The sequence below is a fragment of the Mycobacterium sp. TKK-01-0059 genome, from assembly GCF_000709305.1.
Lineage (GTDB): Bacteria > Actinomycetota > Actinomycetes > Mycobacteriales > Mycobacteriaceae > Mycobacterium > Mycobacterium intracellulare.
Window position 1 is genome coordinate 170750 of record NZ_KL446993.1, and the last position, 56871, is coordinate 227620.

The window sequence follows — 56871 nt, forward strand, 5'->3', positions numbered from 1 at the left end:
CGCTCTGCATCGTCGCCGGCGCGGTTCATCAGCACCGCTCCTTCTCATCGCTACGCTCTGCATCGTCGCCGGCGCGGTTCATCAGCACCGCTCCTCCCCAGTCCCACGTTTCGCCAGTGCCAGTTCGGCGTCGGCAGGGGGCGAAAACTCCACCTGGACAACAGCTTTGACGACATCACCGAGCGAGATTTCGCGGATCGCCCAGTCTCGGCCGGTGCGAACCACCAGCGCGACGGCGTCCTCGTTCGTCTCGCCGATGCGGCCGGTCAGCGTCGATCCGTCGGAGAGGGTGACGTCGACCTTGCGGCCGCGGGCGCGGCGGAAGTGCTTCGCGCGGGTCAGGGGGCGGTCCACGCCGGGCGAGGAGACCTCGAGCACGTAGTGGTCGCCGATGGTGTCCAGATCGTCGAGCAGCGCCGACGCCGAGCGTGACAGCGTGGCGGCCGTGTCCAGGTCGAGGCCGTCGTCGCCGTCGGCGATCACCGTGATGCGTGGGGGCCGGGTGCGTGCGTCGATGACCACGTCTTCGATCTCGTATCCCGCGCGCGCAAACTCTGCATCGAGTAGCTCGATCACCTGCGTCTGCGACGGTAGCCCGGTGGTCACGGCGAGCTCCTCATCTTGAGTTGTCCGGTCATCTGGCGGATGTCGCCGCCGCGATGGCTTCGCGTCCGGCTTCCGGTGTCCCGGCGGAGAACGTGCTGGCTGTCCTCTGCGAGAACCAGCTATCCACGATACGCCAGGAATCGCGGATGGCGGCGCGATCGCGTGCTGGCTTCGTGCCCGCCGCCGCACCGGTGGCAGGATGTGCTTGTGCCTAGCGCAGTTCCGTTCGTCAACCGGCGAGACGTCCTCTCCGGCGGCGTCGCTTTGGCCGCGCTCGGTGTGGTGTCCGCGTGCGGAAAGTCCGCGCCCAAGCCCCCGCCCGTCGAACAACTGCTGGGCCCGTTGGACCAGGCGCGCCACGACAGCGCGCTGGCGAGTGCCGCCGCCTCGGCCGTCGGGAACCCCCCGCAGGTCGCCGCCGCGCTGACGGTGGTGGCGAGCCAGCGCGCCGCGCACGCCCGCGCGCTGTCCACCGAGATCGCGCGGGCCGCCGGCAAGCTCGCCGCGCCGTCGTCGAGCGAAACGCCCAGCCCGAGTCAGGCCGAGCCGGCCGGTCCCCCGCCTCCCCCGCCGCCGGTGGCCGACGTGATCAACGCGCTGCACGCCTCGGCCGACAGCGCCGCTCGCCTGGTGGGCACCGAATCCGGCTACCGGGCCGGGCTGCTCGCCTCGATCGCCGCGTCCTGCACGGCGTCCTACACCGTGGCGCTGGTGCCCGGGGGGCCGTCGATATGAGCTCGGGGAAGGACGCCGACAACGCCGCGCTGTCCGACGCGCTGGCCATCGAACACTCGACGATCTACGGCTACGGCATCGTCTCGGCCATGTCGCCGCCCAGCGTCAACGGCATGGTGGTGGAGGCGCTCGAGCAGCACCGGCAGCGCCGCGACGACGTCATCGCGATGCTGACCGCCCGCAAGGTCACCGCCCCGGTGGCCGCCGCCGGCTACCAGCTGCCCCTGGTGGTCGGCAGCCCGGCGGACGCGGCGCGGCTGGCCGCACGGATGGAGAACGACGGCGCCGGCGCGTGGCGCGTTGTCGCCGAACACGCCGAGACCGCCGAGGACCGGGCGTTCGCTTCGACGGCGCTGGTGCAGAGCGCGGTCATGGCCGCCCGGTGGAACCGGGTATTGGGCGCCTGGCCGATCACGACGAGCTTCCCGGGCGGCAACGACTAGCCCGTCTCAAGCGCTGCCGCGATCTCGCCCGCCAGCGACGCCCCCGTCGCCAGTTCGCGGGTTTGCCCGCCGAAGCGGTCGCGCAGTTCCACCACGCCGTCCGCCCAGCCGCGCCCCACCACCACGATCCAGGGCACACCCAACAGCTCAGCATCCTTGAACTTCACGCCGGGCGAGGCCTGCCGGTCATCGAGCAGCACGTCGACGCCCAGCCGGTCCAGCTCGCCGGCGAGCTCGGTGGCCCCGGTGCGGGCCCGGTCGTCCTTGTTGGCGATCACCAGGTGGACGTCGAAGGGCGCGACGGACGACGGCCACCGCAGCCCCAGCTCGTCGTGGTGCTGCTCGGCGATCACGGCCACCATCCGCGAGACGCCCAGGCCGTAGGAGCCCATGGTCAGGCGCACCGGCTTGCCGTCCTCGCCGAGCACGTCGGCGGTGAAGGCGTCGGTGTATTTGCGGCCGAGCTGGAAGATGTGCGCGACCTCGATGCCGCGCGCCGACACCAGAGGGCCCGCGCCGTCCGGCGACGGGTCCCCGTCGCGCACCTCGGCGGCCTCGATGGTGCCGTCGGCGGTGAAATCGCGGCCGGCGACCAGCCCGACGACGTGCCGGCCGGGCTCGTCGGCCCCGGTGATCCAGCTGGTGCCGTCGACCACCCGTGGATCGACCAGGTAGCGAACACCGTTGTCGCGCAACGCTTTCGGGCCGATGTATCCCTTCACCAGAAAGGGGTAGTTGGCGAAGTCGGCGTCGTCGAGCATCGCGTATTCGGCCGGTTCGAGCGCCGCGCCCAGCCGCTTGTCGTCGACCTCGCGGTCGCCGGGCAGCCCGATGGCGAGCAGCTCCCAGTCCCCACCGGGCTCGCGCACCTTGAGCAGGACGTTCTTCAGCGTGTCGGCCGCGGTGACGGTGCGGCCCAGGCCGGCGGTGTTGGCCCAGTCCACCAGGGTGGCGATGGTCGGGGTGTCGCCGGTGTCGTGGACCACCGCCTCGGGCAGCCCGTCGATCGGCTGCGCCTCCGGGCGCGCCGTGACGACGGCCTCGACGTTGGCCGCGTAGCCGGACTCCAGGCAGCGCACGAAGGTGTCCTCGCCGACCGGGCTTTCGGCCAGAAACTCCTCGGAGGCGCTGCCGCCCATGGCGCCGGAGACCGCCGAGACGATGACGTAGCGCACCTGCAGGCGCGCGAAGATGCGCTGATAGGCCTCGCGGTGCGCGTGGTAGGCGGCCTTTAGCCCGGCGTCGTCGACGTCGAACGAGTAGGAGTCCTTCATCAGGAACTCCCGCACGCGCAGGATGCCGGCGCGGGGCCGCGCCTCGTCGCGATACTTGTTCTGGATTTGGTAGAGCAGAACCGGAAAGTCTTTGTAGGAGCTGTATTCGCCCTTGACCGTCAGGGTGAACAACTCCTCGTGCGTCGGGCCCAGCAGGTAGTCGTTAGCGCGGCGGTCTTTGAGCCGGAACACCGAGTCGCCGTATTCGGTCCATCGGTTCGTCGCCTCGTACGGCGCGCGGGGCAGCAGGGCGGGAAACAGGATCTCTTGCCCGCCAATGGCATTCATCTCCTCGCGGACGATGCGCTCGATGCGGCGCAGCACCCGCAGGCCCAGCGGCAGCCAGCTGTACAGCCCGGGTGCGACGGGCCGGATGTAGCCGGCCCGGATCAGCAGCTTGTGGCTGGCGACTTCGGCGTCGGCGGGATCGTCGCGCAACGTGCGCAAAAACAGCTGGGACATCCGGGTGATCACAGCGGGCTAGCCTAGCGTGCTGCGAAGAGCGCCCGTGACAGGCGCAGTGCCCGCATGCGGTGAGCTACAGCTCCCCGGCGTCCATCGCTTCCTTGACCTCTTGCGCGTGCGCAACCTGGTCGGGGGTGTAGCCGATGAGCAGCGCCGCGCCGCCGACGATGACGGCCACGCCGGCCACCCACAGCAGGCCGTAGGTATACCCGTGGTCGAGCGCCTGCAGCTGCGCGTCGTTCATGGTCTTGACCGGGCCGGTGGTGCCGCCCAAATACAGTGTCCGCGAAGTGATCACGGCCTGGATGACGGCCAACACGAGCGGGCCACCCAGGCTTTGCAGCATCAGCGTGACCGCGGAGACGGGACCGATCTGATCGAAACCCACACCGGCGATGGCCGACAGCGTCAGGGGCACGACGGCCATGCCGATGCCGATCCCGCCGACCACGATCGGCAACACCAGGTTGGGGAAGTAAGCGACGCCGCGGTGCATGAACGCCCAGCCGTAGAGCATCGCCCAGAAGAGCAGGATGCCGCCGCCGATGGTCAAGACCCGCGGCGAGAACCGCGACACCAGCTGCGAGGAGATGCCGAGGCCGATCCCCATCGCGATGACGAACGGGATGAAGCCAACGCCGGCGTGCAGCGCGCTGTAGCCGAGGATGTCCTGCACGTACAGGCCGATGCACACGGTCAGGCTGAACATCAGCCCGCCGGCCAGGAAGATCGCGGTGAACGTGACCAGGCGGTTGCGGTCGCGGAACAGATCGAACGGCACCACGGGGTTCTCGGCGGTGCGCTCCACGATGATGAAGCCCAGCCCGGCGAGCATCGCCACCGCACCCGAACCGATGGTGGTGATCGAAACCCACCCCTTTTCCGGCCCCATCGAGAAGGCGAACACCGCGGCGGTGCACGTCAGGGTGGCCAGCATGGCGCCGGTGGCGTCCAGCTTCATCCGCTCGCGGTTGGTCTCGCGCAGCGCGGTGCGGGCCAAATACATCATCACCAGGCCGATCGGCACGTTCACCAGGAACGCCAGCCGCCACGACACCTCGGTGAGCGCTCCCCCGACCACGAGGCCCATCACCGAGCCGACGGCCGTCATCGCGGCGAAGACCGCGGTCGCGAAGTTGCGCGCCGGTCCCTTGGGGAAGGTGGTCGCCACCAGCGCCAGGCCCGTCGGCGAGGCGATGGCCGACCCGACGCCCTGCGACAGCCGGGCGATGACCATGGTCGCCTCGTCCCAGGCGACGGCGCACAGCACGGAGGAGATGGTGAACAGGGCGACACCGACGATGAAGGTGCGCTTGCGCCCGATGGTGTCGCCGAGCCGCCCGCCGAGCAGCATCAGCCCGCCGAATGTCAGCACGTAGGCGGTGATCACCCAGCTGCGGCCGGCGTCGGACAGGCTGAGCTCGTTTTGGATCTTGGGGAGCGCGACGATCGCGACGGTGCTGTCCATCGTCGCAAGCAGCTGCATACCGCCGATGGCGATGACGGCCGCGATGAAGCGTCGCGAGGGCAGCCACGCCGGGTAGTACTTGCTGATGCGATTGGAGGCGGTCTCCGCCGGGGGCTTTGCGGCGGTCTCCGCCGTGCGCACCGGGGCCGGACGATCGGGGCGTGCAGACGTCCAGTTTTGGACAGCGCGCTCTGAGTCGTTGAGAGCCGTCATAAAGGGTTACCTTACAGTAATCTTAAGAAGCGTTTAAACCCCGAAAGCCGCCACGGCGCCGATCACGATGATCGCGGGAGGTCGGATCCCCTCGGCGCGAATCTTTTCGGGCGTGTCGGCGAGGGTGGCCCGCAAAGTGTGTTGAGCGGCCGTCGTTCCGTGCTGAACGACAAGCACGGGCGTATCCGCTGGTCGACCGCCTGCCAAAAGGGCTTCGGCGAAAAGTTCGATGCGTTCGACGGCCATCAGCAAAACAATCGTGCCGGACATCGCCGCCAGCGCATCCCAATTCACTAACGATTCGGGATGCCCGGGGGGGAGATGGCCGCTGACCACCACGAACTCGTGGTTGATCGCCCGATGGGTGACGGGGACACCCGCCAATGCGGGCACCCCTATGGCGCTTGTCACACCCGGCACCACGGTGACCGGGATCCCGGCCTCGGCGCACGCGAGCACCTCCTCGTAGCCGCGGGCGAAGACGAAGGGGTCCCCTCCTTTGAGGCGCACCACGAAGCTTCCGGCCCGGGCGCGTTCGATCATCACGTCGTTGATGGCGTCCTGGGCCATCGCCCGCCCGTACGGGATCTTGGCGGCGTCGATGACTTCCACGTGTGGGGGCAGTTCGGCGAGCAGTTCCGGCGGCGCGAGGCGGTCGGCGACCACGACGTCGGCCTGGGCGAGCAGCCGGCGCCCGCGCACGGTGATCAGTTCGGGGTCGCCGGGACCGCCCCCGATCAGCGCCACGCCGCCCTTGACGGCGTCGGAGCCCACCGGGCCCTCGGGGGTGATGATCCCGGTCTGCAGCGCCTCCCGGATGGCCGAGCGGATCGCCGCCGAACGCCGGTGCTCGCCGCCGGCCAGGACGCCGACGGACAGCCCCGCATAGCTGAAAGACGCTGGCGTCACCGCGGTTCCCTCGACGGCGATGTCCGCCCGGACGCAGAAGATCTGGCGGCTTTCGGCCTCGGCGACCACGGCCTCGTTGACGCGCGGGTCGTCGGTGGCCGCGATCGCGTACCAGGCGCCGTCGAGGTCGCCGTCGCGGTATTCGCGCAGTGCCAGGGTGATTCCGGTCATGGCCTCGACCGACCGGGTGGCGCTGCGGGAGATGACGTGGACGTCGGCGCCGCTGGCGATGAGCAACGGCAGCCGGCGCTGGGCGACGGTGCCGCCGCCCACGACGACGACCTTCTTACCGGTCAGCCGCAGCCCTACGAGGTAGGCGCTCTCAGTCACCCGGCAAGCTTAGTGGTTCGTGGGCATGGCACCGCGCGCGTAACGCCGCGGCGAAGTTCGGCCGGATTCTTCGCCGTGACGTTACGCCCGCGAACCCGCTCGCCGGGCCGCGTGGGCGACGAAGCGCGCCACCGCCTCCGGCGCGGCGGCCGGGTGGGTGTGCAGATACGACGCGTGCACGCCGGCGTGCACGACGCCGTCGCGCACGGCCCCGCCGGCATCGTCGGCGTCGTCGGCGTCGTCGGCGTCGGGGGCCCGGTACATCCATGCCGGCTGGTAGCTGTCGCTGAATGTGACTGCGGTGCGGTGGAATTCGTGCCCGACGGCCCGCTGGCCCGCGGTGTACAGCGGGGAGTCGGCCACGGCGACGGCGTCGCGGTAGGCCAGCGTCAGCCGCGGGGTGAACCGGGCGTGTCCGGCCAGCACGCCGCACATCGGGTGGCCGTCGAGTTCGTCGGCTAAGTAGATCAGCCCGGCGCACTCGGCGTGCACGGGCGCCCCGGCGGCGGCCAGCTCCTTGATCTGCCGGCGCACGACCTCGTTGGCGGACAGCTCGGCGGTGAACTGTTCGGGAAAGCCGCCGGGCAGCAACACCGCATCGCTGCCGTCGGGCAACGCGTCGCTGAGCGGATCGAATGCGACGACGTCCGCGCCGGCGGCCGCCAGCAGCTCCGGGTGCTCGGCGTAGCCGAAGCTGAAGGCCTTCCCGGCCGCCACGGCCACGGTGGCGCGCCGCCGCGCCGAGTCCCCCACCGCCGCCGCCGGATCCCACGGCTCCCCGGCCGCCGGGGCCCGCGCGACCGCGATCACGGCCGCCAGGTCGACGTGGGCGGCGACCAACGCGGTCATCGCGTCGACCGCCTGCCGGGCCCGGCGGCCGTACTCGACGGCGGTGACGAGCCCCAGATACCTTGTGGGAAGCTCCAATTCGGCCGACCGCGGGATGGCCCCCAGCACCGGGACACCGGCCTGCTCGCAGGCCTGCCGCAACACCTGCTCGTGGCGGGCCGAGCCGACCCGGTTCAGGATCACGCCGGCGACCCGGGTGGCGGTGTCGAACGTCGAAAAGCCGTGCAGCAGCGCGGCAATGCTCTGGCTTTGACCGCGCGCGTCGATGACCAGGACGACGGGCGCGCCCAGCAGGCGGGCGACGTGGGCGGTCGATCCGGCGGCGGGGGTGGCGGCGGACGGCCCGATCCGCCCGTCGAACAGCCCCATCACGCCCTCGATCACCGCGATGTCCGCGCCCCCGGCACCGTGCGCGTACAGCGGGCCGATGAGGCCCTCCCCGACCAGCACCGGGTCGAGGTTGCGGCCCGGCCGGCCTGCGGCCAGGCCGTGATACCCGGGATCGATGAAGTCCGGGCCCACCTTGAACGGCGCGACGGTGTGACCCGCCCGGCGCAAAGCGCCGATCAAACCCGTTGCCACGGTGGTCTTTCCGCTGCCGGACGCGGGTGCGGCGATGACCACGGCGGGAACACTCACCACTCGATGCCCTTCTGCCCCTTGCGCCCGGCGTCCATCGGATGCTTGAGCTTGGTCATCTCGGTGACCAGGTCGGCCGCGTCGATCAGCGGCTGCGGGGCGTCGCGTCCGGTGATGACGACGTGCTGCTGGCCGGGCCGCGCCGCGAGCACCTCGACCACCTCGTGGACGTCGACCCAGCCCCACTTCAGCGGATAGGTGAACTCGTCGAGCACGTAGAAGTCGTGGCGCTGGTCGGCCAGCCGGCGCGCGATTTCGGCCCAGCCGTCGGCCGCGGCCGCCGCGTGATCGGTGTCGCTGCCCGCCTTGCGCGTCCAGGACCAGCCGGCACCCATCTTGTGCCATTCGACCGGCGCGCCGGCGCCGTGTTGCTCGTGCACGTCGCCGAGCGCGGCGAACGCCGCCTCCTCGCCGACCTTCCACTTCGCGCTCTTGACGAATTGGAACACCCCGACGGAAAGCCCGGCGTTCCAGGCCCGCAACGCCATTCCGAACGCCGCCGTCGACTTCCCCTTGCCGGCGCCGGTGTGCACCGCCAGCACCGGCGTGTGACGTCGCGCCCGGGTGGTCAGGCCGTCATCGGGAACCTGGACTGGAACTCCTTGCGGCATAACGGGTTACCTTTCTCACGCCACGTCGCGTACCGCACGCGTCAACGAATCGGCGTGCAGCTGCTCCAGCCGAACGGCGGGTGCGCCGAGTTGGCGGGCCAGCTGCTCGGCCAGGCCCAGCCGCACGAACGACGTCTCGCAGTCCACGACCACCGCGGCGGCGCCTTCGGCCACCAGCCGGGCTGCCGCGGATCGGGTGCGGCCCAACGGATCCGGTCCGGCGGTGGCCCGGCCGTCGGTGAGCACCACCACCAGGGAGCGGCGGGCCCGGTCGCGCGCCTTCTCCCGGACGATCAGCTCGCGCGCGGCCAGCAGGCCTTCGGCCAGCGGCGTCTTGCCGCCGGTGTCGAAGCGGGCCAGTCGCCGCCCGGCGATGTGGGCCGAGGAGGTCGGCGGTAACAACAATTGCGCCTGCTGGTGCCGGAAGGTGATCACGGCGACCTTGTCGCGGCGCTGGTAGGCGTCGCGCAGCAGCGACAGCGTGGCACCGCTGACCGCCGCCATCCGGTCGCGGGCGGCCATCGAACCCGAGGCGTCCACCACGAAGATCACCAGGTTGCCCTCGCGTCCCTCGCGCACGGCGCGGCGCACGTCGTCGGGCCCGGGCCGCAGCGGCCCGGCCCCGGCGCGCTCGGCGGCCGAGAGCAGCGTGGCGAACAAGTGCAGTCCGTGCCCGCCGCAACTGGTGTCGTCCCCGTCGGTGGCGGCGATGACGCTGCCGCCGGCGTTGCGCGCCCGCGACCGCCGCCCGGGCGCGCCCTCCCCCACCCCGGGGACGCGCAGCGCGCGGGTGTGGAAGGTTTTCGACGGAGGCGCGCTGGGCTTGGACTTCGGCGGCTTCGCCGTGGTGCTGTCCCCCGAGTCCCGTTGTGGCCCAGCCTGTTCGGTGTCCGGCGTTTGACCGCCGCCGGGCGGGTCGGGCTCGGGGTCCGGCTCGGAGCCGGCCTGCGCCAGGGCTTCGTCCAGCTGGTCGCGGTCGATCCCCGGATCGTCGAAGGGGTCGCGGCGGCGCCGGTGCGGCAGAGCCAGCTCGGCGGCGACCCGGATGTCGGATTCCTCGACGGCGGGCGCCCCGCGCCAGGCGGTGTGGGCGACGGCGGTGCGGGCCACCACCAGGTCCGCGCGCATGCCGTCGACATCGAACGCCGCGCACAGCGCCGCGATGCGCCGTAACTCGTTGTCGGGCAACACCACATCGTCGACGAGCGCGCGGGCCGCGGCGATGCGCCGGGCCAGCTCGGCGTCGGCGGCGGCGTATCGCTCCGCGAAGCCGTCCGGGTCGGCCTCATACGCCATTCGCTGCCGGATGACCTGCACCCGCACGTCGACGTCGCGTGAGGCGTGCACGTCGACGGTGAGCCCGAAGCGGTCCAACAGCTGCGGACGCAGTTCGCCCTCTTCGGGATTCATGGTGCCGATCAACACGAACCGCGCCTCATGCGAATGCGAGATGCCGTCGCGTTCGATGTGCACCCGCCCCATCGCCGCGGCGTCGAGCAGCACGTCGACGAGGTGATCGTGCAGCAGGTTGACCTCGTCGACGTAGAGCACCCCGCCGTGCGCGCGGGCCAACAGGCCCGGGGAAAACGCGTGCTCGCCGTCGCGCAGCACCCGCTGCAGGTCCAGCGAGCCGATGACCCTGTCTTCGGTTGCCCCGAGCGGCATTTCGACCAGGCCGGAATCGCTGCCGGTCGCCGCGGACAGCAACGCCGCCAGGCCGCGAACGGCCGTCGACTTGGCGGTGCCCTTCTCGCCGCGGATGAGGGCGCCCCCGATCTCGGGGCGCACGGCGCACAACAGCAGGGCGAGGCGCAGCTGGTCGTGCCCGACGATGGCGCTGAACGGGTAGGGCCTCACGGCTTGGCCGCCAGACCGGAGCCCGGCCGCAGCATGGGCACGTGCGGGACGCCGTCGTCGACGAAATCGTCTCCGTCGCGCACGAATCCGTGCTGCGCGTACATGTCGGCCAGATAGGTCTGCGCGTTGATCCGGCACGGGTAGTCACCCACCTCGGCCAGGGCCGCGCGCAGCAGCCGGGTGGTGTGGCCCTGGCCACGGGCGCTGCGCTTGGTGCACAGGCGCCCGATGCGGAACGCCTTCTCGCCTCCGGCGTGCTCCTCCATCAGCCGCAGCGTACAGATCACCTCGCCGTCGGCCGTCTCCAGCCAGAAGTGCCGGGTTTCGGCGAGGAGGTCACGGCCGTCCAGTTCGGGATACGGGATCGCCTGTTCGACGACGAACACCTCCACCCTCAGCTTGAGCAGCTCGTAAAGTGTCTGGGCATCAAGGTCTTTGGCCCAGATACGCCGCAGTGCTTCACTCATTGACATCCAACCCCAGTACCTTCGTTCCCCACGAAAAGACCTCGTCGTAGAGGGCCGGCTCGTCCGACAGCGACGCCCCCAAAGAGGGAACCATCTCCTTGAGCGCGGGCAACCACGACTGAAAACGGTTGGCAAAGCACCGCTGCAACACGTCGAGCATGATCGGCACCGCGGTCGACGCCCCCGGCGAGCCGCCGAGCAGACCCGCGATGCTTCCGTCGGCGGCCCCCACCACCGTGGTGTCGAAGTCGAGCACCCCGCCCTTTCGCCTGTCGCGCCGGATCACCTGCACGCGCTGACCGGCCACCGTCAACTCCCAGTCGGAACCCGCTGCGGTGGGCGCGAATTCGCGCAGCATGCGCAGCCGGTCCGGCTCGGAGAGCCGCAATTGGCCGAGCAGGTACCGAAGCAGCGTCAGCTGGGTGGCGCCGACCCCGAGCAGCGAGGCCAGGTTGTGCGGCTTCACCGAGCGGGGCAGGTCGGTGAAGTGCCCGTGTTTCAAGAACTTCGGTGACCAGCCGGCGTACGGGCCGAACACCAGCCACGGCTTGCCGTTGACGTAGCGCAGGTCCAGATGCAGCGCCCCCAGGGGCGGTGCGCCGGGCGCGGGCGCCCCGTACACCTTGGCCCGGTGTGCGGCGGTGAGCGCCGGGTTGTCGGCGCGCAGGAACCGACCGCCGATCGGGAATCCGGCGAAGCCTTTGACCTCGCTGATGCCGGACTTCTGCAGCAGGGGCAGCGCGTCGCCGCCAGCCCCGACGAAGACGAATTTGGCGTGACAGCGGCGCTTTTGGCCGGTGCGGCGATTGCGGATCGACACCGTCCAGCCGCCGTCGGACCCGCGGGTCAGGTTGCGGACCTCGTGCCCGAACAGGGCCGTCGCGCCGCCCCGCACACAGAATCCGACCAATTGGCGCGACAGCGCACCGAAGTCGACGTCGGTGCCGTGGGCGGCCCAGTTGAGTGCGGTCGGCGCGGAGAAGTCGCGATGGGCGGCCATCAACGGCAGCCGGCGGGCGAACTCGCCCGGGTCCTCGATCAATTCGATGCCGGCGAACAGCGGGTTGGCCGCCAGCGCGTTGCGGCGCCGCCGCAGATAGTCCACGCGCTGCGCCCCGCGCACGAAGCTCGCGTGCGGGATCCGGGTCAAAAAGCTCCGATCGGTCAGGATGCCGTTCTCGACGGCGTGAGCCCAGAACTGGCGGGTCACCTGAAACTGCTCGTTGATGCGCACCGCTTTGCTGATGTCGATCGAGCCGTCGGCGCGCTGCGGGGTGTAGTTCAGCTCGCACAGCGCCGAATGCCCCGTGCCGGCGTTGTTCCAGGGGCTGCTGCTTTCCGCGGCGACGGCGTCGAGGCGCTCGACGAAGGTCAGCGACCACTCCGGCTGTAGCCGGCGCAGCAACGCGCCCAGCGTCGCGCTCATGATGCCCGCGCCCACCAGCACGACGTCCGTCCGCGCGGTTGTGGCTAGCGATGACACCGGCTTGCTGGTCCTTCCCTCGACTGGGCCGATCCCCAGGTTATCCCGAGGCAAAGTGGGCGCGAACGACGTGCGGCTCCCCGTGCCCAGCAAAAGCTAAGCTTGCCTCGTGACTGGCTGGGTGCCCGATGTCCTCCCCGGATATTGGCAGCGCACCATCGCGCTCGGCCGCGATCCCGCCGGTGAGGGCGACATCGTCGCGACCCTGATCCGGCGCGGGCCGGCGCAGGCGGGCCCGGCCGGGCGCGCGGTGCTGGCGGTGCACGGCTACACCGATTACTTCTTCCACACCGAGCTGGCCGACCATTTCGCCGCGCGCGGCTTCGCCTTCTACGCGGTGGACCTTCACAAGTGCGGCCGGTCGCGGCGCGACGGCCAGACGCCGCACTTCGTCACCGACCTCGCCAACTACGACATCGAACTCGAGCGCGCCCTGGACGTCGTGCGCGCGCAGGCCCGCGACGTGCTGGTGTACGGGCATTCCGCGGGCGGGCTCATCGTGTCGTTGTGGCTGGATCGGTTGCGCCGCCGCAACCCGACCGCGCACGCCGGCATCGGCGGGTTGGTGCTCAACAGCCCGTTTCTGGATCTGCCCGGCCCGGCCATCCTGCGGCATTCGGCGACCGTGGTGCTGCTCGGGGGTCTGTCGCGGGTGCGGTCCAAGGGCGTGGCCCGGTCGCCGGGTGAGGGCGGCTACGGCACCACGCTGCACCGCGACTATGGCGGGGAATTCGACTACAACCTGCAGTGGAAACCCGTGGGTGGCTTCCCGATCACCTTCGGTTGGCTGCACGCCGTCCGCCGCGGCCAGGCCCGGCTGCACCGCGGCCTCGATGTCGGCGTGCCGAATCTGATCCTGCGGTCGGACCACAGCGTGCGCGAAACCGCGGACCCGGAGTCCATGCGGTGCGGCGACGCCGTTCTCGACGTCACCCAGATCGCCAGGTGGGCAGGCTGTGTCGGGAACCGCAGCACCATCGTCCCGGTGGTCGATGCCAAGCACGATGTGTTCTTGTCGTTTGAGGGCCCGCGCGACGTCGCCTATCGGGAACTGGATCTCTGGCTGGACGAGTACCTGCCCACCAACAACAGCGACGCCCCGGCGTCGTTCGGAAGGGGGTGACGGTGTGGAGACCTACGACGTCGCGATCATCGGAACCGGTTCGGGCAACAGCATTCTCGATGAACGCTTCGCCGACAAGCGGGTGGCCATCTGCGAACAGGGCACGTTCGGGGGCACGTGCCTGAACGTCGGGTGCATCCCGACCAAGATGTTCGTCTACGCCGCCGAGGTCGCCCAGACCATCCGGGAGGCTGCGCGCTACGGCATCGACGCCGGCATCGAGCGGGTGCGCTGGGACGACATCGTCTCGCGCGTGTTCGGGCGCATCGACCCGATCGGGGTCAGCGGCGAGGACTATCGGAACGCCGCGCCCAATATCGATGTGTACAAACAGCACACCCGGTTCGGCGCGGTCCAACCCGACGGGCGCTACCTGTTGCGCACCGACGCCGGCGACGAGTTCACGGCCGACCAGGTGGTGATCGCGGCGGGGGCGCGCGCCGTGGTCCCTCCCGCGATCCTCGAGTGCGGCGCGACGTACCACACCAGCGACACGATCATGCGAATCCCCGAACTGCCGGAGCATTTGGTGATCGTCGGCGGCGGTTTCGTCGCAGCCGAATTCGCCCATACCTTCTCCTCCCTGGGCTCGCGGGTCACCCTGGTGGTCCGGGGCTCCACATTGCTGCGACACCTCGACGACGTCGTCGGCGAGCGCTTCACCCGCATCGCGGCCAGCAAGTGGGAACTGCACACCCACCGCAACGTCGTGGGCGCCGAAAACCAGGGTTCGGGCGTCGCGGTGCAACTCGATGACGGCCGCACCGTGAACGCCGACGCGCTGCTGGTGGCGACCGGCCGCGTGCCCAACGGCGATCTGCTCGACGCCGAGCAGGCCGGCGTCACCGTCACGGACGGCCTGGTGGTCGTCGACGAGTACCAGCGGACCACGGCGCGTGGCGTTTTCGCGCTCGGCGACGTCTCCTCGCGGTATCAGCTCAAGCACGTCGCCAACCACGAGGCGCGCGTCGTGCAGCACAACCTGCTGTGCGACTGGGACGACACCGAAGCCATGGCCGCCACCGACCACCGCTACGTGCCCGCGGCGGTGTTCACCGATCCCCAGATCGCCTCCGTCGGGCTGACCGAAAACCAGGCCATCGCACAGGGTTTCAAGATTTCGGTGAAGATCCAGAACTACGGCGACGTCGCCTACGGCTGGGCGGCCGAGGACACCACCGGGATCGTCAAGCTCGTCGCCGAGCGCGGCACCGGCCGCCTGCTGGGAGCGCACATCATGGGTGATCAGGCCTCGTCGATCATCCAGCCGTTGATCCAGGCGATGAGCTTCGGGCTGACCGCCCCGCAGATGGCCCGCGGGCAGTACTGGATCCATCCGGCGCTGGCCGAGGTGGTGGAGAACGCGCTGTTGGGCCTGGACTGACCTCAGCGCCGGCGCGGCCGGGCCGGCGGTGTGTCGTTTTGACACTGGGGACACACGCCGTGCAGCGTCAGCCCGGCCGCCTCCGACAGCGCGAAGGAACTGCCCGCCATCGCATGCTCGAGCGCCAGGCTCAGCCGGCGGGCGGGCACCTCGATGATCGTGCCGCACTTCGTGCACACCGCGTGGTGGTGCGGCGCGGTGGCCAGGCCGTAGGTCGTCACGCCGCCGTCGAGGGTCAGCGCGTGCAGCACCCCCTGATCGACGAGGGTGGTCACCGTGCGGTAGACGGTGGCCACGTCGGGCGCCTGGGCCCCCGGGGGCAGACACTCGCGCATCCGCTTGTCGATCTCGGCCACCGACAGGTGTCCATTGACCGGCTCGAGCACCGCCAGCACCTGGATCCGCGACGCCATCCGCCGCAGTCCGCGGGCGCGCAGCAGATCGCCGATCCGCTCGGCGAGAGACGCATCCAGGAGTGGCGGTTTGGGCGTCACCGGTTCAGTGTCACGCCGCAGGACCGGGATCGCCAGCTTTCGCCGCGATCGGGTCCACGATTCTGCGATTCACTTGCATCTGGCGTGACGTGGAACTTACAGTCGTGCCGGTTGTCTCCCCGATACCGCGAGGCCGGAAGGACCCCAGTGGCCAGCACCGAGATCGACTGCCGGCCGTCACGGACGACCAGGCTTCTCGGTGCCCTGACGACCGCCCTGACGACAGCGGAGTGGTGGCGCCTGGCCGCGATGCTGGCGGCCATCGTCGCGATGCACCTGCTCGGCTGGTTCACCCTGGTGTTCTTGGTCGCACCGGCCCAATACAGCTTGGGCGGCAAGGCTTTTGGTGTCGGCATCGGGTTGACCGCCTATACCCTGGGCATGCGGCACGCCTTTGACGCCGACCACATCGCCGCCATCGACAACACGACCCGCAAGCTGATGAACGACGGGCAACGCCCCCTGGCCGTCGGCTTCTTCTTCTCGCTGGGCCACTCCACGGTGGTGTTCGGCATGGCACTGTTGCTGGCGTGCGGGGTGAAGACGGTCGTCGGGCCGGTCAGGGACGACTCGTCGACGCTGCACCACTACACCGGGCTGATCGGCACCAGCGTCTCCGGCGTCTTCCTGTATGCGATCGCCCTGCTCAACGTCATCGTCCTGGTCGGCATCCTGCGCGTGTTCGCGCGCGTGCGCCGCGGTGAATACGACCCCGAGACCGACGGGGCCGAACTGGAGCGGCAATTGCAGAGCCGCGGCCTGATGAACCGCCTGCTCGGTCGGCTGACCAAGTCGATCACCAAGTCCTGGCACTGCTATCCGGTCGGCTTGCTGTTCGGGCTCGGTTTCGACACCGCCACCGAGATCGCCCTTTTGGTGCTGGCCGGCACCAGCGCCGCGGCCGGGCTGCCCTGGTACGCCATCATGTGCCTGCCGGTGCTGTTCACCGCGGGCATGTGCCTGCTGGACACCATCGACGGCTCGTTCATGAATTTCGCCTACGGCTGGGCCTTTTCCAGTCCGGTCCGCAAGATCTACTACAACATCACCATCACGGCGCTGTCGGTGGCGGTCGCCCTGCTCATCGGAAGCGTCGAGCTGCTCGTCCTGTTCGCCGACCAGTTCGGTTGGCGCGGCGGGTTCTGGAGCTGGATCGGCGGGCTGGACCTCAACGCGATCGGCTACATCGTCGTCGCCATGTTCGTCGCCACCTGGGCGGTGGCCCTTCTCGTCTGGCGTTACGGACGCATCGAAGAAAAGTGGACCTCGTGAGTCGACCACGAGGCTGACCGCAAGGCGCCGTTCGGGTGTAGAACAGTGCTCATGGGCTCGTTGGCCTGCGCCCGGCTCGCGGACCGCCGGTGATCGGCGATGCATGAGCTGTCGCTGTGCGAAGCGATCGCCGGTGTGGTCAGAAATCACGCCGACGGCCGGCACGTCGACGTGGTGCGGGTGCGGGTCGGTGCGCTGCGCCAGGTGGTGCCCGAGTCGCTGTCCTTCTGCTGGACACTCGTCCGCGACGCGGAGGACATGCCGGACGCCGAACTGGAACTCGAATGCGTCAGCGCCGAAGTCCGGTGCCGCACCTGCGGCCGGCAATCCGAGATCACCTCGCCATGGTCGATCTGGTGTCCGCGGTGCGACAGTTCCGACGTCGAGGTGCTGCGCGGCAACGAATTCCTGGTGACCTCGCTGGACGTGTCATGAAAGAGATGTCTCGTGAAAGGCGTTGACGATGGGTAGATTTCATCGGCACGACGACGGAACCGTACACACCCACTCCCACGATGACATTCCTCACGACCATGATCGCGGCGACCACAGCGGCTACCGGACCGGCGGTCAGCGCGTCGAGGTGCTGGAGGCGATCTTCGCCGAGAACGACGTGCTCGCCGACGCCAACCGGGCGGCGTTCGAGAGCAACGGGGTCCGCACCCTCAACCTGATGAGCTCGCCGGGCTCGGGAAAGACCACCGTCCTGCAGGCGACCCTCGACGAACTCGCCGGCGACCTGGCCATCGGGGTGATCGAGGGCGATATCGCCACCGACCTGGACGCGGCCAAGCTCCGCGGACGCGGCGCCCAGGTGTCACTGCTCAACACCAGCAACGGATTTGGCGGTGAGTGCCACCTCGACGCGCCCATGATCAACCGGGCACTGCCCGGCCTCGAGCTCGCCGCGCTGGACCTGGTGGTCATCGAGAACGTCGGCAATCTGGTCTGCCCGGCGGAATTCGACGTCGGCGAGCACGCGAAGGCGATGGTCTATTCGGTGACCGAGGGCGAGGACAAGCCGCTGAAGTATCCGGTGATGTTCCGGTCGGTCGACGTGGTGCTGCTCAACAAGATCGACCTGGTGCCCCACCTGGACGTAGACGTCGACACCTACATCGCCCACGTTCGCAAAGTCAATGCGGCAGCGACGATTTTGCCGGTCAGCGCCCGCACGGGCGACGGTATGGCCGCGTGGTTCGGCTGGCTGCGGCGCTTCGCCACCGAGGGGGGCTGAGCGGCTCCCCTGGTGTGCGCACTCCTGCGAAGCATTCGCAGGAAGATCGCCCCGTTCTGCCTCACCGGTGGTGTCGCAATACCCAAGCGCGACAAGGCTTTTCGTTATTATGCGACACGTGCCTACTAATCGGTAATGTCGAACCGTTGACAACGCACGATAGCGGGAGTAGACCCGGAAAATAGCGCTGCGCAAGTGGGCCGACGGTCGACTCCGGCGGCGCCAGGAGCCCCAGCCCGGCTCCGGAAAGCTGCAGCATGCCAACGGAAGCAGCAGTCAAGGCAGAACAAACATTAATCCATGTCCTATGGATAAACGCGGGCCTCAGTTGTGACGGTGATTCGGTGGCATTGACTGCTGCCACCCAGCCCAGCGTCGAGGAGATCGCCTTGGGGGCGTTGCCCGGACTCCCCCAGGTCGCCGTGCACTGGCCCCTGATCGACTTCGAATGCGGACCCAACGGGGGCGCGGACGACTTCTTGGAGTGGTTCTTCAAAGCCGACCGTGGCGACCTGGAGCCCTTTGTGCTCGTGGTCGAAGGATCCATCCCGAACGAGAAGATCAAGGACGAGGGCTACTGGTGCGGCTTCGGCAACGACCCGGCCACCGGGCAGCCGATGACCACCAGCGAGTGGCTCGACCGGTTGGCGCCCAAGGCCACCGCCATCGTGGCGGTGGGGACCTGCGCCACCTATGGGGGCATCCACGCGATGGCCGGCAACCCGACGGGGGCGATGGGCGTGCCGGACTACCTCGGCTGGGACTGGAAGAGCAAGGCGGGCATTCCGATCGTGTGCGTGCCGGGCTGCCCGATCCACCCGGACAACCTGTCGGAGACGCTGACCTACCTGCTGTATATGGCGACGGGTCAGGCGCCGATGATCCCGCTCGACGACGCGCTTCGGCCGCAGTGGCTGTTCGGCAAGACCGTGCACGAGGGCTGCGACCGGGCCGGCTACTACGAGCAGGGCGACTTCGCCACCGAGTACGGTTCGCCGAAATGCATTGTCAAACTTGGTTGTTGGGGACCCGTCGTCAAATGCAATGTGCCCAAGCGCGGATGGATCAACGGTGTCGGGGGTTGCCCCAACGTCGGCGGGATCTGCATCGGCTGCACCATGCCGGGGTTCCCGGACAAGTTCATGCCGTTCATGGATGAGCCGCCGGGCGGAAAGATCTCGAGCACCGCGTCGGGAATGTATGGAGCCGTGATTCGCAGTCTGAGGGGTATCACGGAACGCACCGTCGACAAAGAGCCGCGGTGGCGCCATAACGGCGACCAACTCACCACTGGCGCGCGCCGCACCTGGTAGGTCACCTACCGGGTCGGTGCGCTCCTTTTCACATTCGTAGCCGAAGAGCCGTCGCCGCATCAGCCAACGCGGAAGCAGCCAAAGCGGGAAGAAGTAACGCGATGACAACCATCAGCCCTCAAGCCAGTCAAACCAAGCGGGAACCGGGCCAACTGGTCGACATGGCCTGGGATCCCATCACCAGGATCGTGGGCAGCCTGGGCATCTACACCAAGATCGACTTCGAGAACAAGGAAGTCGTCGAGTGCCACAGCACCTCGTCGATCTTCCGCGGCTACTCGATCTTCATGAAGGGCAAGGACCCGCGCGACGCCCACTTCATCACCAGCCGCATCTGCGGAATCTGCGGTGACAACCACGCCACCTGCTCGTGCTACACGCAGAACATGGCCTATGGCGTCAAGCCGCCGCATCTGGGCGAGTGGATCGTCAACCTCGGTGAGGCCGCGGAATACATGTTCGACCACAACATCTTCCAGGAGAACCTGGTCGGGGTGGACTTCTGCGAGAAAATGGTCTCCGAGACCAACCCGAGCGTGCTGTCCCTGGCCGAGAAGACCCCGGCCCCACACGCCGACGCCCACGGGTACAAGACGATCGCGGACATCATGCGCTCGCTCAACCCGTTCAGCGGTGAGTTCTACCGGGAAGCCCTGCAGACCAGCCGCTACACGCGCGAGATGTTCTGTCTGATGGAAGGGCGTCACGTGCACCCCTCCACGCTGTACCCCGGCGGTGTCGGCACCGTCGCAACCATCCAGCTGATGACCGACTACATGACCCGGCTGATGCGCTACGTCGAGTTCATGAAAAAAGTTGTGCCCATGCACGACGACCTGTTCGACTTCTTTTACACCGCCCTGCCCGGTTACGAGAAGGTCGGGCTGCGCCGCACCCTGCTGGGCTGCTGGGGCTCCTTCCAGGACCCCGAAGTGTGCAACTTCGAATACAAGGACATGGAAAGCTGGGGCAACGCGATGTTCGTCACCCCGGGTGTGGTGGTCGACGGCAAGCTGGTCACCCACTCGTTGGTGGACATCAACCTGGGAATCCGAATCCTCTTGGGTAGTTCGTATTACGACGACTGGACCGACCAGGAGATGTTCGTCAAAACCGATCCGCTGGGTAACGCGGTGGACCGGCGTCACCCATGGAACCAGCACACCAACCCGCACCCGCAGAAGCGGGACCTGGAGGGCGGCAAGTACAGCTGGGTGATGTCTCCGCGCTGGTTCGACGGCAAGGAACACCTGGCGCTGGACACCGGCGGCGGCCCGCTGGCCCGGCTGTGGTCGACCGCTCTTGCCGGCCTGGTCGACATCGGCTACGTCAAGGCGACCGGCAACAGCGTCAAGATCAACCTGCCCAAGACGGCCCTCAAGGGGCCAGTCGAGTTGGAGTGGAAGATCCCCCAATATGGCAGCAACACGATCGAACGCGATCGGGCGCGCACCTACTTCCAGGCCTACGCGGCCGCGAGTGCGCTGCACTTCTGCGAGAAGGCGCTCGAGGAGATCCGCGCCGGGCGCACCAAGACGTGGGAGAAGTTCGACGTGCCCGACGAGGCCATTGGCTGCGGGTTCACCGAGGCGGTCCGCGGCGTGCTCAGCCACCACATGGTGATCCGGGACGGCAAGATCGCCAACTATCACCCGTATCCGCCGACGCCGTGGAACGCCAACCCGCGCGACAGCTATGGCACCCCCGGGCCGTATGAGGATGCGGTGCAGGGCCAGCCGATCTTCGAGGAGAACGGCCGGGACAACTTCAAGGGGATCGACGTCATGCGCACGGTGCGCAGCTTCGATCCGTGCCTGCCCTGTGGTGTGCACATGTACCTGGGAAAGGGCAAGTCCCTGGACAGACTGCACACGCCGACCCAGTCACCCGATGGGGAGTGAGGTATGGCGGATCGCCCGGGGAACCCCGAGACCGACGCGCAGTGGCGCACAGCGGGCGATCGGATCCAGACACTGCTGGATTCCTGCGCCGCGGGCGGGTCCGGCGCGTATGACCGTGCACAACAACTGGTTCGCGAAGTCGTCGGGCTTTACGGCGCCGGGCTCGAGCGGATCATGGCGATGGCCGGCGAGCCCGGGCCGGACGGGGGGCTGGTCGAGCGGCTGGCCACCGACGACCTGGTGGCCAGCCTGCTCCTAGTACATGGGCTGCATCCGCACGACGTGCGCCGCAGGGTCGCCGGCGCGCTCGATCGGGTGCGCCCCTACCTGGGTTCACATGGTGGAGACGTCGACCTGCTCGAGGTCGTTGCGGGCGGACGCCCGGAAGAATTCACCGTGCGGCTGGCCTTCAAAGGCAGCTGTAAGAGTTGTCCGTCCTCGGCGGTGACCCTGGAGCTGGCCGTGCAGGATGCGGTGCGCGCGGCGGCACCGGAGATCTCCTCGATCGAGGTGGTCACCGCCGCGGACACGACCGCTCCGGCGAACGTCATCCCCGCCGAATCGCTGCTGGCGCAAGTGCATTCGAATGAACATGGACCGACTACCTGGCACCCGGCCCCCGAGCTGGCCGAGCTGGCCCCCGGCGAAGTCGCAGGATTCGTCATCGACGGGGTGACCCTGCTGGCCTGCCGGGTCGGTGACCAGACATTCACCTATCGAGATCACTGCCCGGTGTGCGCCGGCTCGATGGCGGGTTCTCAACTGCGCGACGGGCTGCTGCGCTGTGCGGGCTGTGGGACGGATTTCGACGTCGTCCACGCGGGCGCCGCGGCGGCCGGCGGTTCGGCCGCTCATCTCGAGCCGATTCCCCTGCTGACCCACGACGGCCTGCTGTCAGTGGCGTTGCGGGCCGACGCGATGGGCGCCCCGGCATGACCGCCGGCATGAGCACACCCTTCGACGTCCTGGCCCGCATCAGGAGCGACCGGCGCGCCCCCGAGCCCGCGGGCGAACGCTGCGAGATGTGCGCCGAGCCGATCGCCGACGAGCACCAGCACGTGGTCAATGTGACCGGCCGCCAACTCATGTGCGTCTGCCGCGCCTGCTATCTGCTGTTCACCGACTCGGCGGCCGACCTGCGCTACCGCGCGGTGCCCGACCGGTACCTGTCGTTTCCCGATTTCGCGCTGGATCGCCTGGTGTGGGAGGCGCTGCAGATCCCGGTGGGGGTCGCCTTCTTCTTCACCAACTCCACCCTGGGCCACACCGTCGCCTTCTACCCCGGACCGGCCGGAGCATGCGAATCCGAGCTGGACATGGAGGTCTGGGAAACCATCCGCGACGCCGACCCCCGGGTGAGCCTGCTCGCCGACGACGTGGAGGCGCTGCTGGTCCGGGTCGCCGACAGCGCCCAGGATGGTGAATTACCGCAACCGGAAACGTATCTGGTCCCGATCGACGCCTGCTACGAATTCGTCGGACGCCTGCGCATGCTATGGCGCGGCTTCGACGGTGGCCAGCAGGCCCGCGAATTCATCGACGGCTTCTTCGACCGGCTCGCCGCCCGCGCCGTGAAGACATTCCCATGAACGTCGGCTTTGAAGTGCTCGACGTGACGGCCGAACCGTACACCGTCAGCCCGATATTGACCGCCCGCGTCGCCGTCACCGCGGGCGGCGACGACCCGGTGCACGCCATCGCCCTGCGCTGCCAGGTCCGCATCGAGCCGCTGCGTCGTTCCTACTCCGACGACGAAGCGGCCGGGCTGATGGACCTGTTCGGCGGCCGCGAACGCTGGGCCAACACCCAGCGCACCTTCCTCTGGCAGCATTGCACCGCCATGGTGCCCGGCTTCACCGGCCACACCACCGCCACCCTGCCGCTGGATTGCACCTACGACTTCGAGGTGGCCGCCGCCAAATATCTGCACGCGCTGCGCGACGGGGCGGTGCCCCTGCAGTTCCTGTTCAGCGGAACGGTTTTCGTCAACTCCGAGCGCGGGTTCTCGGTGCAGCAGGTGTCGTGGGACTGCGAGGACAACTACGCCATGCCCGTCACGGTCTGGCGCGACCTGGTCGCACAGCACTACCCGAACAGCGGGTGGATCCGGCTGAGCCACGACACCATCGCCGAGCTGGCCCGCTACAAGTCGGCCCGCGGGATGCTCGACTTCGACCACGCCGTCACCTCGCTGCTGAATGCCGCCGATCGCGAGGTGACCCGATGACGTCGAGTTGGGATCGGGCCCGTACGGTCGCCGACGCGGTGCTCTACGAAGGCTATCTGCTCTACCCATACCGGGGGACGTCGAGCAAGAACCAATCACGCTGGCAGTTCGGGGTTTTGGGGCCAAGCGGCGCGGCCGAGGCCGGCCTGGGCGAAGACGATGCCCTTGCCGCGGAGTTCCTGGTCGACGGCGCCCGGGCGCTGACGCTGGTGGTGCGGTTCCTGCAATTGCAGCGCCGGCGGGCCGAAAGGGCCACCGAGGGAGGCGATTTCGAACCCGTCGACGAGCTGAGCACCGCGACCGGATCGTGGCTGACCTGGGACGAGGCGGTGGAGTGCGAGGTCTCCTTCGGCCCCCTCGCGTTCGGCGATCAACCCTGGTCGCTGCCGGTGACGGCACCGGCGGCAACCGACCTCGAGATGTTGGACGGCGGCCGGCTGGTCCGCCAACGCCACGAGATTCGGGGCGTATTGACCGTCACCAGCCAGCCCGACGGCGACCTGCAACGCGTGTCGGTACGGGTCACCAACACCGGCGCACCCGTCAGCGCACAGGACGATAAAGATTCAGTCATCGCACGATCCATGATCGGCACGCACCTCATCGCCGAAGTGGTTGGCGGCCGGTTCGTCTCGTTGCTCGAGCCACCGCAGAGCGCGACCGACGCGGCGTCCCGATGCGCCCAGCACCGCTGCTTTCCAGTGCTGGCCGGCCCCCCAGGCACCGACGACACGCTGCTGATCTCGCCGATCATCCTCTACGACCACCCTGAAGTCGCCGAACAGAGCGACACCGCCCTGTACGACTGCACCGAGATCGACGAAATCCTCACCCTGCGCGTCATGACCATGACCGACGACGAGAAGGCACAGGCCCGGGCCACCGACCCGCGGGCCGCGCGGATCATCGACGAATGCGACGCCATGTCGCCCGAGGCCATGGCCCGGCTGCACGGCGTGCTGCGCGATCTTCGCGGGCTCGAGGTCTCCGTTGGACTGGTGCCCGAGATTCCCGACGGCGTGGACTGGTGGGACCCACTGGCCGACAACGCGGTTCGCCCCGAGATCGACGCGGTGCTCGTCAACGGGGTCCGGGTAGCGCGCGGCAGCAGGGTCCGGTTGCGACCGCGGCGCAACGCCGACGCCCAGGACATCTTCGTCGCCGGCAAGACCGCCCGCGTCACGTCGGTGCACGAGGACGTCGAGGGCAACAAACACGTCGCCGTCGTCGTCGACGAGGACCCGGCCGCCGACCTGCACGACTGGTACGGCCGCTACCTGTACTTCTCCCCCGACGAAGTCGAGCCGCTGCAATCGCAGCACAGCACAAACCCCTGAAAGGAGTTCGTCATGGAAATCCTCGGTTGGATCTTCATCGCCATGGTCGCGCTGGTGGTCGCAATCGCCGTGGCCCTCGGCGCGATATCCGTGCCCGATGCCCGCCGCTATCTGAAGTTGAGGCGGATGTAGCCGACGCGGGTGCCACCATGACTGCGCGCATCCTGGTAGCCGGGATCGGCAACATCTTTTTGGGCGACGACGGGTTCGGCTCCGAAGTGGTCCGCAACGCCGCACTGCCCCAGGACGATCCGACGGTTCAGGTCATCGACTACGGCATCCGTGGCATGCACCTGGCCTATGACCTGCTCGAGGAGTGGGACACGCTGGTTCTCGTCGACGCCGTGCCCAGCCGGGGCCATCCCGGCACGTTGCACGTCTTTCAGGCCGAGCACGACGGGCCGTCCGAGACGAGCGGCCTGGACGGTCACAGCATGGACCCGGCCGCCGTCTTCGCCAGCCTGCGGGCCCTGGGCGGCCACCCGCCCTACACCGTGGTCGTCGGATGCGAGGCGGGCAGCGTCCAGGAGGGCATCGGCCTGACCGAGCCGGTCGCCCAGGCCGTCCCCCGGGCGGCGCGGGCGGTCGAAGAGATCGTCGCCGCGCTACACCCGTCTGCGTCGACCGAAAAGGGGTGCTGAGCCATGTGTTTGGGCATACCCGGCCAGGTCATCGGAATACTGGACGGTTTCGAGGGCCAGCTGGCACTGGTCGACGTCACCGGCGAACAGCGCAAGGTCAACGTCGGCATGTTGCCCGACGAGACGTTCGCGCCCGGTGACTGGGTGATCATCCACATGGGCTTCGTCGTCGAGAAGACCGATCAGGCCGGCGCCGAACAGGCCATGGCCGGGCTGGAGTTGATGGGCCGGGGCCGCGCCGACCCCGCACTGGGCCCGGAGGCTTGATATGACCGAAATTGCCGAAGCCACGGTGCTGTTGCGGCCCGAAGAAACCCGGGTGCGGCGACGCGTCATGGTGACCGGCGTGGTTCAAGGGGTCGGCTTCCGCCCGTTCGTGCACCGGATCGCGACCGAACTGGGTCTGGCCGGGTTCGTCGGCAACGACTCGGGTGCGGTCTTTCTCGAGGTGCAGGGCCGGCCGGACCGGGTGGCGGAGTTCGCGCACCGGCTGCGGGCGCAGGCGCCGCCCCTGGCGCTGATCACCGGCGTCCACGTCGCCGACGTCGCGGTCGACCCCGCCTGCTCGCCCGAATTTCGCATCGTGCCAAGCCGATTGGCCCCTGGAGCGACCACGCCGATCCCGCCCGACATCGCCGTGTGCGACGACTGCCTCGCCGAACTGTTCGACCCGCACGACCGGCGATACCGGCACCCGTTCGTGACCTGTACCAACTGCGGGCCGCGGTTCACCATCATCGAGCGATTGCCGTACGACCGGCCGGCCACCACCATGTCGGCGTTCGTCATGTGTGCGCGCTGCGCCGCCGAATACCACGATCCGGCGGATCGCCGCTTTCACGCGCAACCGATCGCCTGCCCGGACTGCGGGCCGACGCTGTGGTTCACCTCGCCGGCCGGCCGGGTGAGCGGCTGCGATGCGGCACTAAGCGCCACCCAGGCCGCGCTGGCCTCCGGCGCGGTGGTGGCCGTCAAGGGCATCGGCGGCTACCACCTGGCCTGCGCCGTCGACGACCCAACCGCGGTCACCGCGCTGCGGGCACGGAAAGCGCGCGGCGCCAAGCCCTTTGCCATGCTCGTCCGCGACCTCGACGTGGCGCGCCGCTATGCCTACGTCGACGACACCGAGGCCGCGGTGCTGGCAAGCCCGGCCCGCCCGATCGTGCTGCTGCGGCGGCGCCCTCGCGCGGCGGTGGCCGACGGCGTCGCACCCGGCAGCCCGCTGCTGGGCCTGATGCTGCCCTACTCCCCCATGCATCACCTGCTGCTGGCGGCGGTGCCGGGCGGTCCCGAACCGGTGCCCGACGCGCTGGTGCTGACCAGCGCCAACCGCTCCGACGAGCCCATCTGCTTCACCGAGGACGATGCGGCGCAACGCCTTCCCGGGCTGTGCGACGCGGTCCTAGACCACGACCGGCCCATCCACGTGCCGTGTGACGACTCGGTGGTGCGCGTCGTCCACGACGAGCAGGGCGCCCACGAGCTGCCCGTCCGCCGGTCCCGGGGCTATGCGCCGCTGCCGGTCGACCTGCGACTCGATGGACCCACCGTGCTGGCCGTGGGCGGCGAACTGAAGAACACCTGCTGCCTCACCGACGGCGCCCGGGCGTACCTGTCCGGCCACATCGGCGACATGGCCACCTGGGAGACGCTGCGCGCGTTCGAGCGCGCGGTGTCCCAGCTCAGCGAAATCCGCGGCCGGCCCGTGCGGTTGGCCGCCGACCTACACCCCGGCTATCACACCCGCAGCTGGGCCGAGCGCCACACGGACGAGCGCCCGCTGGACCTGGTGCAGCACCACCACGCCCACGTCGTCTCGTTGCTGGCCGAACACGGTCGCCTCGGCGAACCCATCATCGGGGTCTCCTTCGACGGCACCGGTTACGGCTGCGACGAAACGATCTGGGGCGGTGAGATTCTGGCCCTCGAGACGAGCAGCCACCGTTTCGTGCGCGCCGGACACCTGCTGGCGGTGCCGCTGCCCGGCGGCGACGCCGCCGTACGCAACCCGTGGCGGATGGCGCTGTCCCAGCTGTGGATGGCCGACATCGACTGGACCCCCGACCTGGCGCCGGTGGCCGCAGCGAGCGCCGACGAACTAGGGCTCATCCGTTCGCAATTGGAGACCGGGACGGGCTGCGTGCCGTGTTCGAGCATGGGCCGCCTGTTCGACGCGGTCGCCTCCCTACTCGGCGTGCGACACCGCATCGACTACGAGGGGCAAGCCGCGATCGAACTCGAGGCGCTGGCCGAGTCGGTCGGCGTGGAGTCCGCGCGGCCGTCACTGCCGCTGGCGGTGCGCCGCGACGGCGTTATCGATCCCGCCCCGATGGTGCAGACCATGGTCGCGGCGCTGTACGCCGGGACACCACCGGCGACGCTGGCGGCGGCGTTTCACCGGGCCGTCGCCGACGCCGTCACCGAGGTGGTCACCCAGGTGGCGGCCCGCACCCGACTGGTGGGCCTCACCGGCGGGGTTTTCCAGAACGTGCTGTTGTTGCGGGCTTGTCGTACGAGGCTGCAGCGCAACGGGTTTGAAGTTCTCACCCATCACGTCGTGCCGCCGAACGACGGCGGGCTGGCGCTGGGCCAGGCCGCGGTCTCGGTGCTGATCGCCCAGGAGGAGGAGTCGACGCGATGATCACCACCGCCATCGACCGCGGCCTGAGTGCCGAACTGGCCGAAGACCTCGCCGCCACCGCCCTGACACTGGCCAAACGATTCGCCGCCGGCGCCACCATGTGGTCCATCGCGCCGTCGTGGGAACCGCACGCGCTGCACATCGCGGTGGAATTCGTGCATCCGGTGATCATGGGCAAGCGGGCCCTGCCGGCGGTCGCGCTGACCGGGCCCGATCTGGTGGACCTCGTCCGGGTCTCGGTGCGGCCCGGCGACATCGTGGTCGCGATCTCGGATGCGGACAACGCGCAGGTGCGCTCGGCGATGCGCCGCGGACCGGCCTGGGGCGCCACCACGATCTGGATCGGCAGCGGTGATCGGCCAGCGGCCGCGATGGCCGATCACGTGCTCTGGCTGGATGATCCCGACCCGCGTATCCCGGCCACCGGCGGCTTTGTGCTGTTCTACCACCTGCTCTGGGAGCTGACCCACGTGTGCTTCGAGCATTCCGGGCTGCTCAAACCCCAGGGATGCGAGGACGACGAGGCGTGCGTGACGTGCAGCGACGAGGGCCGGCTGGGCGAGGTGGTGAGCGCTTCGATCGGCGATCAGGCGCGAGTGCGCACCGCCCGCGGGATCGAGGACGTGATCACCACACTCGTCGACCCGGTCAAGCCCGGCGAGCTGGTGCTGGTGCATGCCGGTATGGCGATCAGCCGCGTCTGTGACGAAGATGCCGGCGCAGCCGGGATCGGAGGAGCAGCGCCACCGGGATCCCTCGATGACGAAGAGCAGGAAGGCGTTTCATGAGCCCCACCGACGAACCCACCAACTTCCTGTACCCGTTCATCGACGCCGAGGAAGACGACCCGTCCGCCCTGCTCGCCGACCTGGCCGCGTCCGCCCACGCCAAAGCGTCGGAAAGCCTGGCGTTGCGGCGGTCCACGCTCGAGGCCAACGCCGACCTGCTGGCGGTGGCCGCCGCCGAGCTCGCCCGCCGATTCGCCGCCGGCGCAAGGATGTTCACCTTCGGCAACGGCGGCAGCTGCACCGACTGCACGACGCTGGCGAGGTTGTTCGCCCGGCCACCGCTGGGCAAGCCGCTGCCGGCGTGGTCGTTGACCGCCGACCAGGCGATCCTGACCGCGCTGGGCAACGACGTCGGGTTCGAGCTGGTATTCGCCCGGCAGCTGATCGCCCGCGCCAAGGACGGCGACATCGCGCTCGCGATGTCAACCAGCGGCGGTTCGCCCAACCTGCTGACCGCCCTGGCCGAGGCGCACAAGCGCGGCCTGTACACCATCGGCTTCGCCGGCTACGACGGCGGCGCCTTCGTGGACAACCCGAACGTGGACGCCTGCTTCGTCGTTCGTTCGCAGAGCGTCCACCGGATTCAGGAGTCGCAGGCGTTGGTCGGCTACCAGTTGTGGCTGGCCGTGCACGAAAACCTCGGCAGCGATCAGGGTTTGGGGGCGGCGTGATGAACAACCCGGCAAGTGACTACCTGTCGTCGGGGCCGCGGTTCGGCGAAGGCGACGTGATCGAGCGGATCGAGTCGTTCCGCCGGCGCCGCCCCCGGCTGCTCGACGATCACGTGACCCTGGCGCATGGTGCCGGCGGCAAGGCATCGGCAGCGCTGGTGGACGCCGTGTTCGTGGAGGCGTTCCGCAACCCGCTGCTCGAATCGCTGGGCGACGGCGCCGTCCTGGCGTTGCCCGGCGGTGAGCGGCTGGCGATGTCCACGGATTCCTTTGTGGTGCAGCCCCGCCGGTTTCCCGGCGGTTCCCTCGGTGCCCTCGCCATCCACGGCACCTGTAACGACCTGGCGGTGGCCGGCGCCGTGCCGTCCTGGATCTCCGCGGCCTTCGTGCTCGAAGAGGGCTTCGGGATCGCCGAGTTGAAGGAGATCGTTGCCGACATGGCCGCGGCGGCCGCGGCCGCCGGTGTGCAGGTGGTCACCGGCGACACCAAGGTGGTGCCCCGGGGCGCGGCCGACGGGCTGTTCATCACCACCGCCGGAACCGGCGTCATCCCCGCGGGCCGCGCACTGTCGGCGCAGTCGGTGCACCCCGGGGACAAGGTGCTGCTGTCGGGGTCGATGGGCGATCACGGCATGGCGGTGATGCTGGCCAGGGGGGATCTGGCCATCGAGGCCGACATCGCCTCCGACACCGCGTCCGTCAGCCCATTGGTGGAGCTGTTGATGGCGGCCGCCCCGTCCACCCGCTGGATGCGCGATGCGACACGCGGTGGGGTGGGCACGGTGTGCAACGAGCTGGCCCAGGCCTGCGGCCTGGGGGTGCTGCTCGAAGAGGAGCGACTCCCAGTGGCGCCCATGGTCAATGGGGCCTGTGAGTTGCTCGGCATCGATCCGCTGTACGTCGCCAACGAGGGCAAGTTCGTCGCCGTCGTCGCGCCGCAGGAGGCCCAGGCCGGGTTGGACGCGTTGCGTTCGCACCCGTTGGGCGCCGATGCGGCCGAGGTCGGGGAAATCGTCACCGAACCCGCCGAAAGCGTGGTGCTGCGTACGGGATTCGGCGGCACCCGGATCGTCGACATGCTCGTCGGGGATCCGTTGCCGCGAATCTGTTAGGAGGTAACCAGATGTGTCTTGGAATTCCGGGCCGGATCGTCGAGATCACGGACCCCGCCACTTGTTTGGCGAAGGTGGACGTCAGTGGTGTGCAGCGGACCATCAGCGTCCGGCTGCTGGAAAACGACCTGCCCGCGCCGGACGACTGGGTGCTGGTGCACGTCGGGTTCGCGATGGCCAAGATCGACGAAACCGAGGCGTTGCTGACCCTGGCCGCCATCAAGAAACTCGGCGACACCTACACGACCGAAATGCAGGCCTTCGATTCGTCGGCCATCGTTTGACGAGGAGCGGCAATGAAATTCGTTGATGAATTCCGCGACCCGGCCGCGGCGCGCAAGCTGCTGGTGGCCATCGAGCATCTGGCCGGGACCGACGGTGAGGAGTTCAAGTTCATGGAGGTGTGCGGCGGTCACACTCACACCATTTATCGGCACGGCATCGAACACCTGCTGCCCGACAACGTCGAACTGGTGCACGGCCCGGGCTGCCCCGTCTGCGTGATCCCGATGGGACGCATCGACGACGCGATGTGGCTGGCCGGCCGGCCCGACGTGATCTTCACGTGCTTCGGCGACATGATGCGGGTGCCCGGCTCGCACGGCAGCCTGCTGGACGCCAAGGCCCGCGGGGCCGACGTGCGGTTCGTCTACTCGCCGCTGGACGCGTGCAAGATCGCCGTCGACAACCCCGACAAGCAGGTGGTGTTCTTCGCCATCGGTTTCGAGACCACCGCACCCTCGACCGCGGTGACGCTGATGAGGGCCCGCGAGCTGGGGCTGCCCAACTTCAGCGTGTTCTGCAACCACGTCACGATCGTGCCCCCGATCAGGGCCATCCTGGAGTCACCGGACCTGCGGCTGTCCGGCTTCATCGGCCCCGGGCACGTGTCCACCGTGGTCGGCAACCGGCCCTACCGGTTCGTGCCCGAGGTGTATCGAAAGCCGTTGGTGGTGGCCGGTTTCGAGCCGCTGGACATCTTGGCCTCGGTCGCGATGCTGCTGCGTCAGATTCGCGAGGGTCGCTGCGAGGTGGAAAACCAGTACAAACGCGTGGTGCCCGAGCGCGGCAACCCCGCGGCCCTGGCCCTGATGGGCAAGGTCTTCGCGCTGCGGCCGCACTTCGAATGGCGCGGGCTCGGCTTCATCTCGCAGAGCGCGCTGCGGCTGCACGACGACTTCGCCGAATTCGACGCCGAACTGCGGTTCGCGATGCCCGGCGTGCGGGTCGCCGACCCGAAGGCCTGCCAATGCGGCGAGGTGCTCAAGGGTGTGCTCAAACCGTGGGAATGCAAGGTTTTCGGCACCGCGTGCACCCCCGAGACCCCGATCGGGACGTGCATGGTCTCGCCCGAAGGGGCGTGCGCGGCCTACTACAACTTCGGCCGCATGCACCGCGACGCGGTCAAGCTGGTCGGGCGCACGTGACCGATGCCCGCGGTGCCGAGATGTTCGCGCGCTACGCCTACGCGCCCAACGCGCTCGGTTACTGCGGCCCGCCGCTGGGAGCCACCCTGCGGGACGGGTCGGTCGCCGAGGTGCGCAGGGCGGCGACAAGGTTCTCCGGGGCCTGGCCCTATCTGCGGGTGCTGTCGGAGCTGACCGGCATCGCCGACCCGCTGGATTACCGCTTGGTCGAATCGTATTGGCTCGGTGGCGGTATCGCCGCCGATCTCGAGCCGCAGCGATTCTTCGATGCGCTGCTCGCGATCATCGGCCCGCACGCGGGCCACTACTGGTCGCACCTCACCGCGGATCTGGCGTGCGAGGCCGCCGGCAACCACTGCTTCCACGTGTTCGGGGTATATCCGTGGACGCGCTTCCTGGGGCGGGGCATCGACGAACAACCGCTGAGCGTGCTGGACAACTGCCGAATCACTTCCGGCACAGTGCTTTCCCGCGACGCAGACCGCGTCGAGGTGCTGTGCCGAAGCCTGACCTGGGACGGTCGGGCCCTCGCGCTGTCGAAACCGTCGCCCCGCGTGGTCGACGTATGGGTTGACGGGTACAGCGCGGTGCCCGACGTGACCGCCGGCGATGTGGTGGCGATGCACTGGGGCCGGTTGTGCGGCCGGCTCTCGCCGGCGCAGCTGTGCGCGCTGACCGACAGCACCGCCCGGCAGCTGCTGGTGACCGGCCACCGACTGGCGCACGTCTGACTTCGCCACCAGACTGGCCCGGTGCCCGGTTCCCTGCGTGACGTGCTGCCCGCCGCGGCCGCCCTGCTCGGCGTTCCGGGCGCGGTCGACACCCTGGCGGTGACGGAGCGGGCCGGCTCCGATCGGATCGACCGGGTGCTCGTCGTGCTGGTGGACGGGCTGGGCTGGCACCTGCTTCCGCAGCTGGCGGGCGGCGCGCCGCTGCTGGCCTCCGTGCTGGGGGGCGCCACCGGCCGGCTGACCCGGCTGGAGTGCACCTTCCCGTCGACCACGCCGACCAGCCTGGTGTCCCTGGGCACCGGTGCGGCGCCCGGCGAGCACGGGGTTCTGGGCTTCACCCTGCGGGTGCCGGGCACCGAGACCGTGCTCAACCACGTCCGGTGGCGCGACGATCCCTCGCCGGCCGTCTGGCAGCCGGTGCCGACCTGGTTTCAGCGGCTCAAAGAGGCCGGCGTCAGCGCCCGCGCGGTGCTGCCGGCGCTGTTCCTCGGCAGTGGGCTGACCGAGGCCGCGTACCGCGGCGCGGAATTCCGCCCGGCCGGCCCCGCCGACGACTACGCCCAGCTGGTGGTCGACGACCTGCGCTCGGCGCCCGGACTGGTCTACGGCTACACCGCCGAACTCGACACCGCGGCCCATGTCTTCGGCGTCGGCTCCGAGCAGTGGCACGCGGCCGCGGCGAGCGTCGACACGCTGCTTTCGCGCCTGCTCGAGGCGCTGCCGCCGAACGCGGCGCTGCTGGTGACCGCCGACCACGGCGGCCTCAACGTCCCGCCGGAGGCCCGCATCGACCTCGACGCCGACGCCCGGCTGGCCCGGGGCGTCCGGGTGGTCGCCGGCGAGCCCCGGGTCCGCTACCTGCACACCGAGCCGGGCGCCGCGCCCGACGTGCGGGCCGCGTGGGCCGAGGTGCTCGGCGGCCGGGCGACCGTGTACAGCCGCGAGCAGGCGGTGGGCACCGGGATGTTCGGGCCGGTCGCCGCGCCGCACCTGGAGCGGCTGGGCGACGTGGTGGTGGTCTGCTCGGGCGACACGGCGGTGCTGGCCAGCGCGCACGAGCCGCCGGAAGCCTCGCGCCTGATCGGTTTCCACGGCGGAGCCAGCCCGGCCGAGATGGCGATCCCGCTCATCGTTTTCCGCCCCTAGCTGCACCGACCGTGGATTCGGACCGACTTCACAGCTCGTTCCGACCGGTTTACCACGATTCGCGTTGTACATTCGGCGCACTGTGTTGTTCCGGGTTGGCGGTCAGACTCGGCGGTGGCGGCCCGCCACCGCGATCGTCGCAGCCCTGGGTGTGTTCATCGCCCTGATAGCCGGTTCGTCGCTGCGGCCTCAGTTCGCCGCGTCCAGCCTGCCCGAGCCTGCCGCCTGGTCCGGCCCGGCCGCCGGGGTCGGCGCGCATGCGCTCCCCCGGGGCCTCCACTCCGCCGTCGGCCGCCCGGCGCCGGCCGCGTGGGAGTCGCCGGCACCGGCGGACAACACCAACAAGAAGCCGTTCCACAGCATGTGGATGACGAAGGAACGGCCCCAAACCTGGAACCGTTCGTCAGCGCAAGTGGCCCTGTCACCGGCGCCGACGACGTTCGGCCCGGTGCGGGCGGCGCCCGACCACGCCCAATCCCGTTCTCCCGCAATCATTGCCACCGACCGAGATACGTTGACCCGGCTCTGCATCGCCCGCGTCTGATCGCCGCACGCCGCGCATTCGCGCGACAGGGCTCATATCTCCCGTGTCTATCTCGTGAAGGACGCCCCCAATGTTTTCGAGCATCAACCACACCGCCCGCCCCCGGCGGAGGCTGTAATGGATTTCGCGACGCTGCCCCCGGAGATCAACTCCGCGCTGATGTATTCGGGTCCCGGTGCGGGATCGATGGTCGCGGCCGCCGCGGCGTGGGACAAGCTTGCCGCGCGGCTCTGCACCGCGGCGGCCGACTACCGGGCGGTGACCGCGAAGCTGGCGGCGCAATGGGAGGGCCCGGCGCCCTCGGCGCTGCGCGAGGCCGCCCGCTACGTCGACTGGCTGGACGCCAACGCCGCACGGAGCCAGGAGGCGGCCGTGCAGCTGGGCGCGGCGGCCGGGGCGCACGAGGCGGCGTTCGCGGCGACGGTGCCCCCACCGGCGATCGCGGGCAACCGCGCGCGCCGCACGGCACTGGTGTCGGCGAACTGGCTGGGCCAGCACAGCGCGGCAATCGCGGACGTCGACACCGACTACGACGCCATGTGGGCGCGCAACGCCGGCGCCATGTACGCCTACGCCGACGCCGCCGCCGGCGCGGCGACGTTGGCCCCGTTCACCCCTCCGCCTTCCGACGCCGGTGCGCGCGCAGACAGCTGGCTGTTGAAGGCGGCGCCCGACGTCATATCGGCCGGCCGCCGCGTGATGTCGGCCATTCCCGGCGCGCTCGAGCACCTGTCGTCGGCATCGCGGACCACGTTCGAGGCGTCCCTTTCCTCGGTGACACCGTCGCTGTCGAAGCTGAATTCGCTGACCGCGCCGTCGGATTTCGCGATCGGCCACCTGAATTCGATGAACAAGGCGGCGGCGCTGCGCACACTGTTCCCCAGGCCGGCCGCCGTCGACGGGGTGAACGCGCGCGTGGGCCGCGGGGTGTCGCTGGGCGCGCTGTCGGTGCCGCGCAGCTGGACGACGGCCGCGTCCGCCGCGCAGGGCCTGGGCGGGGACCGGCGGGCGAAGGCGCCCGCGTGGTCAGGGCCGGTGGGTACCGCCGTTAGAGCGGAGTCACGTAGGCCGAGCTGATGCCGCCGTCGACCAGGAACGTCGACGCCGTGATGAACGACGCGTCGTCGCTCGCCAAAAACGCGACGGCCGCGGCGATTTCGCCGGGGTCGGCGAAGCGTCCCACCGGCACGTGCACCAGCCGGCGCGCGGCCCGTTCGGGGTCCTTGGCGAAAAGCTCTTGCAGCAGTGGGGTGTTGACCGGCCCGGGGCACAGCGCGTTCACCCGGATGCCCTGCCGGGCGAACTGCACCCCCAGCTCCCGCGACATGGCCAGCACCCCACCCTTGGACGCGGTGTAGGAGATCTGCGACGTCGCCGACCCCAGGACGGCGACGAACGACGCGGTGTTGATGATCGAGCCGCGCCGCGCGGGAACCATGTGCCGCAACGCCGCCCGGCAGCACAGGTACACCGACTTCAGGTTGACGTCCTGGACGCGTTGCCAGGCGGGCAGCTCGGTGTTCTCGATGACATCGTCGTCGGGGGGTGAGATGCCGGCGTTGTTGAACGCGATGTCGACGCGGCCGTAGGCCTGCGCCGCGGTATCGAACAGCGCGTTGACCGCGTCCTCGTCGGCGACGTCGGTGGGCACGAACAGGCCGGACAGCTCGTCGGCCGCGGCCGCGCCCGCGTCGTGGTCGACGTCGGCGACCACGATGGTGGCGCCCTCGGCGCGCATCCGCCGCGCCGAGGCCAGCCCGATGCCACCGCCGGCGCCCGTGACGACGGCGACCCGGCCCGCCAACCGTTGGGTGAGATCGACCGCCACCGCCTAATCCTCTCCGATCGCGATGAAAACGTTCTTGGTCTCGGTGAAGTGCAGCGGCGCGTCCGGGCCCAGCTCGCGGCCCAGGCCCGACTGCTTGAAACCCCCGAACGGGGTGTTGTACCGCACCGACGAGTGCGAATTCACCGACAGGTTCCCGGCTTCCACCGCGCGGGACACCCGCAGGGCGCGGGACAGGTCGTTCGTCCAGATCGATCCGGACAGGCCGTAGGCGGTGTCGTTGGCCAGCGTGACGGCGTCCTGCTCGTCGTCGAAGGCCAGCACCGTGACCACCGGCCCGAAGATCTCCTCGGTGACGGTGCGATCGGTGCGCTGCGGTGTGAGAACCGTTGGCGGGAACCAGAATCCGCGCCCGCTCGGCGCGGTGCCGCGAAACGCGACCGGGGCGCCGTCGGGCACGTAGGATGCCACCCTGGCGCGGTGCGCGGCCGACACCAGCGGGCCCATTTCGGTGCCCCGGGACGCGGGGTCCCCGACGACGACACCTTTGACGGCGGGTTCGAGCAGCTCCATGAAGCGGTCGTAGACGCTGCGCTGCACCAGGATCCGGCTGCGGGCGCAGCAGTCCTGCCCGGCGTTGTCGAACACCCCGGCCGGCGCGGTCGCGGCCGCCCGCTCCAGATCGCAGTCGGCGAACACGATGTTCGCGCTCTTGCCGCCCAGCTCCAGGGTCACCCGCTTGACGCGGGCCGCCGCCCCGGCCAGCACCCTTTTGCCGACCTCGGTGGAGCCGGTGAACACGATCTTGGCGATGTCGGGGTGCGTGACGAACCGCTCCCCCACCACCGGGCCCGGCCCCGGCAGCACCTGGAGCAGGTCTGGGTCCAGGCCGGCGTCGGCCGCCAGCTCACCGAGGCGGATCGTGGTCAGCGGCGTCGCCTCGGCGGGCTTGACCAGCACGGCGTTACCCGCCGCCAGCGCCGGCGCGAACCCCCAGCAGGCGATGGGCATCGGGAAGTTCCACGGGGCGATCACACCGACCACGCCCAGCGGTTCGTTGAACGTGACGTCCAGCCCGCCGGACACCGGAATTTGCTTGCCGGACAACCGTTCCGGGCCGGCGGAGTAGTAGGTCAGCACGTCGCCGACGTGCCCGGCCTCCCACTCGGCCGACCCGATGGGATGACCCGAGTTCGCGACCTCGAGGTCCGCGAGCTCGTCGAGATGGGCGTCGACGGCGGCGGCGAAAGCCCGTAGGCCGGAGGCTCGTTCGGCCGGGGACAGCCGCGCCCACCGCCGCTGCGCCACCCGCGCGCGGCGCACCGCGTCGTCGACGGCCGCCGCGTCGGCGTGCTCGACCGAGCGCAGCACCTCCTCGGTCGCCGGGTTGATCAGCTGCGTCGCGCCCACGTCAGCGCCCCGCATACGCCCGGGCCGCGTCCACGATCGCGGCGAACAACCGCAGATCCTCCAGGGACTGCTCCGGATGCCATTGCACGCCAAGCACAAACCGGTCCCCGGGGAGCTCCAGCGCCTCGACGACGCCGTCGGGATCGGTCGCGCTGACCACCAGCCCGTCCCCGACCCGGTCGATGGCCTGGTGGTGATAGCACGGCGCGTCGACGGTCTCCCCCACCAGCGCGGCCGCCCGGGTGCCGGCGACGGTGCGCACCGGCACCCGGGTGAACACCCCGTCGCCGGCGCGGTGCCCGCAGTGCCCGAGCACGTCGGGCAGGTGCTGGTGCAGCGTGCCGCCGAGCGCGACGTTGAGCACCTGTGCCCCGCGGCAGATCCCGAGCACCGGCAGCCCCCGGTCCAGTGCGGCGCGCAACAGCGCGAACTCCCAGGCGTCGCGGTCGGTGCGGGGTTCGTCGGTCGTGGGATGCGGTTGCTGGCCGTAGCTGGCGGGGTCGAGGTCGTAACCGCCGGTGATCACCAGCGCGTGCACGCCGTCGAGCACCGCGCCGACGACCTCGGCGTCCGCCGGTTGCGGGGGCAGCAGCACGGCGATCCCGCCGGCCTGGATGACGCCCTCGAAGTAGTCGGTCGGCAGGTATCCGGCGGGGATGTCCCAGATCCCGGTCTGCACCCGCTCGAGGTACGTGGTCAGGCCCACGACCGGGCGCACGGACTTGCGTGGCGATCGCAAGCGCGGCGCAGCCGGGCGCAGCGCGTCGCCACCATCCAGCTCAGAGCCGTTCAAAACCACGCATCCTCTCCCAGTCGGTGACCGCCGCGTTGAACGCCGCCAGTTCCACGCGGGCGTTGTTCAGGTAGTGGGCGACCACGTCGTCGCCGAACACCTCGCGCGCGAGCGCCGAGCGCTCGAAGGCCGAGGCCGCCTCGGCCAGGGTGGCGGGCAGCCGCTCGACGCCGGGGGCGTGATAGGCGTTCCCCGCGTAGGACTCCGGTGGCTCGAGGCCCCGTTCGACACCGTACAGCCCGCCGGCGACGATCGCCGCCACCGCCAGATACGGGTTGACGTCGCCGCCGGGGACCCGGCACTCGACCCGGATGCTGGGCCCGTGGCCGACCACCCGCAGCGCGCAGGTGCGGTTGTCCAGCCCCCACGCCAGCGCGGTGGGCGCGAAGCTGCCGTCGGCGAATCGCTTGTAGGAGTTGATGTTCGGCGCATAGAACACGGTGAACTCGCGCAGGGTGGCCAGCAGCCCCGCCACAAAGCTGCGAAACGTCGACGACATGCCGTGCGGACGGGCGGGGTCGGCGAACACCGCGCCGCCCTGCGGGTCGCGCAGCGAGAGGTGTATGTGGCAGCTGTTGCCTTCTCGCTCATCGTATTTCGCCATGAACGTCAGGCTCTTGCCGTGCTGATCGGCGATCTCCTTGGCCCCGTTCTTGTAGATGACGTGGTTGTCGCAGGTGACCAGCGCCTCGGCGTAACGGAAACCGATCTCCTGCTGTCCCCTGTTGCATTCGCCTTTGACGGCCTCGAATTGCAGGCCCGCGCCGGTCATTCCGTTGCGGATGTCGCGCAGCAGCGGCTCCATGCGCGACGACGCCGCGATCGCGTAGTCGATGTTGTAGTCGCTGGCCGGGGTCAGGCCGCGGTATCCGCCGGCCCACGCCTGGCGATAGGTCTCGTCGAACACCATGAATTCCAGCTCGGTCGCGGCGTCGGCGCTCCACCCGCGCCGGGCCAGCCGATCGAGCTGGCGGCGCAGGATGGCCCGCGGTGACACGGCGACCGGGCTGCCGTCGGCCCAGCCCACATCGGCGATCACCAGGGCCGTGCCGGGCAGCCAGGGAATGCGCCGCAGGGTGGACAGATCGGGCCTCAGCACGGTGTCGCCGTATCCGGTGTCCCAGCTCGACATCGCGTAGCCATCGACGGTGTTCATGTCGACGTCGACCGCCAGCAGATAGTCGCAGCACTCGGCGCCCCGGGTGGCCACCTCGTCGACGAACAGTTGCGCGGCCACCCGCTTGCCGACCAGGCGTCCCTGCATGTCGGCGAACGCCACGATGACCGTGTCCACCGCGCCGGCGGCCACCAGCTGCCGCAGGGCACTCAGCGAGAGCATCGGGTCGGTCACGGCGTCATCGTCGGAGGCCATGACCGTTAGTCAACCAGGCGCTACCAGGTGCTGGTGCGCAAAATGATCTCGGCGGCCAGTTGCGCCGTCGACTCCTGCACGGTGCGCCGTCCCAGATGCACCACCCGGTAGTCGGCGTAGACGTACTGCTGGCTGGCCTGGGCCACCGACCGGGCGGCCGGCGAGCTGACCAACACGGTGGTGCCGATCTCCACCGGTGGGCAGTGCCCGTCGCGGATGGCGCCGTCGCGATCGCCGGCGCGCGGATGCCCGCGGTCGATCACCACCAGCCCGACGAACCGGCCCAGCCGGGTCGCCGTCAGTTCCCACGCGAGGTCGCCACCGGCGCGGTCGCCCATGACGACGGCCCAACCGATTCCCAGGGCGTCGAGAATGCCGATCACCGACTTGGGGGTCAGCCGCGGGTCGAAGCCGATCACGACCGTCCGCAGCGATGCGGTGTGCAGGCGCTCGCAGACCGCGTCATACGCGGCGGGGGCGCGTTCCTCGTCGCCCAATATGACGACGACGACGCCCGTCTCCGGTCCGGCCACAACGACCGGGACCGGGAACCCCTCCAGGGTGGTCATCATCGAGGACACCCAAGCACGCTACAGCCAAACGGCATGCGCGCGCGATGATTCTGCGGCATGTGATACAGGGACACAGTTTCCACCGGCACTCGATGACGGCCCGCCGGCCGCGTCGTCAACGGCGGCGTTCACATCGCGACTTCGGCGAATACCTTACGGGCGCAACAGACTTGCCAGATGCGGACGCGCCGGCGGCGGGCCGCGCAGCAGCCCGAGGACGGCGTCGACGTCGAGATGGGCGGCCAGCAGATCGGCGGCGAGATCGAGCTGGGCGTCGCGCCGCGCGGCGACGTTGGTGTCGTCGTCGACCACGAAGCCGCCCCGGCCCGCGGCGTCGGCGACCCGGGTGAGCCAGGCGCGCCGGAAGTCGTCGTTGTCGAGCACGCCGTGCCAATGCGTCCCAAAGATCGCGCCGCGCACCACACCTTGCGGTTGCGGATCGGTGCCCGCGGCGAACCAGGTTTGCTCGGCGCAGCGCGCGATCCGCCCGTGATGGATCTCGTATCCGCCCAAGGGACCGTCGATCCCACACCGCCAGCGGCGCAGGGTCTTGGCCGGATCGAAGGCGATGTCGGCGTCGAGCAACCCCAGCCCCGGCACCTCGCCGGCGCCGGACTCCACCGCGTCATCGATACGACGGCACAGCATCTGAAATCCCCCGCAGATCCCCAGCACCGGTTTGCCGGCCCGCGCGTGCGACACGATCGCCTCGGCCAGGCCGCGCTCGCGCAACCAGGACAGGTCGGCGACGGTGGCCTTGCTGCCCGGGACGACGATCAGGTCGGCGTCGGCCGCGCCGGCGGGGTCGGCGACCCAGCGCACCACCACGCCCGGTTCGCAGGCCAGCGCCTCGACGTCGGTGGAGTTGGAGATCCGGGGCAGCCGGACCGCGGCCACCCGCAGCCACTCGTCGCCGCGCGGCGGGGCGGGCGTGCCGATGACGCGGTGCGCGACCACGGACAGCGAGTCCTCGGCATCGAGCCACAGCTCCTCGGCGTACGGCAGCACCCCGTAGGTGGGCCGCCCCGTCATGGCCTGCAGCTGACGCAATCCCGGCTCGAGCAGCGCGGGATCGCCCCGGAACTTGTTGACGATGAAACCGGAGATCAGCGCCTGGTCGTCGGGCTCGAGCACCGCGACGGTGCCGAACAGGTGCGCGAGCAGGCCGCCGCGGTCGATGTCGCCGACCAGGACCACCGGCAGGCCGGCGGCCCGGGCCAGCCCCATGTTGGCCAAATCGGTGGCGCGCAGGTTGATTTCGGCGGGTGATCCGGCGCCCTCGCAGATGACCGCGTCGAATTCGTCTCGCAGGCATGCCAATTCGTCGAGTACGACGGAGGCGAGCCGATCGCGGTGTTGGACATAGCTTTTCGCGCTGACGGAGTCGGTGACCCGGCCCTTGATCACGAGCTGCGAGGTGCGGTCGCTGCCCGGCTTGAGCAGCACCGGATTGAACCGCACGCTGGGCTCCAGGCCGGCCGCGCGGGCCTGAATCGCCTGGGCGCGACCGATTTCGCCGCCTTCGACGGTGACCACGGAGTTGTTGGACATGTTCTGCGCCTTGAACGGGGCGACCCGGGTTCCGCGGCGGGCCAGCAACCGGCACAGGGCGGCCACCACCACCGATTTGCCGGCGTCGGAGCTGGTGCCGGCGACCAGCAGCGCCCCGCTCACCCGTGCGCGGCGAGCAGTGGGGCCCTCATGGCAGCGTGAGGATTTCGACGCCGGTGTCGGTGACCAGCAGGGTGTGCTCGAACTGCGCGGTCCACTTGCGGTCCTTGGTGACCACCGTCCAGCCGTCGTCCCAGATCTCGTAGTCCAGGCCGCCGAGGTTGATCATCGGTTCGATGGTGAACGTCATGCCCGGCTGCATGACGGTCGACACCGAGGGCTGGTCGTAGTGCAGGACGACCAGCCCGTTGTGGAACGTGGTGCCGATGCCGTGCCCGGTGAAGTCGCGAACCACGTTGTAGCCGAACCGGTTAGCGTACGACTCGATGACGCGGCCGACAACCGACAGGGCACGCCCGGGCTTGACGGCGTTGATGGCGCGCATCGTCGCCTCCCGGGTCCGCTCCACCAGCAGCCGGTGTTCTTCGGCGACGTCGCCGGCCAGGAAGGTGGCATTGGTGTCGCCGTGCACGCCGTCGATGTAGGCGGTGACGTCGATGTTGACGATGTCACCGTCCTCGATCACCGTCGAGTCGGGGATGCCGTGGCAGATGACCTCGTTGAGCGACGTACAGCACGACTTCGGGAAGCCCTTGTAGCCCAGCGTCGAGGGATAGGCGCCGTGGTCGACCATGTATTCGTGGGCGATCCGGTCGAGTTCGTCGGTGGTGACCCCGGGCGCGACCGCCTTGCCCGCCTCCACCAGTGCGCGCGCCGCGATCTGGCCGGCGACCCGCATCTTCTCGATCACCTCGGGCGTCTGCACCCACGGCTCGCTGCCCTCGTGGACCGTCGGCTTCCAGGCGTACTCGGGGCGCGGGACGCTGCCGGGCACCGGCAGAGTCGGGGACAACTCTCCGGGGGAAAGCGCGGTGCGAGCGGGCATGCGACCAGCTTAACCGGGGTCCCCCCGGCGATCAGACTCGCTGGCGGCGCAGCAGCGAGCGGCGCGGGCCCCGGATGATCACCGAACCGCACACCACTCGCCCGGTCAGCACGACGTGCGGCCTGCCCTCACCAGGCGGGTCTTTGCGGCGATCGCTGGCGCTGCCCACGTAGACCTCGACGTCGTCGATCGACGCGCTGGCGCCGTCGGGCAATCGAATCTCGACGGAGCCGAACCGCATGTCCAGTTCGACGACCACCACCGGCCCGGCGAACCGGGCCTTGGTGAGGTCGAGTTCCACCGAGCCCAGCCGGCGCACCAGCGCCAGGCGGGTGGGCACCGTCCATTCGCCGTGCCGCTTCAGCGAGCCCGCCCAGCCGCGCAGTTCCACCCGGTCGGCCGCCGAGGTGACGATGGCGCCCGGTCCCGGCAGGTCGCCGACCAGATGGTCCAGCTCCCCGCGCGTGCGCGCGTAGGACACCTGCGAGGAGCGCTGCTCGAACTCGTCGATGTCGATCAGCCCGAGCGCGACCGCGTTGTGCAGTCGCCGCATCGTGCCATTGCGGTCGGCGTCGGAGACGCGCAACGTCACCATGTCGCCGCCGGTATCGGTCATGCTCGCAATTTACCGCCGCCGCGGCCGAAGCGGACCGGGCCCGTAGGACTGCTAGGCCAGAAAGTCCGGCGGCAGCGACTCGAGCATCACCTTGGTCATCCGGACGGCGTACTCCGAGCTGCCACCCCCGACGATCAGCGCCGCGAACGCCAGATCGCCGCGGTAGCCGGCGAACCAGGAATGCGACCCGCCCGGGAACTCGGCCTCACCGGTCTTCCCGTACACCTCGCCGCAGCCGGCGATCTCCTTGGCGGTCCCGTTGGTCACCACCAGCCGCATCATGGGCCGCAGCGCGTCGATCATCTTCGGGCTGATCGGCGTGGCGTCGCCCTGCACGGCCGTCTGGCGGCCCGCGATCAGTTGCGGCACCGGCGTCTTGCCGGCCGCGACCGTCGCCGCCACCAGGGCCATGCCGAACGGACTGGCCAGCACCTTGCCCTGGCCGAAGCCGTCCTCGGTGCGCTCGGCGAGGTCGACCGTCGGCGGCACCGAGCCGGTCACCGTGGTGATGCCGTCGATCTGGTAATCCAGCCCGAGCCCGTAGCGGGAGGCCGCCTGGGTCAGGCCGCGCGGGGGCATCTTGCTGCTGAGCTCGGCGAAGGTGGTGTTGCACGAACTGGCGAACGCCCGCGACATCGGCACCACCCCGAGGTCGAAGCCCCCGTAGTTGGGGACGGTGCGGTGCCCGATGTCGAGGCGGCCCGGGCAGCCCAGCATGGTGTTGGGCGTGGCCATGTCGCGTTCGACCGCCGCGCCGGCGGTGACCATCTTGAACGTCGACCCGGGCGGGAACAGCCCGGTGGTGGCCGGCAGGCCGTCGGCGTCGGCGCCCGCGTTCTGGGCGATCGCGAGGATCTCCCCGGTCGAGGGCTTGATCACCACGATCATCGCCTTGCCGCCGCGGGTGTCCACCGCATGCTGGGCGGCGTTCTGCACCGCGCGGTCCATCGTGAGCGACACCGAGGGGGCCGGTGATCCCTCGACCTCGTGCAGCACCTCGACCTCGACGCCGTTCTGGTTGACGCTCACCACCCGCCAGCCGGCCTCGCCGTCCAGCTGGTCCACCACGGCCTTCTTCACCGCGGCGACGACCGCGGGCGCGAAATGCGGGTCGGTGGGCAGCATTTCGGGCTGGGGCGTGACCACGATGCCGGGCAGCCGGCCGATCGCCGGGAACACCTTGTCGTTGTCGTCGGGGTGCAGCGTGACGCCGAGGTCGACCGGGTGGGGTGTCGAGCTGGCCTGCTCGGCGAGCAGCTGCGGGTCGTTGAGCGTGTCGTTGAACGGGTGCAGTACGTCGACCACCGCGTGCGCCGTGCCGAACAGCGCGGGTCCGGCCTGGGTGGCGTCCAGCGTGTAGTGGTACACGTAGCCGGGCACCAGCACGTCGCTGCCGCCGAGTTCGTTCACCGAGGCGCGGCGCGGCCGATCCGCGCGCAGCGCGAACGTCTGGTGCTCGCCCAGTTTGGCGTGCAGAGCCGTGGTGGTCCAGCGCACCCGCCAGCGGCCCTCGTCGCGCGCCATCCTCAGCTGGCCGTCGTAGCTCCAGACGCGGTTCTTGGGCAGGTGCCAGGCGAAGCGATAGCCGACCGTGCCGGTGTCCTCGGCGTACTTGGCGTTGAGGACCTGCGCGTCGAGGTGGGTCGCCTGCAGGCCGGACCAGGCGGCGTTGAGCGCTTCGCGCGCCTCGTTGGGGCTGTCGCTGAGCTGGGCGGCCGTCGCGGTGTCGCCGACGGCGAGGGCGCGGAAGAACTTCTCCGCGGCCGGGCCCGGGCCGTCGGGCCGGGGCGTGCACCCGGACAGCGCGATGACCGCGACGAGCAGCAGGCCTGAAACGGATGAGGCCGCTGTTGTTCTAGTTACCATCGGTGCTGATGTTATGAGCTGCGGGGTGAACTGCGGCGCCGCCACACCGAGACCGAACCGTTATGCGTGGTCGTGGCAGCTCGCCCCGATGCCGAGCGCCCGGGCAGTCGGGCGTTCGCCGGCCGGCGCCCGCCCAGCCGGGCGGCGGCCGCTGCCGGGGAGCACAACTAGTCGAGCAGCACCGTCGCGAAGGTGCCGATCTCGGCGAAGCCGACGCGGGCGTAGGCCGCGCGCGCCACCGCGTTGAAGTCGTTGACGTAGAGGCTGGCCGTCCGCCCGCTGCCGACGATCACCGCGGCGACCGTGGCGGTGCCGGCGGTGCCCAGGCCCAGGCCGCGCCACTCCGGGTGCACCCACACCCCCTGGATCTGGCCGACCCCCGGCGACTGCGAGCCCACCTCGGCCTTGAAGACGACCTGGCCGTGCTCGAACCGTGCCCAGGCGCGACCGGCCGAGATGAGGCTGGCCACGCGGCGCCGGTAGCCGCGACCGCCATCCCCGATCCGCGGGTCGACGCCCACCTCGCCGATGAACATGTCGACCGCGGCCACCAGGTAGGCGTCCAGCTCCTCGGGCCGGACCTGGCGCACCGCGGTGTCGATGTCGCAGCTCGGGTGGGTGGACAACGCCAGCAGCGGCTGGCGGTCGCGCACGTCGCGGGCCGGCCCCCACGCCCCCTCGAGCCGCTCCCACATCGGCATCACCAGGTCGGCCCTGCCGACCAGCGACGAGCAGCGCCGCGTGCCGCGCATGGCCTCGTCGGCGAACGCGCTCAGGTCGGTCGGGGCGCCGCGCAGCGGAATCAGGTTGGCGCCGGCGAAGCACAGCGATTGCTCGGCGCCGCGCAGCGTCCACAGTTCCCCGCCGATGGAATTGGGGTCGATGCCGTGGTCGGCCACCCGGGCCGCGACCATGCACGAGGCGACGGGATCGTCCTCGAGAACCCGCCAGACCGCCGCCGCATCACGCACCACGGACACCCGACGCTCGCCGACCAGGCGGAAAAGGGGCGGAGCCGACATGTGGCGAACTCTCTGTGGTGCGATCTGAGGGCCAGGGCGCTGGCGTTTATCAGCTTACGGTCACAACCGACGAACCGCTCGATGTTGTGTCCGGTCCGTGATCGCCGCCCATCTCTGTGCCCATTTCAGCGGCGATGCGCATCGCCTCTTCGATCAAGGTCTCGACGATCTGCGCCTCGGGCACGGTCTTGATCACCTCGCCGCGAACGAAGATCTGCCCCTTGCCATTTCCCGATGCGACGCCGAGGTCGGCCTCGCGGGCCTCCCCCGGACCGTTGACCACGCAGCCCATCACGGCGACGCGCAGCGGGACGTCGAGGCCGTCGAGGCCCGCCGAGACGGCGTTGGCCAGGGTGTAGACGTCGACCTGCGCGCGGCCGCACGACGGGCAGGACACGATCTCGAGCCCGCGCGGGCGCAGGTTCAGCGACTCGAGGATCTGGATGCCGACCTTGACCTCTTCGACCAGCGGCGCCGACAGCGACACCCGGATGGTGTCGCCGATCCCGCGCGACAGCAGCGCGCCGAACGCGACCGCGGACTTGATGGTGCCCTGGAACGCGGGGCCGGCCTCGGTGACACCGAGGTGCAGCGGATAGTCGCACCGCTCGGCCAGTTGCTCGTACGCGGCGACCATCACCACCGGGTCGTTGTGCTTGACGCTGATCTTGATGTCGCCGAAGCCGTGTTCCTCGAACAGCGAGGCCTCCCAGAGGGCGGACTCGACCAGCGCCTCGGGGGTGGCCTTGCCGTACTTCTGCAGGAACCGCTTGTCCAGCGAGCCCGCGTTGACCCCGATGCGGATCGGGATGCCGGCGGCGCCGGCGGCCTTGGCGACCTCGCCGACGCGGCCGTCGAATTCCTTGATGTTGCCCGGGTTCACCCGCACCGCGGCGCATCCCGCGTCGATCGCGGCGAAGATGTACTTCGGCTGGAAGTGGATGTCGGCGATCACGGGGATCTGGCTGTGCCGGGCGATCTCGGCCAGCGCGTCGGCGTCCTCCTGACGCGGGCAGGCCACGCGGACGATGTCACAGCCGGCCGCGGTCAGCTCGGCGATCTGCTGCAGCGTGGTGTTGACGTCGTGGGTCTTGGTGGTGCACATCGACTGCACCGAGATCGGGTGGTCGCTGCCGACCCCGACGTCGCGCACCATCAGTTGGCGCGTTTTGCGCCGGGGTGCGAGCGTGGGCGCCGGGGCGTCCGGCATGCCCAGGCCAACGGACATGAGTTCTCCTACTGAAACAGCCTGATCGGGTTGACCAGATCGGCGGTCACGGTCAGCAGCATGTAGCCGACCACGAACACCAGCACGACGTACGTCGCCGGCATGAGTTTGAGGTAGTTCACCGGCGCGGCCGCGACCATGCCCCGGGCCGAGCGGATCAGGTTGCGGACCTTTTCGAACATCGCGATCCCGATGTGCCCGCCGTCGAAGGGCAGCAGCGGCACCAGGTTGATCGCGCCCAGGATGAGGTTCAGCTGGGCCAGGAAGAACCAGAACGCCACCCACAGTCCGTGGTCGACGGTGTCGCCGCCGATGATGCTGGCTCCGACCACGCTCATCGGCGTCTGCGGGTCGCGCTGGCCGCCGCCGATGGCGTGCACCAGCGCGCCGACCTTGGTGGGAATCGTGATGAGCGCCTTGCCCACCTCGACGGTCAGGTCCCCGGCGAACGCCAGACTGCCCGGGATCGCCGAGAGCACCCCGTAGTGCGTCGGGCCGGTCCGGACCGCGCCGACGCCGATGGCGCCGACCGTCGAGGCTTGCGGTTGAGCGTCCTGCCCGTCGGGCCCGGTGGTCAGGTAGCGCTGCGTGGGCGTGACGTTGACGTAGGTGGTGATGGCGGTGCCGTCCCGCTCGGCGACGATCGGGGTGTTGCCGTGCACCTTGCGGATGGCCGCGGCCATCTCCTCGAAGGTCGACACCGGGGTGTCGCCCACCTTGACGATGACGTCGCCGGGACGGATTCCGGCGAGTGCCGCCGGCCCGGGCCCGGTGCAGTCCGCGATCTTGCCGGGCGCCACTTCCGGTGCCACACAAGCGGTTTCGCCGACCACCGCCTTGGTGGGCGGGTGCAGGTCGGGCAGGCCCCACACCAGCGCGATGCCGTAGAGCAGCACCAGGCAGATGACGAAGTTCGCGGCGGGCCCGGCGAACAGCACCGCGACGCGCTTCCAGACCGCCTGCTTGAACATGGCGCGGTCGGTCTCGTCGGGCGCCAGCTCCTCCACCGAGGTCATGCCGGCGATGTCGCAGAATCCGCCCAGCGGCACGGCCTTGAGGCCGTACTCGGTCTCGCCGCGGCGGGTCGACCACAGCGTGGGGCCGAAGCCGACGAAGTAGCGCCGCACCTTCATGCCGGTGGCGCGCGCAACCCACATATGGCCGCACTCGTGCAGGGCCACCGAGATCAGGATGGCCAGTGCGAACAGCACAATGCCGATGACGAACATCATTAGGCTGCGAGGACCTTTCTCACACCGCTCCGGAGGCTTTGACCGATAAGTTGGCGGGCTGCGCCTGTGCGACGACACGCCGCGCCCGCTCCCGTGCCCAGCGCTGCGCGTCGAGTACCTCATCCACGTTAGCGGGTGAGACGGCCCATTGGTCGGCGGCGTGCAGCACGTCGGCGATGGTTTTGACGATGGCACCGAACCCGATGCGGCCCACCAGGAACGCCTGCGCCGCCTCCTCGTTGGCGGCGTTGTAGACCGCCGTCAGGCAGCCGCCGGTCTGCCCGGCGTGCCGGGCCAACTCGACGGCGGGAAAGACGTCGTTGTCCAGGGGCTCGAATTCCCAGCTAGACGCCGTGCTGAAGTCGCAGGAGGCGGCCGCGCCGGGCACCCGGCGTGGCCAGCCCAGGGCCAGCGCGATCGGCAGCCTCATGTCCGGCGGGCTGGCCTGGGCGAGGGTCGAGCCGTCGACGAAGGTGACCATCGAATGAACAATCGACTGGGGGTGCACGACCACCTCGATGCGGTCATAGGGAAGGCCGAACAGCAGGTGGGTCTCGATGAGCTCGAGCCCCTTGTTGACCAGCGAGGCCGAGTTCAGCGTGTTCATCGGGCCCATCGACCACGTCGGGTGGGCGCCGGCCTGCTCGGGAGTCACGTCCTCGAGCTGGGCGGCAGTCCAGCCGCGGAACGGGCCGCCGGACGCGGTCAGCACCAGCTTGGCGACTTCGTCGGGGGTCCCGCCCCGCAGGCACTGGGCCAGCGCAGAATGTTCGGAGTCGACCGGCACGATCTGGCCCGGCTTGGCGGCCTTGAGCACCAGCGGACCGCCGGCGATCAGCGATTCCTTGTTGGCCAGCGCCAGCCGGGCGCCCGACTCCAGCGCGGCCAGGGTGGGCCGCAGGCCCAGCGCCCCCACCAGCGCGTTGAGGACGACGTCGGCCTCGGTCTCCTGGACCAGCCGGGTCACGGCCTCGGGCCCGGCAAAGGGGATGTCGCCGGCCCGCCGCGCCGCCGCCTCGTCGGCGACCGCGATGTTGGTCACACCGGTGGCGGCGCGCTGGTGCAACAGCGTGTCCAGGTTCGCCCCACCCGCGGCCAGGCCGACCACTTCGAAGCGGTCCGGATTGGCCGCGATGACGTCCAGCGCCTGGGTGCCGATGGAGCCGGTGCTGCCCAGCACCAGCACGCGCACGCGGCCCGGGGTTCGCCCGTCGGTCGTCGGGTTGGTCACCCATTCATTGTGCCGCCCGGCCCGGACGGGGGCCACGATGCGGCCGCGCCCGCGGCGCGGCCTTGTGCCAGAATTTGGGTTCAGCAAGCCGATCCGATCCGAAAGGGATTCGCCGTGGCCAGTACCGAGGTCGAACACTTCACCGGCGTCGACTCCGTCGAGGTGCCGTCGGCGGCGTGGGGTTGGAGCCGGATCAATCACCGGACCTGGCACATCGTCGGCCTGTGCATCTTCGGGCTGTTGCTGGCGATGCTGCGCGGCAACCACGTCGGCCACATCGAGGACTGGTTCCTGATCGGCTTCGCGGCCCTGGTCCTCGTCGTCCTGATCCGCGACCTGTGGGGCCGCCGGCGCGGCTGGATCAGGTAGCCGCTCCCCGTTTGCCCTGGCGTTTCACCCGGCGATGCCAGGCGCCGCCGATCACGACGACCGCCAACGCGAGCACGGCCATCACCCACGGCCATATTCCGTGCTGGTGCACCCAGCCGGCAGTCGCACCCTGCAGACGACCGACCGCGGTGATCACCGCGTCCCGCGGGTTGCCGTTTGCGCCGAACAGGCGCACCTCGTAGCTGCCGTAGTAGGCCACGTACAGCCCGACCAGCACCAGCAGCGCGCCACCGATCCGGTTGACGAACGGCAGGATTCGGCGCAGCCGGTCCACCATCGCGGTGCTCGCCGTCGCGGCGGCGACGGCGAGCACACCGACGACCAGGGTCAGCCCCGCGCTGTAGGAGAGGTAGATCGCCACGCCGGTGACGATCGATCCCCCGCGCAGGCCGGCTGCGGTGACGGCCAGGAACGGCCCGATGGTGCACGACAGTGAGGCGACCGCGTAGCTGATGCCGTAGCCGTACATGGAGCCCAGCCGCACCGTGGGGGCCCACCTCGGCCCCAGCGGCCGCGAGGCCAGGGCCGACAGTTCTCGACCCGACAGCAGCCAGGCACCCAGCACGATCAACACCACGCCGACCAGCGCGGTGGCGTACGGCAGGTAGCGCTGCACGGTCGTGGCCGCCGACACGGTCAGCGCGCCGAACACGCCGAACACCGTCAAGAAGCCCAGCGCCATCCCGACGGTGGCCGCCAGCGCCCGCCCCGTGGCGGCCACCGCGGAGCGTTCGCCGGGTCGCCGGCCGCGCACCACCAGCAAAAGGTAGGCGGGCAGCATGGCAAACCCACACGGATTCAGCGCGGCCACCAATCCGGCGGCGAACGCCAGGCCGACCAGACCCTGGTCCACCGGGTCAGGACCTCAGCGCGGAGACCCGGTCGGAGAGCTCCTGCTGTGACATCGCCGAGGTCGGGTTGTTGACGAAGGTCGAGCTGCCGTCCGCACGGTAGAACACGTAGGCGGGCTGCCAGGGGACGTTGTAGCGGGCCCAGATGGCGCCGTCGGCGTCGTTGAGGGTGGTGAAATTCAGGTTGTACTTGGAGACGAAGCTCTGCATCGCACCCACGTCCGCGTGCGCCGCGATGCCGACGAAAGCGACGCCGGGGTTGGCGGCCGCGACCTGGCTGACGCCCGGGGCCTCTGCGTTGCAGTACGGGCACCACGGCGTCCAGAACCACAGCACCGCCGGCTTGCCCTGCAAACTGGCGCCACTGAAGGGTGCACCGCTCAGGCTCGTCGCGGTGAACTGCAATCGGTCGTCGGCGGCCTGCGCACGTGGTCCGCTGGCCACGCCGACCATCATCGTGCCGACGACCAGCGCCGCGGCAAACGCTTTGTTCAGGGCTGACAAGCGAATCCTCATGGAACACCTCATTACCGGAGTCATGCCCTACTCGACGGGACAGCCCGTAGTCCGGTTCATCCGCCCCCAGCGAGCTACCGGTTCTCGAAGGCCAGCTGGCCGCACGCGGCGCTGATCTCGCGGCCGCGGGTGTCGCGGACCGTGCAGGACACGCCCTTGGCGCGGACCCGCCGCACGAACTCGCGCTCGACCGCCTTCGGGCTCGCATCCCACTCGCTGCCCGGCGTCGGGTTCAGCGGGATCAGGTTGACGTGCACCAACGGCCCCAGCGCGCGATGCAGCCGCTGCCCCAACAGGTCCGCCCGCCACGGCTGGTCGTTGACGTCACGGATCAGCGCGTACTCCACCGATACCCGCCGGCCGGTGACGTCGGCGTAATACCGTGCGGCGTCGAGCGCCTCGGCGATCTTCCACCGGTTGTTGACCGGCACCAGCGTGTCGCGCAGTTCGTCGTCGGGCGCGTGCAGCGACAGCGCCAGGGTCACCGCGAGCCCTTCGTCGGCGAGTTTGCGGATCGCGGGCGCCAGGCCCACCGTCGACACCGTCACCGAACGGGCCGAAATGCCGAACCCGTGGGGCGGCGCCGCGATGATGCGCCGCACCGCGGCGACCACCCGGGCGTAGTTGGCCAACGGCTCCCCCATGCCCATGAAGACCACGTTGGACAGCCGCTGACTGGGGGGGCCGAAGTCGTCGCGCAGCACCGCGGCGGCGGCGCGCACCTGCTCGAGGATCTCGGCCGTCGACAGGTTACGGCTCAACCCGCCCTGGCCCGTCGCACAGAACGGACACGCCATGCCGCAGCCGGCCTGCGACGAGATGCACACCGTGTTGCGCTGCGGATAGCGCATCAACACCGACTCCACGGTGACCCCATCGAGGGCCCGCCACAACGTCTTTCGCGTCTCGCCGGCGTCGCAGGCCACCTCGGAGACCGCGGTGAGCAGGATCGGGAACATCGTGTCGGCGATCGCGTCGCGCAGCCCGGCCGGCAGGTCGGTCATCTGCCGCGGGTCAGCGATCAGCCGCCCGTAGTACTGATGCGCCAACTGCTTGGCGCGAAAGGCCGGCAGGCCCAGCTCGGCGACGGCGGCAGCGCGGCCGTCCGCGTCGAGATCGGCCAGGTGCCGCGGCGGCTTGCCGGGTCGCGGCTCGGAGAACACCAGTTGTTGGACCATGACCTGTCCAGTATCGGTCACGTCGGGCCGACCTAGGGAACGAGCGTCAGCACCGTCCACGCCGCGACCGCCGACGGCAGGACGCCGTCGAGCCGGTCCATCAGTCCGCCGTGGCCGGGCAGCAGCCGGCCCATGTCCTTGATGCCGAGGTCGCGCTTGATCTGCGACTCCACCAGATCGCCGAGCGTGCAGGTCAGCACCAGCACCAGACCCAACAGCGCGCCCACCCACGGCGGTTTGCCGGCGAGGAAGGTCGCGGTCAGGGTCGCCGCGGTGATGCCCAGGACGAGCGAACCGGCGAGCCCCTCCCAGGACTTCTTCGGGCTGATCGCCGGGACCATCGGGTGCTTGCCGAACAACACGCCGACGGCGTAGCCGCCCACGTCCGACGCGACCACCGTGATCATCAGGCAGAACACCCGCCCCGCGCCGTCGGCGGGATACACCAGCAACGCGGCAAACGACGCGAACAGCGGCACCCACGCGGCCAGAAAAATAGTGGCGGACGCGTCGCGCAGGTAGGACGGCGACGGGGACCCACCGGCGGGTTCGGGCGGTGTGCGGTTGTCCTGCATGAACAATCGCCAAAACAGGCACGCCACCACCGTGACACCGAAGCCCGCCAGCGCCCCGGCGGCGTGGAACGGCCAGGTCAGCCACACCGTGAGCTGCCCGCCGGCCAGCAACGGGATGACCGGAATGACGAATCCGCCTTCACGCAGCCGCCGCACCACCTCGTGGGTGGCGACCAGGATGGCCATCGCGACGATCGGGACCCAGAAGCGGGGGGCGAACACCAGGGTGACGACCAAAGCGCCGCCGATGCCGGCGCCCACCGCGATCGCGGCGCGCAGGTCGCGGCCGGCCCGCGAGGGCTTCTTCGCGGGCGGGGGCATCGCCGTGAACGCAGGCTCCGGCTGGGCTGCGGCGCCGGGCTCGTCGGGCGGGGTGCCTGCGCCGGGATCTGGGGTAGCCACGGGCCTGAGTCAACTTAGCTGCCGAGCGGTCGCTAGACCTCCAGCAGCTCGCCTTCTTTGTGCTTGACCAACTCTTCGATCTGGGTGGTGTACTGGTGCGTGGTCTTGTCCAGGTCCTTTTCGGCCCGGCCGACCTCGTCCTCGCCGGCCTCGCCGTCCTTGCGGATGCGGTGCAGCTCCTCCATCGCCTTGCGGCGGATGTTGCGCACCGAGACCTTGGCGTCCTCCCCCTTGCTCTTGGCCTGTTTGACCAGCTCGCGGCGGCGTTCCTCGGTGAGCTGCGGGACCGCCACCCGGATCAGGGTGCCGTCATTGGTGGGATTCACGCCCAGGTCGGAGTTGCGGATCGCCGTCTCGATCGCGCCCACCTGGCTCGCCTCGTAGGGCTTGATCACCACCAGGCGCGCCTCGGGGACGTTGATGCTCGCCAGCTGCGTGATGGGGGTGGCGGCGCCGTAGTAATCGATCACGATCCGCGAGAACATGCCGGGATTGGCGCGCCCGGTCCGGATGGTCGACAAGTCGTCGCGGGCGACCGCTACGGCCTTCTCCATTTTCTCTTCAGCGTCGAAGAGAGCCTCGTCAATCATCTGCGCCGCTCCTCATCAGGTGGTGACCAGAGTCCCGATTTTCTCACCAGCGACCGCCCGGGCGATATTGCCATTGGTCAGCAGGTTGAACACCAGGATCGGCATGCCATTGTCCATGCACAGGCTGAATGCGGTGGCATCGGCCACTCGTAGCCCGCGGTCGATGACCTCGCGATGACTGATCGCGGTGATCAGCTCGGCCTCGGGATACTGCCGCGGGTCCGCGGAGAAGACGCCATCGACGGCCTTGGCCATCAACACCACCTCGGCGCCGATCTCGAGCGCCCGCTGCGCGGCGGTGGTGTCGGTGGAGAAGTACGGCAGGCCCATGCCGGCGCCGAAGATCACCACCCGCCCCTTTTCCAGGTGGCGTACGGCGCGCAGGGGCAGGTAGGGCTCGGCGACCTGACCCATGGTGATCGCGGTCTGGACGCGGGTGACGATGCCTTCCTTCTCCAGAAAGTCTTGCAGCGCGAGGCTGTTCATGACGGTGCCCAGCATTCCCATGTAATCCGAACGGGTGCGTTCCATGCCGCGCTGCTGCAGCTGCGCCCCCCGGAAGAAGTTGCCGCCGCCGATCACGACGGCGACTTGGACGCCGCCGCGGACCACCTCGGCGATCTGCTGCGCCACCAGCGCCACGACGTCGGGATCCAAGCCGACCTGGCCGCCGCCGAACATTTCGCCGCCGAGCTTGAGTAGCACTCGCGAATACCTGGCCCGGGTCAGCGCCTGGCCGGAAGCCAGTCCGTTCGTGGGCTCCTGCCTCGGAGCCGCCGGGCCGGCGACGTGGGGCTCCCTGGACTCCGTCATCAGACTCCTCGCATGAGAGTGCCATCCCGGGCGATCTCATCCGGAACGGCATTTCACATCCTGCCTCATCGCAGCACAACGGGGCGTCGGTGGGGTGCATTATGCGCACAGTTGGCGTGCGCGAGCGATTTTCGAGCCTGCCGGTACCGAATGTTCCGGCGCCCGGCGCGGAGTTTGAGCCGCCGACGGCAGGGGAACCCGCTACAACGCGGTGACATATGCGGTCTCGAGCAATGAGGACCGGGTTCGCCGTATGACGGATCGATCGCTCGCGATCGTTGAGCGTGGATCGCTCACAGTACGCCAACGAGGAGGAACGGATCCATGGCGGAAGAAAACAAGTCGGGACCCGCTGAAGCGGTGAAGGGCGTCGTCGAGGACGTCAAGGGTAAGGCCAAGGAGGCCGTAGGCGCGGTGGCCGGTCGCGATGACCTGACCCGTGAGGGCCAGGCGCAGCAGGACAAGGCCGAAGCGCAGCGTGACGCGGCGAAGAAGGAAGCCGAGGCGGAAGCCGCGCGTGGCGGCGCCGAGGCGGCCGAGGAGCGCCAGAAGTCCAACCAGTAGCTTGATGGGAAAGATGGGTCCGGTCCATGAAAATGGGCCGGGCCCATCGACTTTCTCCAGCGCGCCGACCTGAGTTTGCATAGCTTTGCATAGTTTTCGGCCGAGTGGGTAAACAGCCCTAGCGCTGCCGGACATCTCGCGCGAGGCGCCTACGGACCGGGGGGAACGCAGGGACCTCACGAGGTTGGAGATGTCGTTGGACAGGTCGATGGACATTGTGGTGCTCACCGACGAGGCTGATTTCGAATCTGCCTTACCGGATTTGACCACGTTTGCGCTCCCGGCGCGCGTGGCGCTGACCGCCCACACCGACGACGGTCATTGCGCCACCGCCGACGTGGCGATCGTCGACGCGCGCAGCAACATGCCTGCGGCCCAAGCGGTTAGCCGCCGACTGGCGGCGCAGAATCCCGCTACCGCAGTGGTGGCCCTGGTGAGGCCGGCGGATTGCGCCGCGGTCGACACCGATGGCAATTTCGACGACGTGATGCTGCCCGGCACCGGCGCGGACGAGCTGCGGGCGCGGCTGCGGCTGGCGGTCGGCCGCCGCCGCGGCACCGCCGACGGCATCTTGAAGTTCGGCGACCTCCGCCTGCACCCGGCGAGCTTCACCGCGTCGCTGGACGGCCACGACCTGACTCTGACCCTGACCGAGTTCAGATTGCTGAGTTTCCTTGTGCTGCATGCCGGCCAGGCCTTCACGCGCACCCGATTGATGCGGGAGGCGTGCGGCTACGACAGCAACAGCCGGGCCCGCACGGTCGACGTCCACATCCGGCGACTGCGCGCCAAGCTCGGCACCCGGCACGAATTCATGGTCGGCACCGTCCGCGGGGTCGGTTACCGGGCGCCCACGCCCCCGCAACCGGAGTGGGTGCTCGCCGATCCGGCGCTGACACCCACGCGCGCAACCTGATTCACGACGCCCTCATCGACATGGCCGCAACGGTTTTCGCGGCCGTCACCCGA

Annotated in this window: 57 protein-coding genes and 1 pseudogene (1 of these 58 running past the window's edge); 28 read left to right on the forward strand and 30 right to left on the reverse strand. The window is 69.7% G+C overall.

The window, feature by feature from the left end; genetic code table 11:
• Nucleotides 1-81: 81 nt before the first annotated feature.
• On the reverse strand, nt 82-606 hold the full coding sequence (gene rimP / locus K883_RS00930; protein WP_036453385.1) for a ribosome maturation factor RimP: 525 nt from the start codon (nt 604-606) through the stop codon (nt 82-84).
• A gap of 207 nt (nt 607-813) precedes the next feature.
• Between rimP and K883_RS00935 the strand changes: the two genes are divergently transcribed.
• Nucleotides 814-1341, forward strand: a complete 528-nt coding sequence (locus tag K883_RS00935) for a hypothetical protein (RefSeq protein WP_014380661.1) — start codon at nt 814-816, stop codon at nt 1339-1341.
• The gene (locus K883_RS00940) at nt 1338-1784 is read left to right on the forward strand and encodes a ferritin-like domain-containing protein (protein ID WP_008258734.1); all 447 of its coding nucleotides are present in this window, start codon (nt 1338-1340) and stop codon (nt 1782-1784) included. The genes K883_RS00935 and K883_RS00940 overlap by 4 nt, the downstream gene beginning before the upstream one ends.
• On the opposite strand, the gene K883_RS00945 is transcribed toward K883_RS00940, so the two are convergent.
• The 8 genes from K883_RS00945 to mqo form a co-directional block, all read right to left on the reverse strand.
• Nucleotides 1781-3532, reverse strand: coding sequence for a proline--tRNA ligase (locus tag K883_RS00945; RefSeq protein WP_036453388.1), 1752 nt, complete (start codon nt 3530-3532; stop codon nt 1781-1783). The genes K883_RS00940 and K883_RS00945 overlap by 4 nt on opposite strands.
• Nucleotides 3533-3596: 64 nt before the next feature.
• Entirely contained in the window at nt 3597-5204 is a 1608-nt protein-coding gene (locus tag K883_RS00950) for an MFS transporter (RefSeq protein ID WP_036453390.1), read from the reverse strand.
• 33 nt (nt 5205-5237) lie between these two features.
• The gene (gene cobA / locus K883_RS00955; RefSeq protein ID WP_036453392.1) at nt 5238-6443 is read right to left on the reverse strand and encodes a uroporphyrinogen-III C-methyltransferase; all 1206 of its coding nucleotides are present in this window, start codon (nt 6441-6443) and stop codon (nt 5238-5240) included.
• A gap of 81 nt (nt 6444-6524) precedes the next feature.
• Nucleotides 6525-7931, reverse strand: coding sequence for a cobyrinate a,c-diamide synthase (locus tag K883_RS00960; RefSeq protein ID WP_162288423.1), 1407 nt, complete (start codon nt 7929-7931; stop codon nt 6525-6527).
• Nucleotides 7928-8542, reverse strand: coding sequence for a cob(I)yrinic acid a,c-diamide adenosyltransferase (gene cobO, locus K883_RS00965; protein ID WP_020823184.1), 615 nt, complete (start codon nt 8540-8542; stop codon nt 7928-7930). The genes K883_RS00960 and cobO overlap by 4 nt, the downstream gene beginning before the upstream one ends.
• A gap of 15 nt (nt 8543-8557) precedes the next feature.
• Nucleotides 8558-10399: a magnesium chelatase subunit D family protein gene (locus tag K883_RS00970; RefSeq protein ID WP_036453396.1), complete on the reverse strand. Its 1842-nt coding sequence runs from the start codon at nt 10397-10399 to the stop codon at nt 8558-8560.
• Nucleotides 10396-10866, reverse strand: coding sequence for a GNAT family N-acetyltransferase (locus K883_RS00975; RefSeq protein WP_036453398.1), 471 nt, complete (start codon nt 10864-10866; stop codon nt 10396-10398). Before K883_RS00975 ends, K883_RS00970 begins: the two co-directional genes overlap by 4 nt.
• Nucleotides 10859-12292, reverse strand: coding sequence for a malate dehydrogenase (quinone) (gene mqo / locus K883_RS00980; RefSeq protein ID WP_051701168.1), 1434 nt, complete (start codon nt 12290-12292; stop codon nt 10859-10861). Before mqo ends, K883_RS00975 begins: the two co-directional genes overlap by 8 nt.
• A gap of 166 nt (nt 12293-12458) precedes the next feature.
• Here mqo and K883_RS00985 point away from each other — a divergent pair, with 166 nt between their 5' ends.
• Together K883_RS00985 and mtr are read left to right on the forward strand one after the other, a co-directional pair.
• Complete coding sequence (locus K883_RS00985; protein ID WP_231504792.1) at nt 12459-13472, forward strand: alpha/beta hydrolase; 1014 nt, start codon at nt 12459-12461, stop codon at nt 13470-13472.
• Between the two features lie 4 nt (nt 13473-13476).
• A complete protein-coding gene (gene mtr / locus K883_RS00990; protein ID WP_020823189.1) occupies nt 13477-14856 on the forward strand; it encodes a mycothione reductase in 1380 nt (459 codons plus the stop codon).
• 2 nt (nt 14857-14858) lie between these two features.
• Here the strand turns inward: mtr and K883_RS00995 are convergent, their stop codons facing one another.
• Nucleotides 14859-15350 (reverse strand): Fur family transcriptional regulator, encoded by a 492-nt coding sequence (locus K883_RS00995; RefSeq protein ID WP_020823190.1) that lies wholly within the window; start codon nt 15348-15350, stop codon nt 14859-14861.
• Nucleotides 15351-15512: 162 nt separating this feature from the next.
• Here K883_RS00995 and K883_RS01000 point away from each other — a divergent pair, with 162 nt between their 5' ends.
• The 21 genes and pseudogenes from K883_RS01000 (at nt 15513) to K883_RS01100 (ending at nt 35415) form a co-directional block, all read left to right on the forward strand.
• Nucleotides 15513-16622 carry a Nickel transporter NicT gene (locus tag K883_RS01000; protein WP_369798901.1) on the forward strand — a complete coding sequence of 370 codons (1110 nt, stop codon included), beginning with the start codon at nt 15513-15515 and terminating at the stop codon, nt 16620-16622.
• 99 nt (nt 16623-16721) lie between these two features.
• Complete coding sequence (locus K883_RS01005; RefSeq protein WP_020823192.1) at nt 16722-17057, forward strand: hydrogenase maturation nickel metallochaperone HypA; 336 nt, start codon at nt 16722-16724, stop codon at nt 17055-17057.
• Between the two features lie 28 nt (nt 17058-17085).
• Complete coding sequence (hypB, locus tag K883_RS01010) at nt 17086-17859, forward strand: hydrogenase nickel incorporation protein HypB (RefSeq protein ID WP_020823193.1); 774 nt, start codon at nt 17086-17088, stop codon at nt 17857-17859.
• A gap of 257 nt (nt 17860-18116) precedes the next feature.
• Nucleotides 18117-19172: an NADH-quinone oxidoreductase subunit B family protein gene (locus tag K883_RS01015; protein WP_036453404.1), complete on the forward strand. Its 1056-nt coding sequence runs from the start codon at nt 18117-18119 to the stop codon at nt 19170-19172.
• Nucleotides 19173-19273: 101 nt separating this feature from the next.
• Nucleotides 19274-21073 carry a nickel-dependent hydrogenase large subunit gene (locus K883_RS01020; RefSeq protein ID WP_020823195.1) on the forward strand — a complete coding sequence of 600 codons (1800 nt, stop codon included), beginning with the start codon at nt 19274-19276 and terminating at the stop codon, nt 21071-21073.
• A 3-nt stretch (nt 21074-21076) separates the two neighbouring features.
• Complete coding sequence (locus K883_RS01025; protein WP_020823196.1) at nt 21077-22009, forward strand: NifU family protein; 933 nt, start codon at nt 21077-21079, stop codon at nt 22007-22009.
• Between the two features lie 8 nt (nt 22010-22017).
• Entirely contained in the window at nt 22018-22662 is a 645-nt protein-coding gene (locus tag K883_RS01030) for a DUF5947 family protein (protein ID WP_036455235.1), read from the forward strand.
• On the forward strand, nt 22659-23300 hold the full coding sequence (locus K883_RS01035; protein WP_020823198.1) for a DUF6084 family protein: 642 nt from the start codon (nt 22659-22661) through the stop codon (nt 23298-23300). Before K883_RS01030 ends, K883_RS01035 begins: the two co-directional genes overlap by 4 nt.
• Nucleotides 23297-24659 (forward strand): annotated as a pseudogene (locus tag K883_RS01040) (hypothetical protein); the annotation flags it as partial. The gene K883_RS01035 and the pseudogene K883_RS01040, both read left to right, overlap by 4 nt.
• A gap of 127 nt (nt 24660-24786) precedes the next feature.
• Nucleotides 24787-25278, forward strand: a complete 492-nt coding sequence (locus K883_RS01045) for a hydrogenase maturation protease (protein ID WP_020823201.1) — start codon at nt 24787-24789, stop codon at nt 25276-25278.
• Nucleotides 25279-25281: 3 nt separating this feature from the next.
• Nucleotides 25282-25545 (forward strand): HypC/HybG/HupF family hydrogenase formation chaperone, encoded by a 264-nt coding sequence (locus K883_RS01050; protein ID WP_020823202.1) that lies wholly within the window; start codon nt 25282-25284, stop codon nt 25543-25545.
• A 1-nt stretch (nt 25546) separates the two neighbouring features.
• Entirely contained in the window at nt 25547-27919 is a 2373-nt protein-coding gene (gene hypF, locus K883_RS01055; protein WP_020823203.1) for a carbamoyltransferase HypF, read from the forward strand.
• Nucleotides 27916-28707 (forward strand): HypC/HybG/HupF family hydrogenase formation chaperone, encoded by a 792-nt coding sequence (locus K883_RS01060; protein ID WP_020823204.1) that lies wholly within the window; start codon nt 27916-27918, stop codon nt 28705-28707. The genes hypF and K883_RS01060 overlap by 4 nt, the downstream gene beginning before the upstream one ends.
• A complete protein-coding gene (locus K883_RS01065; RefSeq protein WP_020823205.1) occupies nt 28704-29378 on the forward strand; it encodes a D-sedoheptulose-7-phosphate isomerase in 675 nt (224 codons plus the stop codon). The genes K883_RS01060 and K883_RS01065 overlap by 4 nt, the downstream gene beginning before the upstream one ends.
• Nucleotides 29378-30490 carry a hydrogenase expression/formation protein HypE gene (gene hypE, locus K883_RS01070; protein WP_081656347.1) on the forward strand — a complete coding sequence of 371 codons (1113 nt, stop codon included), beginning with the start codon at nt 29378-29380 and terminating at the stop codon, nt 30488-30490. Before K883_RS01065 ends, hypE begins: the two co-directional genes overlap by 1 nt.
• An 11-nt stretch (nt 30491-30501) precedes the next feature.
• Nucleotides 30502-30774, forward strand: a complete 273-nt coding sequence (locus tag K883_RS01075) for a HypC/HybG/HupF family hydrogenase formation chaperone (protein ID WP_014942621.1) — start codon at nt 30502-30504, stop codon at nt 30772-30774.
• Between the two features lie 12 nt (nt 30775-30786).
• On the forward strand, nt 30787-31917 hold the full coding sequence (hypD, locus tag K883_RS01080) for a hydrogenase formation protein HypD (RefSeq protein ID WP_020823207.1): 1131 nt from the start codon (nt 30787-30789) through the stop codon (nt 31915-31917).
• Nucleotides 31914-32648, forward strand: a complete 735-nt coding sequence (locus tag K883_RS01085) for a DUF6390 family protein (protein WP_020823208.1) — start codon at nt 31914-31916, stop codon at nt 32646-32648. The genes hypD and K883_RS01085 overlap by 4 nt, the downstream gene beginning before the upstream one ends.
• Before the next feature lie 21 nt (nt 32649-32669).
• Nucleotides 32670-33794, forward strand: coding sequence for an alkaline phosphatase family protein (locus K883_RS01090; RefSeq protein ID WP_014380669.1), 1125 nt, complete (start codon nt 32670-32672; stop codon nt 33792-33794).
• A gap of 82 nt (nt 33795-33876) precedes the next feature.
• The gene (locus tag K883_RS01095) at nt 33877-34338 is read left to right on the forward strand and encodes a hypothetical protein (RefSeq protein ID WP_014380670.1); all 462 of its coding nucleotides are present in this window, start codon (nt 33877-33879) and stop codon (nt 34336-34338) included.
• A 117-nt stretch (nt 34339-34455) separates the two neighbouring features.
• Nucleotides 34456-35415 carry a PPE family protein gene (locus K883_RS01100; protein WP_036453407.1) on the forward strand — a complete coding sequence of 320 codons (960 nt, stop codon included), beginning with the start codon at nt 34456-34458 and terminating at the stop codon, nt 35413-35415.
• Here the strand turns inward: K883_RS01100 and K883_RS01105 are convergent.
• The 13 genes from K883_RS01105 to dxr all read right to left on the reverse strand — a co-directional run bounded on the left by K883_RS01105 (nt 35387) and on the right by dxr (nt 50023).
• Nucleotides 35387-36166 carry a 3-oxoacyl-ACP reductase gene (locus K883_RS01105; RefSeq protein ID WP_014380672.1) on the reverse strand — a complete coding sequence of 260 codons (780 nt, stop codon included), beginning with the start codon at nt 36164-36166 and terminating at the stop codon, nt 35387-35389. The genes K883_RS01100 and K883_RS01105 overlap by 29 nt on opposite strands.
• A 3-nt stretch (nt 36167-36169) precedes the next feature.
• Entirely contained in the window at nt 36170-37534 is a 1365-nt protein-coding gene (locus tag K883_RS01110; protein ID WP_014712064.1) for an aldehyde dehydrogenase family protein, read from the reverse strand.
• 1 nt (nt 37535) lies between these two features.
• Nucleotides 37536-38240 (reverse strand): gamma-glutamyl-gamma-aminobutyrate hydrolase family protein, encoded by a 705-nt coding sequence (locus K883_RS01115; protein ID WP_014380674.1) that lies wholly within the window; start codon nt 38238-38240, stop codon nt 37536-37538.
• Between the two features lie 73 nt (nt 38241-38313).
• On the reverse strand, nt 38314-39699 hold the full coding sequence (locus K883_RS01120) for a glutamine synthetase family protein (RefSeq protein ID WP_036453410.1): 1386 nt from the start codon (nt 39697-39699) through the stop codon (nt 38314-38316).
• Between the two features lie 20 nt (nt 39700-39719).
• On the reverse strand, nt 39720-40271 hold the full coding sequence (locus tag K883_RS01125; protein ID WP_008258770.1) for an alpha/beta hydrolase: 552 nt from the start codon (nt 40269-40271) through the stop codon (nt 39720-39722).
• Between the two features lie 153 nt (nt 40272-40424).
• Nucleotides 40425-41945, reverse strand: a complete 1521-nt coding sequence (locus K883_RS01130) for a cobyric acid synthase (protein WP_008258771.1) — start codon at nt 41943-41945, stop codon at nt 40425-40427.
• A 25-nt stretch (nt 41946-41970) separates the two neighbouring features.
• The gene (map, locus tag K883_RS01135; protein ID WP_009952674.1) at nt 41971-42828 is read right to left on the reverse strand and encodes a type I methionyl aminopeptidase; all 858 of its coding nucleotides are present in this window, start codon (nt 42826-42828) and stop codon (nt 41971-41973) included.
• A 31-nt stretch (nt 42829-42859) separates the two neighbouring features.
• On the reverse strand, nt 42860-43444 hold the full coding sequence (locus K883_RS01140; protein ID WP_014382951.1) for a DUF1707 SHOCT-like domain-containing protein: 585 nt from the start codon (nt 43442-43444) through the stop codon (nt 42860-42862).
• Between the two features lie 51 nt (nt 43445-43495).
• A complete protein-coding gene (locus tag K883_RS01145) occupies nt 43496-45310 on the reverse strand; it encodes a penicillin-binding transpeptidase domain-containing protein (RefSeq protein ID WP_008258774.1) in 1815 nt (604 codons plus the stop codon).
• Nucleotides 45311-45477: 167 nt separating this feature from the next.
• A complete protein-coding gene (locus K883_RS01150; RefSeq protein WP_036453414.1) occupies nt 45478-46332 on the reverse strand; it encodes a GNAT family N-acetyltransferase in 855 nt (284 codons plus the stop codon).
• A gap of 49 nt (nt 46333-46381) precedes the next feature.
• Nucleotides 46382-47560 carry a flavodoxin-dependent (E)-4-hydroxy-3-methylbut-2-enyl-diphosphate synthase gene (gene ispG, locus K883_RS01155; RefSeq protein WP_036453416.1) on the reverse strand — a complete coding sequence of 393 codons (1179 nt, stop codon included), beginning with the start codon at nt 47558-47560 and terminating at the stop codon, nt 46382-46384.
• Between the two features lie 8 nt (nt 47561-47568).
• Nucleotides 47569-48792: a M50 family metallopeptidase gene (locus K883_RS01160; protein ID WP_036453418.1), complete on the reverse strand. Its 1224-nt coding sequence runs from the start codon at nt 48790-48792 to the stop codon at nt 47569-47571.
• 19 nt (nt 48793-48811) lie between these two features.
• Nucleotides 48812-50023, reverse strand: a complete 1212-nt coding sequence (gene dxr / locus K883_RS01165; RefSeq protein ID WP_036453421.1) for a 1-deoxy-D-xylulose-5-phosphate reductoisomerase — start codon at nt 50021-50023, stop codon at nt 48812-48814.
• Nucleotides 50024-50137: 114 nt separating this feature from the next.
• Between dxr and K883_RS01170 the strand changes: the two genes are divergently transcribed.
• Nucleotides 50138-50392, forward strand: coding sequence for a DUF2631 domain-containing protein (locus K883_RS01170; RefSeq protein WP_036390065.1), 255 nt, complete (start codon nt 50138-50140; stop codon nt 50390-50392).
• Here the strand turns inward: K883_RS01170 and K883_RS01175 are convergent.
• From K883_RS01175 to pyrH, 6 genes are all read right to left on the reverse strand, one after another.
• A complete protein-coding gene (locus K883_RS01175; protein ID WP_036453423.1) occupies nt 50385-51266 on the reverse strand; it encodes a cytochrome c biogenesis CcdA family protein in 882 nt (293 codons plus the stop codon). The genes K883_RS01170 and K883_RS01175 overlap by 8 nt on opposite strands.
• Nucleotides 51267-51270: 4 nt before the next feature.
• Nucleotides 51271-51780 carry a protein disulfide oxidoreductase gene (locus K883_RS01180; RefSeq protein ID WP_036453426.1) on the reverse strand — a complete coding sequence of 170 codons (510 nt, stop codon included), beginning with the start codon at nt 51778-51780 and terminating at the stop codon, nt 51271-51273.
• Between the two features lie 74 nt (nt 51781-51854).
• On the reverse strand, nt 51855-52958 hold the full coding sequence (gene rlmN / locus K883_RS01185) for a dual-specificity RNA methyltransferase RlmN (protein WP_008258789.1): 1104 nt from the start codon (nt 52956-52958) through the stop codon (nt 51855-51857).
• 32 nt (nt 52959-52990) lie between these two features.
• Nucleotides 52991-53935, reverse strand: coding sequence for a phosphatidate cytidylyltransferase (locus K883_RS01190; RefSeq protein WP_036453428.1), 945 nt, complete (start codon nt 53933-53935; stop codon nt 52991-52993).
• Nucleotides 53936-53967: 32 nt separating this feature from the next.
• Nucleotides 53968-54525 (reverse strand): ribosome recycling factor, encoded by a 558-nt coding sequence (gene frr / locus K883_RS01195; protein ID WP_008258791.1) that lies wholly within the window; start codon nt 54523-54525, stop codon nt 53968-53970.
• A 15-nt stretch (nt 54526-54540) separates the two neighbouring features.
• The gene (pyrH, locus tag K883_RS01200; RefSeq protein ID WP_014712070.1) at nt 54541-55338 is read right to left on the reverse strand and encodes a UMP kinase; all 798 of its coding nucleotides are present in this window, start codon (nt 55336-55338) and stop codon (nt 54541-54543) included.
• Between the two features lie 324 nt (nt 55339-55662).
• On the opposite strand from pyrH, the gene K883_RS01205 reads away from it, so the two are divergent.
• Together K883_RS01205 and K883_RS01210 are read left to right on the forward strand one after the other, a co-directional pair.
• Nucleotides 55663-55902 (forward strand): microaggregate-binding protein 1, encoded by a 240-nt coding sequence (locus K883_RS01205; protein WP_008258793.1) that lies wholly within the window; start codon nt 55663-55665, stop codon nt 55900-55902.
• Between the two features lie 190 nt (nt 55903-56092).
• On the forward strand, nt 56093-56818 hold the full coding sequence (locus tag K883_RS01210; protein ID WP_036453431.1) for a winged helix-turn-helix transcriptional regulator: 726 nt from the start codon (nt 56093-56095) through the stop codon (nt 56816-56818).
• A 45-nt stretch (nt 56819-56863) separates the two neighbouring features.
• Here K883_RS01210 and K883_RS01215 read toward each other — a convergent pair whose 3' ends face one another.
• Nucleotides 56864-56871: the final stretch of a lysophospholipid acyltransferase family protein gene (locus K883_RS01215; RefSeq protein WP_036453433.1), read on the reverse strand. It continues 931 nt past the right edge of the window; the window shows 8 of its 939 coding nt (coding positions 932-939); its start codon lies off the right edge, out of view; its stop codon occupies nt 56864-56866.

Excerpts from the sequence above, each read along its gene's own strand:
- K883_RS00940 (WP_008258734.1), top strand. The coding sequence starts at position 1,338 with ATGAGCTCGGGGAAGGACGCCGACAACGCCGCGCTGTCCGACGCGCTG.
- K883_RS00950 (WP_036453390.1), bottom strand. The coding sequence starts at position 5,204 with ATGACGGCTCTCAACGACTCAGAGCGCGCTGTCCAAAACTGGACGTCT.
- cobO (WP_020823184.1), bottom strand. The coding sequence starts at position 8,542 with ATGCCGCAAGGAGTTCCAGTCCAGGTTCCCGATGACGGCCTGACCACC.
- K883_RS00975 (WP_036453398.1), bottom strand. The coding sequence starts at position 10,866 with ATGAGTGAAGCACTGCGGCGTATCTGGGCCAAAGACCTTGATGCCCAG.
- mqo (WP_051701168.1), bottom strand. The coding sequence starts at position 12,292 with ATGAGCGCGACGCTGGGCGCGTTGCTGCGCCGGCTACAGCCGGAGTGG.
- K883_RS01005 (WP_020823192.1), top strand. The coding sequence starts at position 16,722 with ATGCATGAGCTGTCGCTGTGCGAAGCGATCGCCGGTGTGGTCAGAAAT.
- hypB (WP_020823193.1), top strand. The coding sequence starts at position 17,086 with ATGGGTAGATTTCATCGGCACGACGACGGAACCGTACACACCCACTCC.
- K883_RS01015 (WP_036453404.1), top strand. The coding sequence starts at position 18,117 with ATGCCAACGGAAGCAGCAGTCAAGGCAGAACAAACATTAATCCATGTC.
- K883_RS01020 (WP_020823195.1), top strand. The coding sequence starts at position 19,274 with ATGACAACCATCAGCCCTCAAGCCAGTCAAACCAAGCGGGAACCGGGC.
- K883_RS01025 (WP_020823196.1), top strand. The coding sequence starts at position 21,077 with ATGGCGGATCGCCCGGGGAACCCCGAGACCGACGCGCAGTGGCGCACA.
- K883_RS01030 (WP_036455235.1), top strand. The coding sequence starts at position 22,018 with ATGAGCACACCCTTCGACGTCCTGGCCCGCATCAGGAGCGACCGGCGC.
- K883_RS01035 (WP_020823198.1), top strand. The coding sequence starts at position 22,659 with ATGAACGTCGGCTTTGAAGTGCTCGACGTGACGGCCGAACCGTACACC.
- K883_RS01045 (WP_020823201.1), top strand. The coding sequence starts at position 24,787 with ATGACTGCGCGCATCCTGGTAGCCGGGATCGGCAACATCTTTTTGGGC.
- K883_RS01050 (WP_020823202.1), top strand. The coding sequence starts at position 25,282 with ATGTGTTTGGGCATACCCGGCCAGGTCATCGGAATACTGGACGGTTTC.
- hypF (WP_020823203.1), top strand. The coding sequence starts at position 25,547 with ATGACCGAAATTGCCGAAGCCACGGTGCTGTTGCGGCCCGAAGAAACC.
- K883_RS01060 (WP_020823204.1), top strand. The coding sequence starts at position 27,916 with ATGATCACCACCGCCATCGACCGCGGCCTGAGTGCCGAACTGGCCGAA.
- K883_RS01065 (WP_020823205.1), top strand. The coding sequence starts at position 28,704 with ATGAGCCCCACCGACGAACCCACCAACTTCCTGTACCCGTTCATCGAC.
- hypE (WP_081656347.1), top strand. The coding sequence starts at position 29,378 with ATGAACAACCCGGCAAGTGACTACCTGTCGTCGGGGCCGCGGTTCGGC.
- K883_RS01075 (WP_014942621.1), top strand. The coding sequence starts at position 30,502 with ATGTGTCTTGGAATTCCGGGCCGGATCGTCGAGATCACGGACCCCGCC.
- hypD (WP_020823207.1), top strand. The coding sequence starts at position 30,787 with ATGAAATTCGTTGATGAATTCCGCGACCCGGCCGCGGCGCGCAAGCTG.
- K883_RS01100 (WP_036453407.1), top strand. The coding sequence starts at position 34,456 with ATGGATTTCGCGACGCTGCCCCCGGAGATCAACTCCGCGCTGATGTAT.
- K883_RS01120 (WP_036453410.1), bottom strand. The coding sequence starts at position 39,699 with ATGGCCTCCGACGATGACGCCGTGACCGACCCGATGCTCTCGCTGAGT.
- K883_RS01125 (WP_008258770.1), bottom strand. The coding sequence starts at position 40,271 with ATGATGACCACCCTGGAGGGGTTCCCGGTCCCGGTCGTTGTGGCCGGA.
- map (WP_009952674.1), bottom strand. The coding sequence starts at position 42,828 with ATGCCCGCTCGCACCGCGCTTTCCCCCGGAGAGTTGTCCCCGACTCTG.
- K883_RS01140 (WP_014382951.1), bottom strand. The coding sequence starts at position 43,444 with ATGACCGATACCGGCGGCGACATGGTGACGTTGCGCGTCTCCGACGCC.
- K883_RS01145 (WP_008258774.1), bottom strand. The coding sequence starts at position 45,310 with ATGGTAACTAGAACAACAGCGGCCTCATCCGTTTCAGGCCTGCTGCTC.
- K883_RS01150 (WP_036453414.1), bottom strand. The coding sequence starts at position 46,332 with ATGTCGGCTCCGCCCCTTTTCCGCCTGGTCGGCGAGCGTCGGGTGTCC.
- ispG (WP_036453416.1), bottom strand. The coding sequence starts at position 47,560 with ATGTCCGTTGGCCTGGGCATGCCGGACGCCCCGGCGCCCACGCTCGCA.
- K883_RS01160 (WP_036453418.1), bottom strand. The coding sequence starts at position 48,792 with ATGATGTTCGTCATCGGCATTGTGCTGTTCGCACTGGCCATCCTGATC.
- K883_RS01180 (WP_036453426.1), bottom strand. The coding sequence starts at position 51,780 with ATGAGGATTCGCTTGTCAGCCCTGAACAAAGCGTTTGCCGCGGCGCTG.
- rlmN (WP_008258789.1), bottom strand. The coding sequence starts at position 52,958 with ATGGTCCAACAACTGGTGTTCTCCGAGCCGCGACCCGGCAAGCCGCCG.
- frr (WP_008258791.1), bottom strand. The coding sequence starts at position 54,525 with ATGATTGACGAGGCTCTCTTCGACGCTGAAGAGAAAATGGAGAAGGCC.
- pyrH (WP_014712070.1), bottom strand. The coding sequence starts at position 55,338 with ATGACGGAGTCCAGGGAGCCCCACGTCGCCGGCCCGGCGGCTCCGAGG.
- K883_RS01205 (WP_008258793.1), top strand. The coding sequence starts at position 55,663 with ATGGCGGAAGAAAACAAGTCGGGACCCGCTGAAGCGGTGAAGGGCGTC.
- K883_RS01210 (WP_036453431.1), top strand. The coding sequence starts at position 56,093 with ATGTCGTTGGACAGGTCGATGGACATTGTGGTGCTCACCGACGAGGCT.